Below are 55,856 nucleotides of genomic sequence, written 5' to 3'. Positions count from 1 at the left end.
GATGCGCGCCGCCGTGGATGCGAGCCCGGCCCTGAAACACGATACCCAGAACATGTCCGACGCCGAACTGATGAAGGCGATCGGCGCGGCGGAGACGTCGCCGGAAGGGTTGTTCTTCCCCGATACCTATCTGTTCGCGCGCGGTAGCAGCGACATCGAACTCTACAAACATGCCTACCGCGCCATGCAGAAGCGGCTGAACGACGCATGGACGGCGCGCGCGCCCGACCTGCCGTACAAGACCCCGTACGAGGCATTGGTCATGGCATCGATCGTCGAAAAGGAAACGGGCCAGGCGGCGGAGCGGCCGATGATTGCCGCGGTGTTCGTCAACCGCCTGCGCAAGAACATGATGCTGCAGACCGACCCGACGGTGATCTACGGCGTTGGCCCGGCGTTTGACGGCAACCTGCGCAAGAAGGATTTGCTGACCGACACCCCGTACAATACGTACACCCGTACGGGCCTGCCGCCGACGCCCATCGCCTTGCCGGGCCTGGCCTCGCTGGCCGCGGCCACCACGCCGGCGCCTACCGATGCGCTGTATTTCGTGGCCCGTGGCGACGGCAGCAGCCATTTTTCCAGCTCACTCCCTGAACACAATCGCGCGGTCGACAAGTACCAGCGCGGAAAGCCCTGATTTCATGCGCGGCAGATTCATTACCTTCGAAGGCATCGACGGCGCCGGCAAGAGCACCCATATCGAATGGGTCGCCGGCCGCCTGCGCGAACGCGCAACCGTGGTCACTACCCGCGAGCCGGGCGGCACGCCACTGGGTGAAGACCTGCGCAGCCTGCTGCTGCACCGCAAGATGGACCTCGAAACCGAGGCGCTGCTGATGTTCGCGGCGCGCCGGGAACACATCGCGGAAGTCATCGAGCCAGCGCTGGCGCGTGGCGACTGGGTGATCTCCGATCGTTTCACCGACGCGACGTTTGCCTATCAGGGCGGCGGCCGAGGCCTGCCGCGCGAGCGGCTTGAAGCGCTGGAGCAGTGGGTGCAGGGCGGCCTGCAGCCGGACCTGACGCTGCTGTTCGATGTGCCACTTGAAACGGCCGCCCAGCGCCTGGCCAATGCACGCGAGCCGGACAAGTTCGAAGCCGAATCGCGCGCGTTCTTCGAGCGCACCCGTGCCGAATACCTGCGCCGGGCTGCCGAAGCCCCCCGGCGCTTTCGCGTGATCGACGCCACGCGATCGATCGATGAGATTCGTGTGGAACTTGCGAAAATCATCTCAAGTCTTTGATTTTTTGAATATATATGCGCGCAATGATATGTCCGGGCGATGCTTGGACAATACATGAGAGCGGCGCGCTAACTGACTGATTTGCATGCTTTATCCCTGGCAACGAGAAGACTGGCAACGGCTGGCCGCGCTGCGCGACAGGCTGCCGCATGCGATGCTGCTGCACGGCCAGCAAGGCATTGGCAAACGCGACCTGGCGCTGCATTTCGCCCAGGGGTTGCTATGCGAGACGCCGCTGGCTGACGGCCAGCCGTGCAATACCTGCAGTGCCTGCCACTGGTTCAGCCAGGGCAACCACCCGGACTTCACCGTGGTGCGGCCCGAGGCGCTAGAAGCCGGCGCGGGCGGCGATGCCGAGGGGGATGGCGAATCCGGCGGCAGTAGCAAGAAGAAGGCGCCGAGCAAGATCATCCGCATGGAGCAGGTGCGCGCGCTGATCGAAGCGGTCGGCGTTGGCACCCATCGCGCCGGCCTGCGCGTGGTGGTGGTCTATCCGCTCGATGCGCTGCAAACCGAGGGCGCCAATGCGCTGCTCAAGACGCTGGAGGAGCCGCCGCCATCGACGGTGTTCCTGCTGGTGACGGACCGACTCGACCGCGTGTTGCCGACGATCCTGTCGCGCTGTCGCCAGTTCTCGGTGACGCGCCCAACCGAGGCCGCTGCGCTGGAATGGTTGCGCAGCCAGGGTGTGGCGGACGTGGAGGCGCAACTGGCGCTGTCGGGCGGCGCGCCGCTGACCGCGCTGCACGCCGCCGAGGCCGAAGAACAACCGTTGCAGCGCTGGCTGGTGGGCCAGTTGGGCGCCGGCGCCGCATTCGATGCGCTGGCCGCGGCCGAGCAGTTGCAGAAGCTGCCGGTACCGGCAGTGCTTGGCGTGCTGCAGCGATGGGTCTATGACCTGCTGGCGCTGCGCCTGGGCACGGGCGCTGTTCGCTACTTTCCGAAGGAGCAGGTTGCGCTGGGCCGTTGCGCCGGCGCCACCGATGCTCACCGTCTGCAGGGGTTTGCCGCGCGGCTGCTCAACCACCGCCGCAGCGAGAACCATCCGTTGGCGGCGCGCCTCGTCATGGAGTCGGTTTTTCTCGATTACCGGCAATTGTTCCGCCAATAGTTCCAAAACCATAGGCATCGACGGGCACACGTGGTAAAAGTCGAGCCAAGCAGTTCAATATCCAATAGCCCGCAAAAAGTGGGCAAAAAGTCAGGGGTCAAACATGAATGCACCAGTCACGATGCCACCGCGTCCAGCGGCGGCTGTACCTGGCAACCCGGCCGCGCCCGCGACGGGCGGGGCACCGCAGCGGCCGAACGTGTTGTCGCTGTCGATCAAGGATCAGGCCGGCCTCTACGGCGCCTATATGCCGTTCCTGGCGCGCGGCGGGATCTTTGTGCCGTCGAACCGGCCGTTCCGGCTGGGCGAACAGGTCTTCCTGGTGCTTTCATTGCTGGACCGGCCACAGAAGTACCAGGTGCAAGGCACCGTGGCATGGATTACCCCGGCCGGCACGCCGATGAAAACGCCCGGCGTGGGCGTGCATCTGCCGGACGACGATAATGGCCGTACGCTCAAGCGTGCGGTGGAGGAACTGCTGGGCAAGGCCATCGAATCGGGGCGGCCCACGCAGACCCTGTAACTTGATGTGAGATGCGAAGTCTGCTTCGCAAGTGTCTGTATTTATGAGTGAATCTGGTTTTACTGTTCGTCTTGCGACGCAAGATGACCTACCCGGCATCGTCGAGATCTACAACAGCACGGTGGCGTCGCGCATGGTGACGGCCGATACGGAGCCGGTGTCCGTGGCCTCGCGCCAGGCATGGTTCGCGGCGCACCAGCCCGAACGGCGCCCCCTCTGGGTATGCGAATCCGCCGATGGCCGCATGGCGGGCTGGGTCAGCTTTTCGGACTTCTATGGCCGGCCGGCCTACGGCGCCACGGCGGAAGTCTCGATCTACCTGCATGAGGGTTTCCGTGGCCAGGGTCTGGGCCGCTTCCTGCTTGACTCGGCCATCGCGCATGCGCCCAAGGTGGGCGTGAATACGCTGCTGGGCTTTATCTTTGGCCACAACGCGCCGAGCCTGGCCCTGTTCGAGCGTCATGGCTTCTCGCGCTGGGGCGACCTGCCGCGCGTAGCCGTGCTGGATGGTGTCGAGCGCGACCTGGTAATCCTGGGCCGCCGCCTCGATTGAACGCGGGGCACGCACCATGTTTGTCGATTCCCATTGCCACATCGATTTTCCGGAGCTGGCGCAGCGCCTGCCCCAGTTGCTGGAAAACATGAAGACCAACCAGGTCACGCATGCCCTGTGCATTTCCGTGACGCTGGAAGACTTTCCGCGCGTGCTGGCGCTGGCGGAACAGCATCCGAACCTCTACGCGTCGGTAGGCGTGCATCCCGATTACGAGGAGGATGCCGAGGAGCCGACGCTGGAACGCCTGGTCACGCTGTCTGCCCATCCTCGCGTGGTGGGCACCGGTGAAACCGGCCTGGACTACTACCGTCTCAATGGCCGTAGCGTCGACGACATGGAGTGGCAGCGCGAGCGGTTCCGCACCCATATCCGGGCTGCGCGACAGACCGGCAAGCCGCTGATCATCCATACGCGATCGTCAGCCGACGATACGATCCGCCTGATGCGCGAGGAAAACGCGCGGGAGGCCGGTGGCGTGATGCATTGCTTCACCGAGACCTGGGACATCGCCAAGAAGGCGCTCGACGAAGGCTTCTACATTTCGTTTTCAGGCATCGTCACGTTCAAGAGCGCGGCCGATCTGCAGGAAACCGCGAAGAAGGTGCCGCTGGATCGCATGCTGATCGAGACCGACTCGCCATACCTGGCGCCGGTGCCGTATCGCGGCAAGACCAACGAACCGGCCTGGGTGCGTCATGTGGGTGAGTTCATCGCCAAGCTGCGAGACTTGCCAGTGGAACAGGTGGCGGAACAGACGACGGATAATTTCTTCCGCCTTTTCAAGCACATAGACAGGAATTCTCATGCTTGATATGAAGATTCGACGCCTGGCTGCGGTGATGGCCCTGGTGGGCATGACGGCCATGACGGGCTGCGCGCTGGTACAGGCCGCGCCGGCCGACGATATGCGCAAGGCCGTCGAATTCGACGATGGCAACACCGTGCAGAAGCTGCTTGCCAAGGGGGTGGACCCGAATATCGTCGACCTCCGCGGCAATCCGATGCTGGTGGTGGCGCTGCGCGAGAAATCGAAAAAGGCGGCGACCGCGCTGATCAAGGCCAAGAACATCGACTTCGACAAGACCAATCCGGCTGGCGAGAACGCGCTGATGATGGCGGCGCTCAACGGCGAGCTGGACATGATCAAGCTGATGGTCGACGGCGAGGAAGCCGAGGTCAACAAGAAGGGCTGGGCACCGCTGCACTACGCGGCGACCAACGGCCACAACGACGTGGTCAAGTACCTTGTCGACCATGCGGCCTATATCGACGCGGAAAGCCCGAATGGCACCACGCCGCTGATGATGGCGGCGCGCGGCGGCCATATCGAGACAGTCAAGCTGTTGCTGGACGAGGGCGCGGACCTGCGCCTGAAAAACCAGCAGGGCATGACGGTGATCGACTTCGCGGAACAGTACAACCAGAAGGAGATCGCCGACGGGCTGAAATCCCGCTGGCAGAAACTCTACGGGACCGTGCCCGCGCCGGCCGCAAAGCCCAAGCCTTACGTTCCGCCCAACGGCCAGCCGCAACCCAAGCCCTACTGACCGCTAGGTCGGGTGACCAGGGTGTGCCGACGGGTTTGCCCGCCGGCTCGCCTGTCAGGGAAATTCGCGCTCGGAGATCGTTACCGAGCGCGACGTGCCGCCCGGTACCGCATACAGCTTGAACACATTGCGGTTGGCACTGGTGCCGGCAGCTTCACGAAATTCGGTCAGATCAAAGCGCTCGGACCGGAAGATCTCGCCCGAGTCGAGGCTCTGGTAGCGCAGGTCGTAGGCGCCGGGCGAAATATTCTCCATCGTGAACGACGATCCCCCGCGCACGAAACTCGTGCGCACGGGCAGTGGCGCATTGCCATTCACGGCAACGAGCTTCAGCAGCACATCTGACGCGCTGCCTGAATTGTCGACCGTCAGCGTCGACAACCCATTCCCATTGAGTATCGGATAGCCAGGCAGGTAGCCCGAATGGTCTGGCCAGGGCATGCCGCGCGGCGTGAGCGACGGCCGCGCGTATTTGTGCTCGGGCATGGCCGATGTCGCGCCCGGCGTCAGCGATCTCGCCAATGCCTGCGCCGTGCTTGCCTGCGCGGACTTGGCATTGCCGTCGCTGGCGGATGCCTCGCCGGTGCCTGACCAGTCTCCCAGCATGATGACGATGATGGCGCCGATGGCCGCGTACAGCGCGATCGATCCGTACCTGGGGAGCGGTGTGGCGGGGCCGCCGTTGGCGCGGGCGGTTTTCTCGGGGCGTTCGCGGCGTGGCTTGCGCGGACGGAACGGCGGCGGCTCCTGCGCCGGTTCGCTCTGGTTCGGCCGCGCATTGCCCGATGCAGCCTGTTGCGTCGGGCGCGCGCCCGGACGCGCCGCCTGCTGACGCTGGGCGGCCTGGCGCTGGGCAGCGGCCGCGCGCTGGGCCTGGGCCCGGCGCTGGCCTTGCTCGGCTTCGCGTCTTTCCTCCGCGACAATCCACTGATCGTGCTCGGCGCGCCGTTCCGGGTCACGCAGCACGTCATAGGCGGCGTTGAGCAGCCGCATGATGCGATTGGCTTCCTCGCTGTCAGCGTGCCTGTCGGGGTGGTATTTCTGGCTCAAGGACTTGTACGCGGCCCGGATTACTTCCAGAGGCGCGTCGCGGGATACCTTGAGGTTGTCGTAATGGGTGTGCATCAAAAGGAAAAGACGCAATGGCAGTGGTCGACAACAGATAACGGCAAGCCGCCGCCATTTTCAAGCGTGAACACCCACGCAAGGGGGCGGAGCACCCAAGTTTTACGTAATTTCGGGAGGTCAGTCTGCGGGGTGCCGAACAAAGCGCCGGTTGTGCGCCTGATCGCACCCGGTCTTACCGGCTTGGCGCCACGGCGGCGCGAAGGAGGGCCGTCAGAGCGCGGCGGCCAGGCGGGCGATGCCCGCGCGGATACCGTCGGCGTCAATGCCGCCGTAGCCAAGCAGGATACCCTGCTGGGTCGGGTGTTCGCCATACATGCCCGAAATGCCCGTCACGCCTACACCGGCCTGCGCCGCGAGGGCGATGAAGCGGCCTTCGTCCACGCCATTGGCCAGCAGGGCCACCACGTGCAGCCCTGCCGCGGAGGGCAGGGGTGCCAGCCAGGCTGGCAAGTGGCGTGCCACGGCATCGAGCAGCGCCGTGCGCCGCAGGCCGTATTCCTTGTGCATGCGGCGCAGGTGCTTGCCGAAGTAGCCGTCGAGCATGAACTTGGCCAGCGCGGTCTGCGTCATCGTGCAACTGTGCCAGTCCACCACCTGTTTGGCCTTGCACACCGCGCCCGCCAGCGGCCGGGGTGGAATCACGTAGCCGACGCGCAGTTCCGGGAAGATGGTCGTGGAGAACGTGCCCACATAGGCCACCACGTCCGCGTTGTCCAACCCCTTGAGCGATTCCATCGGGCGGCCTTCGAAGCGGAATTCACCGTCGTAGTCGTCCTCGATGATCAACGCGCCATTGCGTTGCGCCCAGTCCAGCAGCGCCAGGCGGCGCTCGAGCGCCATCGGCATGCCCAACGGAAACTGGTGCGATGGCGTGACATAGACCAGCCGCGTCTCGGCGGGCAGCGCATCGACGACCAGTCCGTCGGCATCGACCGGCACCGGCACCACCTTGGCGCCCAGCGCCGTGAAGATCGCGCGGGCGCGCGGATAGCCAGGGTCCTCCATCGCCACCACGTCGCCGGGGCGCAGCGCGGCGCGTGCCAGCAGATGGATAGCCTGTTGCGCGCCCTGGGTCATGATCACTTCCTGCCAGGTGCTCAGCACGGCCCGGCTGACTGCCAGGTAGCGCGATACGGCCAAGCGCAGCTCCTGCTCGCCGGCGGGGTCGTGATAGGCGCCGCGGCCGCGGGCCTGTACGCGCAGCGCGTGGTTGACGCAGCGGCGCCACTGGTCGAACGGAAATAGCTGCTTGTCGGTAGCGCCGCTGGCGAAGTCGAATTCGGCCGGTGGCGCGATGCTGGAAGGGGCGGCGGCGGGGATGGTGTCCCAGACCGGATCGGCGGCCTGTAACGCAGGCGCGTGGGCCGGGGGGCTGCTCAGGCGCGTCATCTCCTCGGCCACGAACGTGCCATCTCCCGTGCGGGTGCGCAGGTAGCCCTCGGCGATCAAGCGCTCGAACACGTCGAGCGTGGTCTTGCGCGAGACACCCAACTGGCTGGCCAGTTCGCGCGTGGAGGGCAGTCGCTCGCCCGGCACCAGCCGGCCTTCGACGACACCGGCGCGCAGTTGGCGGTAAATCTGGCCGGCCAGTCCGTGGCGGCCTTCAAGGGTCAAATGCACGTTCATGGGATCGGGGCGTCGTGCTCGGGCAGGTAGCGAACGGTGCCGGGATAAGTGGTATCGGAAATCGCTCGTGATGCGCTGAATTCTAGTGACCGGCCTGACGGCTGACAGTAGGACCTAAGGATGATTGTTGCGATTCTATTTAAGTTGTATTTGAAATGCAATTTTTAAGGTGGTTACCAGAAATTCCGGAAAACTGGCTATGTGCCGCGTGCGGGCTTCGGTCGTACTCTCCGCTCAAAACGTGCGTTGGATCGCATTTTCTCCAGCGTTTTTGGCTGTTCCGCCCCCGATGTCTGTCTCGCTTGCGAGCCTGTCATGAACACCGTTGCCATCCTGTTGTCAGCGTTTCTGCTCTCCGTTTTTGCCCTTGGGGCATTCATCTGGAGCATGCAGAAAGGCTTTTTCGATACCTCCCCGGCCGCCGCGCGGGTGATCTTCGGCGATGCCGAAACCGGGCACCCCGAGGACCCGGCCTCCGCCAAGGCGGGGCTGGCCGATCCGTCGCGCGAAGCGGCAGACCGGTCATCGGCGCCCGTCGTCTTCCTGTTCCTGTGCTGTTCGATGGTCTGGCTCGTGGTGGCGTCCGCCGCGGGGCTGACGGCGTCGATCAAGCTCCATGAGCCGGACCTGTGGGCGTCCGTGCCGTGGCTGACCTTCGGCCGTATCCGCACGATCCACCTCAATGCCGTGGCCTATGGCTGGGCGCCGATGGCGGGGCTGGGCATCGCCATGTTCCTGCTGCCGCGCCTGCTCAAGACCGAGCTGGTCGGGGCGCGCTGGGCGGTGCTGGGTGCCGCGCTGTGGAATGCCGGGCTGATCGCGGGTATCGGCAGCATCGGCGCCGGTATTTCCGACGGGCTGGAGTGGCTGGAGATTCCGTGGCAGGTGGACATCCTGTTCGTGATCGGCGGCGCGTTCGTGGGATTTCCGCTGGTGCTGACGCTGCTGAACCGCAAGGTCGACCACCTTTACGTGTCGGTCTGGTACATGGGCTGCGCGTTGTTCTGGTTCCCCGTGCTGTTCCTGGTGGCGAATTTTCCGGGTCTCCACTTTGGCGTGGAGCAGGCGACGATGAACTGGTGGTTTGGCCACAACGTGCTGGGCCTGTTCTACACGCCACTGGCGCTGGCGTCGATCTACTACTTCCTGCCCAAGGTCATCGGCCAGCCGGTGAAGTCGTATGGCCTGTCGTTGCTTGGTTTCTGGGCGCTGGCGTTTTTCTATGGGCAGGTGGGCGGCCACCATCTGGTGGGCGGGCCGGTGCCGGGCTGGCTGATCACGCTGTCGGTGGTGCAGAGCATGATGATGCTGATTCCGGTCATTGCGTTTTCGATCAACCAGCACCAGACGCTGCGCGGCAACTTCCGCCGGCTGATCGATTCGCCGACGCTGCGCTTTGTCACCTTCGGCGGCATGATGTACACGCTCAGTTCGATCCAGGGTTCGTTCGAGGCGCTGCGCGCGGTCAATCGCGTGGCCCACTTCACGCACTACACGGTGGCGCATGCCCACCTGGGTCTCTATGCGTTCGTCAGCTTTGCGTTCTTTGGCGCCATTTATTTCATCGTGCCGCGTATCACGGGCCGGGAATGGCCGTACCGCTGGCTGATCTACTTGCACTTCTGGCTGGCGGCGGGCGGCATTGGCGTGTACTTCGTCAGCCTGACCATCGGTGGATGGCTGCAGGGCCTGGCCATGCTCGACGCCGCGCGGCCGTTCATGGATTCGGTGCTGCTGACCGTGCCATACCTGAAGGCGCGTTCGCTGGGCGGGGCGATGATGCTGACCGCTCATCTGTGCTTCGTCGCCAATTTCATCTGCGTGATTCTTGGCCTCGGGCCCAACCGCGATCGTCCGGCGTTGTTTCATCAAGGCCGCAAGCCTGCCCAGGGAGTCTGAACCGTGAACAACGAAAGTGTCCTGTTGGCGGGCGGCATGACGATGCTGGCGCTGGCGACCAGTGCCCTGGTGGTGGTGCCGTATCTGCAGCTGCACGACGTCAAGCCGACCGAAGGCGTGAAGCCCTACACCGCATCGCAGCTGCGTGGCCGCGAAGTCTACATCGCCAATGGCTGCATCTACTGCCATTCCCAGCAGCCGCGAGACAGTAGCTTTGCCCCGGATGCCAAGCGTGGCTGGGGCCGGGCTGCCGTTGCCGGTGACTACTATTACGACAAGCCGCACTTGCTGGGCACCATGCGAACCGGCCCGGACCTGATGAACATCGGTGTGCGCCAGCCGAGCGCGGACTGGCATCTGGGCCACCTCTACCAGCCGCGCGCGTACGTCAGCGGCAGCATCATGCCGAGCTACCCCTTCCTGTTCGATGTCAAGGATGCGCCGGAAGCTGGCGAGAAGGCCGTGCCATTGCCGCCGGGCTACGCGCCGATCGGCAAGGTCGTGGTGCCAACCGCAGCCGCGCTGGACCTGGTGGCTTACCTGCAATCGCTGAACCGTACCGGTGCGGTGCTGCCGGCGCCCGATGGCGCGGCCAAGCCTTAGGGGAACCCGGAGACCGATGACATGACCGATTCCCAGGAAGACAAGGCGCGTGAAGACCGGCAGGCCACTGCGGCGCGCGCCCGCGAGTACGAAGACCCGCACGAGAACCGCATGCCGATCCCGCGCTATATGCTGGCGATGGTGGCGGTGCTGGTGGCTTGGGGCGCGTGGTATATCGCCACGGCACCGATCGACCAGCCGTCGGCGCTTGGCGACCGCCGCACCGTGGCGGACCTTCAAGGCAAGCCGAAATCCGCCGGCAGCGCGGTGGATGGCGCCGCGGTGTACCAAAGCCGCTGCGTAGCCTGCCACCAGGCCACCGGGCAGGGTTTGCCAGGCGTGTTTCCGCCGCTGGGTGGTTCCGAATGGGTGGCCGGCAAGGACGCCAAGGTTGCGCAGATCGTGCTGCGCGGCGTGACCGGCAAGCTCACGGTCAAAGGCACGGCCTACAACGGCGCCATGCCGGCGTTTGCAGACCAGCTCAACGATGCGGAGATCGCCGCCGTGCTGACCCACGTGCGCAGCCAGTGGGGCAACACCGCGCCGCCGGTCACGGCGGAAACCGTGGCGGCCGCCCGCGCCGACACCGCAGCCATGAAGGCGCCATTCGATGGCGACGCCGCACTCGGCACGCCGGGCGGCTAGCCGCGGGCCGTGGGTGGCGTTGTGCGCCGCGCTGGTGCTGGGCGCGGCGGCCATCCATAACCTCACCTACGGGTTGTCCGCCTGGACGCTCGACCAGCGGCGCGACGTCCGCATCGCGCAGGGGGCGCTGCGCCTGCCCGCCATCGATGTGCACGGCCAGAACGGGCAGCACGTGCGGCTGTTCGCCTGGCGGGGTGCCGATGCCGGGGCGGCGCCCGGTGTCTATATCGTCGATTTCATCTACACCCGCTGTGCCACGGTCTGCCGCGCCCTGGGCGCGGAGTTCGACCAGCTTTCGCGCCAGCGGGACGACGACGGCATGGCGGGCCGTATCGGACTGGTCTCCCTGTCATTCGATCCGCGCGATACCGTGGCGGACCTGCTCGGCTATGCCACCACCTACCGCGCCCGCGCTCCGGGCTGGCTGGTGGCGGCAGCCGATTCCCCGGCGGACATGCGCCGGTTGCTCGGCGACGCCGATGTGGTTGCCGTGCCCGACGGGCTGGGTGGTTTCGAGCATAACGGCGGGCTTCACGTCGTGGACGCCAGCGGCCATGTGCTGGCCGTCTACGCGCTCGACGACTTCCGCGACGCCTATGCATTCGCGCTGGCCTTCGCACGCGGGAGCCGCTCATGACGCGCGCGTGCTATCGCCTGCCGTGGCTGCTATGCGCGCTGCCGGCGCTGCCGCCGCTGCGTGCGTGGTTCGAGTCGTCGATGGCAATGCTGATGCTGGGCCTGATGCCATGCCTGTTCGCGGCAGGCTGCCTGCTGCCGCGGCTGCTCTCCACGCCACGCCGGGCGCGCGCGTGCGTCATGCTCCGGCCCTATGCGCTGGCGCTGCTGGTGGCGGCATCGATTGCGTACGGCGTCTGGATGCTGCCGATCGCCGTCGATCTGTCGCGTATGTCCTGGCAGCTTGGCGTGGCGCGCGACATGTCGGTGTGCATGGCGGGGCTGGCCAGCGTGATTGCCGTGCGCGTGGCACCGTGGCCATTGGTGTTGTTTTTTGGCGGCAACATGGTCTGGATGGGGCTGACTTTTGGCATGCTGTTCGTTGATGCGCAAACGCGGCTCTGCGCCAACTACCTGCTGGGCGACCAGCGCGTGGCCGGCGCGGGTCTGATCGTGTATGCCATCGGGCTGGGCACGTGGTTGCTGGTATGGGCAGTGCGGCGCGCGGAAGCCGTGCCGCCGGCATCCGGCAAGAAAATGCTAAAGAAATCCGGCAGCCTGCCGATAATGGCGGCCAACGATAAGAATCAAAGTAGCGACCATAACAAGGGGCCTGACCAGAGCCCCGCTTGAACGGGAACGCGCGGCCACAGGCTTCGCGCGCCATTTATAGGGGCGAGTGCATGCTGAGAAGAATCAAGGCGGAACAGCTGCAGATTGGCATGTTCGTGGCAAGGCTGGGTGGGCCGTGGATGAACCACCCGTTCTGGCGTTCGCGCTTCCTGGTGACCAGCGACGAGCAGGTCGAGCAGATCCAGGCAGCCAATGTGCAGGACGTTTGGATCGATATCCTCAAGGGCCGCAACCTGCCGACACCGGCCGCGCCGGAGGCGATGGAAGCCGATGTCGGCGATGACGCGCCCGAAACCAGTTTCGAGGACGAACTGGAACGCGCGCGCGAGCTGATCAAGACCGGTCGCGTGCTGATCGGCAACCTGTTCAACGATGTGCGCATGGGGCGCGCGCTGGAGACCCACGGCGCGCTGCTGCTGGTGGATTCCGCGTCGACGTCGCTGTCGCGTCATTCGCAGGCGCTGCTGGCGATGGCCCGGCTCAAGGCCAAGGACGACTACACGTATCTGCACTCGTTCTCGGTCTGCGCGCTGATGATCGCGGTGGGCCGCAACCTGAAGCTGCCCGATGGCGAAGTGCGCGAACTGGGCCTGGCGGGGCTGGTGCACGATATCGGCAAGCTGACGCTGCCGGAATCTCTGCTGCTGAAGAGTGGAGATCTGTCGCCGGCGGAAGAGGAGCAGATGCGCCGCCATCCGTCGGCCGGCTACCGGATACTGAACGAGGCGCGGCTCTATACCAATATCCCGCTGGACGTCTGCGTGCACCACCATGAGCGGGTGGACGGGCGCGGTTATCCGTTCGGCCTGCTCGAACACGAAATCAGCATCCACGCCAAGATCGCGGCGATCTGCGATACGTACGATTCGTTGACGTCGCCGCGTCCGAATCATCTGGCCTGGTCGCCCGCGCGCGCAATGGAGTACATCGCCGTGCGCGTCGATACGCTGTTCGACCGCCGCGTATTCAAGGCGTTTACGCGCACGATCGGCATCTATCCGCTGGGCACCGTGCTGCGGCTGCGCTCAGGACGGCTGGCGGTGGTCTGCGGCCAGAACGAGGGCGAGCCACTGCGGCCGCGCGTGATGGTCTTCTACTCGGTGGCCGATTCGAAGCCGCTGGCGCCCGAGGTGCTGGACCTTTCGCAGAGCGAAGACACCGTGATCGCGTTCGAAGACGCCAAGCAGTGGGGTTTCAGTGACGACCAGTTGATGGCGATGTACGCCCCGCACGCCCGCTAGAGCGGCGTGCGGCACGAGGGTGCGGGCAGGGCGTGGTCAGTCCTGCAGCACCCACGGCGACTGGCGCAGCGCGCCGGTCACGAAATCGTTGAAGGCGCGCACCCGCGCGCTGTGGCGCAGGTCGGGGTGGGTCAGCAGCCAGAGCGGGGTGTCCAGCGCAGGGTCTGGCTCGGCCAGGCGCACCAGCGATTCATCGGCGTCACCGAGCATGCACAGCAGCATGCCCGCGCCCATCCCGAACCGCACTGCCTGGGCCATTGCGACAAGGCTGTCCGCGCGAACCGCGCAACGGTCGGCGGGCACGTTCGCCAGTGCCCAGCGCGCCTGTGCCAGGTGCGCGAGGCTGTCATCGGGAACGACCCACCAGTGCCCGGGCCAGTGCGCCTCGGCGGGAGCACCCATCCGTTCCAGGTACCCGCGCGCCGCGTAGGGTGCCGTCTGCAACCGGCCCGCCTGCCGGCCCAGCAGGTGCTCGGGCGGTGCCGAAGCCGGGCGGATCGCAACGTCGGCCTCGCGCCGGGTGAGATTCAGGAACGTGTTGTGGATGACCACCTGTAGTTCGATCCGCGGATGCCGCGCACGAAAATCCGCCAGGATCGGCATCAGCAGCCCATAGGCCAGCGTGTCGGTGGTTGTCACGCGCAGCGGCCCGCTCAGTTCGGTGTCCCGGCCAGCCAACTGGCGCTGCACCGCGTCGATCTGCTCGCCCACGCCATCGAGCCGCTCGGCCAGCAGTTCGCCTGCCGGCGTCATCACGTAGCCGCCGAGGTCGCGCGAGAACAGCCGCGTGCCCAGATCTTCCTCAAGCTTGTTCAGCCGCCGCAACACCGTGGAATGGTTGACGTGCAGCGCCCGCGCGGCGCCAGCCAGCGAACCGTGCCGGCTTACCGCCAGAAAGACGCGCAGGTCGTCCCAGTCTGCCTCCTGCATTTTTGCATTGCCTTTCCGCAATATTTGCGAATGGTTATGCCGATCTGCACAGCCTACAGTCTGGCATCGGAATCCGCAAACGCAACCTGAACCGACAGATATTGAGGGAGCCAACATGGCATGGACGCTGCTGGTAATCGCCGGACTGATCGAAATCGTCATGGCACTCGCACTGAAACACACCGACGGCTGGACGCGCCCCGGCCCGACCATCATCGGCATTGGCGCGGCCCTGGCCAGCATCTTCCTGCTCAGCGCGGCGCTGCGGCAGCTCCCCGTGGGCACCGCCTACGCCGTGTGGACCGGCATCGGGGCGATTGGCGTGACGCTGATCGGTATCGTGTTCCTGGGCGAAAGCGCGGCGCCAGCCAGGCTGGTGCTGATCGCACTGATCTTTGTCGGCATCGGCGGACTCAAGATGCTGCCGGCGTGAGAAACCTCTGATTTTCTCTGTCGATGCAAAGGAAACATGGCAGTTGGGCGCATGGCTAGTAGACTTGTGGCCTGTCTGGACGCCTCCATTGCATTCTTCTGATGACATTTGACGCCCTGCTGGACCTGTTCCAGCAACGTATTCCCGCCCATCCGTGGGCACAGATCTCGCTGTACGTGCTTGCGCTGGTGCTGATTGCCGCGCTGGCGCAGTGGCTCATTGCGCGCGTGGTGGGCCGTTTGGTCTACCGTGTGCTGAGCCTGTCCAATAACCGCGAATGGGCCGCCGCGCTGATGCGCCACCGCACCTATCGCCGGCTTGGCTATGCCGTGTTCCTGGCCGTGATTACGGTGGGCATCAGCCAGGTACCCGACCTGGGCAAGTTCTCGACCCTGATCGAACGGCTGGCGCATGCCGGTACGTGGGTCAGTGTGTTCCTGATGCTGTCCGGCGTGCTCGGCGCCTGGCAAACCGTGTTCGCCAACAGCCGGCGGGCGCAAACGCGCTCGATCAAGGGGTACGTGCAGATTGCCCAGCTGGCGCTGTGGCTGGTGTGCGGCGTGCTGGTGCTGTCGATCCTGATCGACCGGTCGCCGCTCTGGATGCTGTCCGGTATCGGCGCGCTCTCGGCCGTGCTGCTGCTGGTGTTCAAGGACACGCTGCTGTCGCTGGTAGCCAGCACACAGCTCACCTCGAACGACATGCTGCGCATCGGGGACTGGATCGAGATGCCTCAGTCAAATGCCGATGGCTTTGTGATGGACATCGCGCTGCATACGGTGAAGGTCAAGAACTGGGACAACACCGTGACCACGGTGCCGACCTACAAGCTGTTCTCGGAGAGCTACCGCAACTACCGGCACATGTTCGAATCGGGGGCGCGCCGCATCAAGCGCACGTTGCGCATCGATGCATCGACCGTGCGCTTCCTCGATGACGAGGAGGTGAGGGCGCTCATGCGCTTCAAGTTGCTGCACGACTATCTGGAGGTCAAGCAGCAGGAGGTGGAGCAGACCAACCGTGCGTTGCTGGGCGAAAACACCGATCCCGTCAATCGCCGCCGGCTGACCAACCTGGGCACGTTTCGCGCCTACGGCATCGCCTTCCTGCGCGCCCATCCCGATATCCACCACGACTTGCTGCTGAACCTGCGCATGATGGAACCCGACTCGCAGGGTATCCCGATCGAGGTCTACTGCTTCAGCACGCGCACGGGATGGATGGATTACGAGCGCATCCAGGGCGACATCTTCGATCACCTGCTGTCGATCCTGCCGGAACTTGGGCTGCGCTTGTACCAGGCACCATCGGGTGCGGACCTGGCGGGGGTACGGGAGTATTCGCCGCACGGCGCTCATGCGGCGCTGGCTGCCGCGGCGATCGACCAGGGCGCGCGCGAACCGATGGCGGAGCAGACCGACCGGGCGGATCGGGTGGCTTGAAGCGACTCAACTTCCGCTTCAGCAGCTCTCCCTCAGAAACAGCGTCAATCTGAACAGTGCTGCCCTCTCCCGGAGTACGGGGAGGGCAGCAAGACATCAGGCCTTGCGGGGCTTGACCTTGCTGGCGGCTTGCTTGGCGCGATCTCGCGCGGTGTCGACGTCGCTGGCATAGGCCAGCGCCACGCCCATGCGGCGCTTGGTGAACGACTCGGGCTTGCCGAACAGGCGCAGCTCGGTTTGCGGCACTTGCAGGGCTTCGTCCACACCGTCGAACACGATGCCTTCGGCATCGACGCCGCCGTAGATCACGGCGCTGGCGCCCGGTGCGCGCAGGGTGGTATCGACCGGCAGGCCCAGGATGGCGCGTGCGTGCAGTTCGAACTCGTTCTGCCACTGCGAGATCATCGTCACCATGCCGGTGTCGTGCGGACGCGGGCTGACCTCGCTGAACCAGACCTGATCGCCCTTGACGAACAGCTCCACGCCGAACAGACCTTGGCCACCCAGGTCGGCCGTTACGGCACGGGCGATATGCTGGGCGGTTTCCAGCGCCTTCGGGTGCATCGGGTGCGGTTGCCAGCTTTCCACATAGTCGCCGGCAACCTGCACGTGGCCGATCGGCTCGCAGAATTGCGTTTCCACTTCGCCATTGGCACCGCGTGCACGCACGGTCAGCAGCGTGATCTCGTAGTCGAAATCGATAAAGCCTTCCACGATCACGCGGCCGTGGCTGACGCGGCCGCCGGCCATCGCATAGTCCCACGCCGCCTTGACGCCTTCCGGGCCGTCGATCTTGCTCTGGCCCTTGCCGGAGCTGCTCATGACCGGCTTCACCACGCACGGATAGCCAATGCCGCCATCGATGGCGGCCTGCAGCTCTTCCAGCGAGTCACAGAACTTGTAGGGGCTGGTCGGCAGGCCCAGCGTTTCGGCGGCCAGGCGACGGATACCCTCGCGGTCCATCGTCAGGCGGGCGGCACGCGCGGTGGGGATGACGCGCACCACACCGGCGGCTTCCAGCGCTTCGAGCATCGGCGTGGCGATGGCTTCGATTTCGGGCACCACCAGGTCGGGACGTTCCGCCTCGATCAGGGCCTTGAGCTGCTCGCCATCGCTCATCGTAATCGTGCGCGCGTGATGGGCCACCTGCTGACCGGGCGCGTTCTCGTAACGATCCACGGCGATGGTTTCCACGCCCAGGCGCTGCAACGCGATCAGCACTTCCTTGCCAAGCTCGCCGGAGCCCAGCAGCATGACTTTGGTGGCGGATGGGGAGAGAGGCGTTCCAAGGGTGGTCATGGCGGGGGCTCGGGTCGGGAAGGAAAAACCGGGATTGTAGCAAGCACCCGCGGGGAGAAAAACTGAGAAAGCTGAAGCCCCTACGGTTTTCGCCCCTCTCCCGCAAGCGGGAGAGGGGCGGGGGAGAGGGCAAGCCGTTCCATCAACGACACGCCGTGATTCGTGCCGCCAGGTCGACCCGTCTCCCACAGGTGGAGGAAGGGCACCTTCCCGCCATCAATACGAAATCTTCGCGCTCAGGCTGATCGCGCGCGGATCGGCCGGCTGAATGTAGTTTTCGTACTGGAAGCCCCAGTAGCGCTTGTTCGTCAGGTTGGTCAGCGCCGCACGCAGCGTCAGTTCCTTGCCAGCCACGCGCGTGTTGTATGTGGCGCCAACGTTGAACACCGTGTATCCGCCCAGCGTCAGGTCGCCCGCGGCACGTGCCTTGGTGGTGCCGGTGTACTTGCCGTCGACGCCGACCTTCAGGCCCGGCACGAATGGCACGCGGTAGGCCAGGCGGCCCGTCATGATGAAGTTCGGCGCGCCAGCCACGCGGTTGCCGATATAGTCCTGGCCCTCGCTGTAGTAGCTGTCCAGATACATCGCGCTGCCGCCGACTTCCCATTGCGAGCCGATGCGTGTCGAGCCGGCCAGTTCCAGGCCCTGGTAGATCGACTGGCCGTTCTGCACGAACGTGGGCAGTACGCCCGTGCCGTTGAACTGGCTGTATTCGCTGCGGCGCTCGATGCGGAACAGGGCGGCCGTGGCATTCCAGATGCCCTGGTCGGTCTTGACGCCCACCTCGTACTGGCGGCTCTTGGCCGGGGTCAGCCCCTGGCCGGCGTTCAGGTACGAGGTACTGACCACGCCGCCGCCATCGAACGACTCGACGTAGCTCGCGTAGAACGTCGTGGTCGCCCACGGCTTGTACATGATGGCGGCGGTCGGCGAAATCAGGCCGTTCTTGGTGAAGCTGCTGTTGCCGGTGCCCGTTGCCGTATAGCTGTTCTGCTCGAAGTTCGTGACGCGCAGGCCAGCCAGCACCGACCATTGGTCGGTCAGGTACATCGTGTCGCTGACGAAGGCGGCCTTCTGGGTGGTGTCACCGGCCCGGTATTTCTCGAAGCCGGTCTGGCTCCAATAGACGCTGGTGTATGGCGAATAGATGTTGCCGTTGGCCAGTGCCGTGTAGACGAGGTTGCTGCTGTAGCGATCGATCTGCTTCTGCCAGCTCAGACCGGCCACCAGTTCGTGCCGGAACGGGCCGGTGCGGAACTTGCCCTCGACCATCGTCGTCCAGTTGCTGAACTGCTGGCTTTCCGCGCCATCGTAGCGGAAGTCACTGTAGTCCCCGGCCGCATTCGACAGGTTCAGCGTCGTCTCATTGCGGCTGCGCGATTGCTTGCTGAAGCTGTAGATCGTGCTGACCGTCCAGTCCTGGTTCAGGTTGTAGCGCAGGCCGGTCTGGTAGACCTGAAGGTTGGAATAGAAGTGCGTGTCGTTGTTGGCCAGCAGGCCGCCGCGGCCACTGATCACGCCCGGCAACTGGCCATTGGTGGGAATGCCGCCGACGTAGAACGACGGGGTGGCGCCCCAGGTGTTGCGATCCTGGTAGATGCCGTCGAACGTCCAGGTCAGGTCGCGCGTGATGCGCGCATCCAGGCCCAGCGATACCGAATTGCGATTCAGGCCCACGGCGTTGGCGGGCTTGCCTTCCTCGTGCGTCACGTTCAGGCGATAGCCGAACATGTTGTCGGGGCCGGCGCGGCCGCCCACATCGACGTGCTCGGTCCATACGTGCGACGAGCGGTAGCCCAGCTCCACGCTGGCCGTGAACTGGTCGGTGGGCCGCTTGGTGACGTAGTTGATCGTGCCGCCGGGGTTGCCGAAGCCGTACATGAAGCCGTTCGGCCCCTTGAGCAATTCCACCTGCTCGAGCTGCTCGTACGGCAGCGTCAGGCCGTAGCTGATGAACGGCATGCCGTTGATCTTGTACGCGTTGCGCCAGTCCAGTTGCAGGCCCCGCACGGTGGTGTACGCCGCCCACGCATTGTTGCTGTTGCTGTTGTCCGAGACCGAGGCATCCGTAAAGAACACGTCGCCGATCTTGGTCACCTGGCGGTCGGCCAGGTCTTCAGCGGTTACCACGGTCGTCGAGAACGGCGTGTCGAGCTGCGAGCGGCTGCCAAGTGCGCCACCCGATGCTTTTTTCTGAAGCTGCGGGCCGACATCGACGTCCTGTTTCGCGCTCACGGTCACCGAGGGCAGCGCCTGGTCCGCGGGCGCTGTCTGGGCCATGACAGTTCCGCAAAGCGGAAATCCGGCCAGTACGGCCACACGGGCAAAAGCGGCGATGGGAAGGATGCGCGAAGGCGCGTGTTGCCGGCGGCGGGCCGACGACGGGCAGGACGTCATGACAGATTGGCTCTTTTTGGAAATGTAAACAGTAATACGAATGACTCGTATTACGAATTTAGGGCGGAATAATGCGGCCGGGTGCTTGAGGAGTCAAGCGTGGCTTGTGCCGCGTGTGGATTTCGTTGACGTATTTCCAACAGGAAACGGGGCTGATACCCACGAGACATAACGCATCGGCGCATCGGCGCATCGTGGGCGTGAGCCGCGCGGTCGTCCCGGGCCTGTGCCGGTTCGCCGCTTTCAGCGGAGGGGCGCGCCTACGACGTCGGCGCCAGCGCCGTGTCGATGGCGTCCATCAGCTCCTGCAAGCGCAGCGGCTTGCCGCAGACGGCGTCGAAGCCCGACTCCAGGGCCGCGCGGCGGTCCTGCTGGCGGGTGAAGGCGGTCAGGGCGACCGCTGGCACATGCGGCAGCCCGTCCACGGCTTCGCGCACGCGAATTTCCCGGATCAGGTCGTTCCCGTCGCGGCCGGGCAGGCCGATGTCGCTGATGACCAGGTCCGGCACCGCTTGTGCCACCTCGTCCAGGGCTTCCTCACAGTCGCGCGCGGTGCGTACGCGCGCGCCGTAGTCCGCCAGGATCGCGGACAGCGCGGCCGATGCATCGGCGTCGTCTTCCACCACAAGGATATCGAGCGCGGCCAGCGTCACCGACTGCGGCACCGCCGCCGTGTCGTCGCCGGCCACGCTGGACTCGATCTCGCCGGCATCCATCAGTGGCAGCACAAGCTCGAACGTCGCACCGTGGCCCACACCGGCGCTGAATGCCTGCACCGTGCCGCCGTGCATCTCCGCCAGATGCTTGACGATGGCCAGCCCGAGCCCGAGGCCGCCGTGCTTGCGGCGGTTGGTGTCTTCGCTCTGCGTGAAGCGGTCGAACAGCAGGGGCAGGAACTCGGCGGCAATGCCGCAGCCGTTGTCGATCACCCGCACGCGCAGGTGATCGGTATCGGAAGACACCTCGATCTGCACGGTGCCGTCCTCGGGCGAGAACTTGATCGCGTTGGACACCAGGTTCCACAGGATCTGCTGGAAGCGTGCCGCATCGAGCCAGGCCGACAACGCCGTCGTGGGCGCCAGATGCAGCGCCAGTGTCACGTGGCGCTCGGCGGCCTGCGACTGCATGGTGTCGAGCGCGCCCCGCACCACGTCGGCCACGATCACTCGTTCGCGCTCCAGCTTCATCTTGCCGACGTTGAGCATCGACACATCGACCAGGTCCGCCACCAGCCGGCGCTGGATGGCGACATTGCGCTCCACGGCAGCCAGGCCGCGGCGGCCTTCCTCCGAATCGATATGGCGCGCCAGCACATGCGTCCACACCGAAATCACGTTGAGTGGATTGCGCAGTTCGTGCGACAGGATCGCGATGAAATCGTCCTTCGTGCGATTGAGCCGCTCCACGGCGGCGCGCGCCGCCTGTTCGCGCTCGATCAGCTGCTCGCGCTGCCGTTCCAGGTTGATGTGATCGGTGATGTTCGATACCACGGCCACCTTCACGCCGGTTTCCAGCACCGTCGAAATGCTCCACTCCAGATGCATGGTGTCGCCATGCGCGTCGAGTAATGGAAACGTGCCTTGCCAGCCGTCCTGGCCCGAGTGGCCGGTGGCTTCGGCGACCTTGTCGTGGAACTCGGGCGGGGCAAACGCCGCCACTGGCTGGCCGATCAGGTCGGACGCGGGGCGCTGCAACATCGTCAGCATGGCTGGATTCACATCGACGAAGCGCCCGGCCAGGTCCAGCGTGCAGATGCCGCCGATGGCCTGGTAATAGATCGCCCGATAACGGGCCTCGTTTTCGCGCATCGAGCGCTCGGCCGCGCTGGCGCGCAGCAGCGAGGCAATCGTGGCCACCAGCACGCTCGGTTCGGCTGGGTGAATCAGGTAGGCGCTGGCGCCGGCATCGAGTCCGCGTACCTTGTCGTAGTCCGCCACGTAGGTTGCGGACAGATGCACCACGGGCACGGTGGCCGTTTCCGGCCGGCCACGCAGCGCGCGGCAGACCTGGAACCCGTCGATGTCGGGCAGGTTGACGTCGAGCACCACGGCGGACACGCTGGTGTCTGCCCGCTGTAGCGCCTCCTGACCGCTCTCGGCCTCGATAGTGCGATAGCCCGCCGCGTTGAGCACGCGCACCGTGGCGTAGCGAGTGACGGGGTTATCGTCCACCACGAGCACCAGGGGCGTGGCAGGGTTGGCCGGGCGGACGTGAAGGTTGTCATCCGGCATGGCCGTCTCCGGAAGGGGTGGGCGCCGAGGGCGTGTTCGGCGTGTGGGGCGAAGCGGGCGCGATGCTGGGGTAGGTAGTGGGCAGCGTCACGTAGAAGCGCGAACCCACGCCGACTTCGCTCTCGAATCCGACGTGCCCGCCCAGCAGTTCGGCCAGCCGCTTGGACAGGGCCAGTCCCAGGCCGGAACCTCGATAGCGGCGCTGCAACGGCGAGTCGATCTGCACGAAGTCCTGGAACACCTCGCGATGAGAATCGGGCGGGATGCCGATGCCGGTATCGCGCACCGAGAACGTGATCGTGTCCTCGGCATCGCACGTGGCCGAGACGCGCACCTCGCCACTGGGTGTGAATTTCAGCGCGTTCGAGATGTAGTTGCGCAGGATCTGCGACACCTTGCGATCGTCGCTGAACAGCTTTGGCACACCGTGCGGCTCCTCGAAGATCAGCGAGACTTCCGGATTGGTCAGCACGGGCTTGAACATGCCCCGCAGGGCGTCGAACAGGGCGACCATGTCGAACCAGGCTGGCGACACGTCGACACGGCCCGCTTCCAGACGCGCGAGGTCCAGCAGGTCGTTGACCATCTCCGCAAACTCGGCGGCCGTGTCGCGGATAAAGCCGACCTGTTTTTCCTGCTCGGGCGTCAGCGGGCCGTCCACCCGGTCCATCAGCAGCCGTGTGATGCTCTGGATCGACACGATGGGCGTTCGGAATTCGTGGCTCATATAGGCCAGAAAGCGGCTTTTCAGCTCGGTGGCCTGGCGCAGTTGCTCGGCCTGGATATCCAGTTCGGAATAGAGCGCCACCACGCCGCGATTGGTTTCCTCGATTTCCGCGCGCAGCGCTTCCACTTCCTGGGTGCGTGCGTCCAGCGCGGCGCGCAGCGTCGCGGGGTCGTCGGGCATGGCGTCGGGGAGCTTGTCCGGAACCGTCATCTCAGATCTCCGTGCGGCGCACCACCACCACGGTGGCGTCGTCGCGTCCGCGGCTGAATTTCCACAGGACGAACGCGGCCACGATGCCTGGGTCGCGCTGCAGCACCGTGGCGTCGTCGAACTGCCAGCGCGACTGGATGCCATCCGAATGCAGGATCACCAGCGCGTGTGCGGGCCATTCCAGCTCCTGTTCCTGTACCGAACGCATTTGAATGCCGGCCGTGCCGCTCTGGCTGGCCAGCGTGCGATCCTCAATGCCCGAGATCACGCGGCCCAGGATGTTGCCCGCGCCCGCAAAGCGGATGCGATGGCTGCCACGGTCAATTCGGTAGGCGCCCACGGCGGCGCCGCGCGTGCCGCGCAGTGCGGCGTGGGCAAGTTCGACGTAGTGGCGCGGCGTGCCGCCTTGCTTGAGGTCGAAGACCGCGAGCGCGGCCGTGGCGGCTATTGCGGCGTCCGGGCCGTGGCCCAGGCCGTCCACCACCACCACGTCGGCGCGGTGATCGTGCACGGCCACGCCCCAGCCATCGCCGCTGACCAGTTCTCCCGGCGCGGCCAGGCAGATGGCGCCCACCGTGAACCCGCCAGCGGGGCGCCGCGGCTGGTCGCCCGCCTCCCGATCGCGGTAGAAGCGTGCAAGGATCAGGCTGCCGTCGCCGGCGCGGGTGTGAACGTCGAAATCGTCGGCCATGCGGCGCACCGCGCCCAGGCCCTGGCCGGCACTGCCGGCGGTGGAGTATCCATCCTGCATGCAGGCCTGGAGGTCCGCCATGCCGGGGCCGTCGTCGATCGACAGCAGCTCGATGGCGACGGTGCCGGCCAACTCGCGCGCGGCCAGCAGCAGGCGGCCGCCGCTGGCATGGCGCAGCAGGTTGTTGCCCAGTTCGTTGACGGCCACCGCGAGCTTGCCTGCCTGCGTGGCATCGAAACCCAGGCGCGCCGACAGTTCGGCGGCATGGCGCCGCGCTTCGCCTACGCGGCTGGGGTCGCCCATCGGCACGGCGTGGTGCGGTCCGTGGTTTCTACTTCCACCGAGTGATGCTGACACAGGTTCCCTCGCCAACTTGAGTGCGGATATGGAACTCATTTACCAGCCGGCGGGCGCCAGACAGGCCCATGCCCAGCCCGCTGCCGGTGGTCCAGCCATCGGTCAGTGCCTGGTCGACATTGGGAATGCCCGGGCCCTGGTCCTCGAAATGCAGGCGCAATCCGCTCCGGATGCCTTCGGCGACGATCTCCCAGCGCATCTCGCCGCCGCCGCCGTACACCATTGTGTTGCGCGCCAGCTCGCTGGCCGCCGTAATCATCTTAGTCTGCTCCACCAGCGAGAACTTCAGCTGGGCCGTCAGTGTGCGTACCACGGCTCGCGCCTGGACGATGTCGCGTTCGTCGCGGATTTGTGCGCTGCCGGTCGGGGCCAGTTCGGTTGTCACGTCAGCCCACCCGCGCGGCATCGAGCATCGCCATGCCGCGCTCCACGTTGAGCGCGGTCTTCACGCCGGTAAGCGACAGGCCAAGCTCCACCAGCGTAATGGCCACGGCGGGGCGGATGCCCACCACCACCGTGGTGGCACCCAGCAGGCGGCTGATATCGGAAATGCTGACCAGCATGCGGCCGATGAAGGAATCCACCATTTCCAGCGCCGATACGTCGATCAGCACACCGTGCGCGCCGGTCTTCTCCACCATCCCGGCCAGGTCTTCCTGCAACTGCAGCGCGGTCTGGTCCTGCATGTCGATCTGGATCGTCACCAGCAGGTGCTTGCCCATCCGCAGAATTGGAATCCGTTCCATGACTGGGGCGAGGTCCGGTTCAGTTGGCGTTGCGGGTCACGATGTGTCCCGTCATGCGCATGGCGGTGGCCAGGGCATCGGCCAGCGACGCCTTGGTGACGATGCCCTGGAGGTCGATGCCCAGATGCACGATGGTCTGCGCGATCTGCGGGCGGATACCGCTGATGATGCATTCCGCACCCATCAGGCGGATGGCGGTCACGGTCTTCATCAGGTGCTGGGCAACCAGCGTGTCCACCGTGGGCACGCCGGTGATGTCGATGATGGCCAGCTCGGAACCGGTTTCCACCAGCCGTGACAGCAGGGTTTCCATGACCATCTGCGCGCGGCTGCTGTCCAGCGTGCCGATCACGGGCACGGCCAGCACGCCTTCCCAAAGCTTGATGACCGGCGTGGACAGCTCCATCAGCTCGTGTTGCTGGCGCACGATGATTTCCTCGCGCGTCTTCTGGTAGGTGGAGAGCGTCCACTGCGCCATGCGGTCGACGATGGCCGACGTGGTCCAGATCACGTCGATCTGGCCCTCCAGGCCGCTGGTCTGGCGCTGCAAGGCGTCGAAAATGGGCCGTTTCAGGGCCAGCACGAAGCCGCTCGTCACGTCGGCCGTTTCCCCCTGGGCGGCGCGGCTGCGTGACAGCTTTGCCAGCGTGTCGCGCACGCCGTTCCACGGACTGGCGCTGAAATTGCCCGCGTCGCCATCGGCCCGCAGCCCGGCTTCCAGGCCGTGCAGGATGGACTGCTGGTCCGCCGCCACGTTATCGATCAGGCCACGGCCCTCCGCATAGTTGTGGTATTCGGCGGCCCAGCCGCGCAGGATGGCCTCCTGTTCGTCGCGCAGGAGGTTGGCAAGTCGCTGGTTTTCTGTGCGCATGGGCGTCGCTCGGATAGGTTGGGTTTGCCAGCCGCGGGACTCGTATCGGCACGGGGTCAAATCATTCTAGGAGGGATTCATAGCTCACACTATCGGTCTGCGGCTGATTGACGGCGGAGCAAAATTCGGCATCTTCGGGCAAAACGCCTGATAGATAACTCTTTCGTCATACATCTGGCGTCTGGCACGGGGGCTGGCCCCGGCATGCGGCTGCCGTGCTTCGTGGTGGAGGTGCAGGGGAAGATCCGGCCGGCGTTCGGCGCGTTTACCGGGCGCGCGGCGGTGCGGGCCGGGGAGGGGGCGGGCGGGTGTGGATGCGGCCTGGCGCATGACGTCTCACGGCGGATGCGCTGGCGGGCCCGTTATCGCCCTGGCGCCACGAGTCAATCGCCAGCAATCACCTTGAGCAGGGCTTCCAACTCCACGGGCTTGACCAGGTGCGCGTGGAACCCCGCCGCCGCGGTCTGCTCGCGGTCGGATGCCTGGCCGAAACCGGTCAGCGCCACGTAGCGCGTGTCAGCCAGTGCTGGCATGCCGCGCAAGGCGTGGATGACCGCGAAGCCGTCCATGCCGGGCATGGCCAGATCGATCAGGGCCACGTCCGGCCGCAGCCGCGCGGCGGCGTGAATCGCTTCCATGCCGTCATAGGCGATGGTCACCTCGTGGCCCGACAGCTCCAGCAGGATCGACATGCTGTCCGCGGCGTCGCGGTTGTCGTCCACCAGCAGCAAGCGCCGCCGGTGGCCCGACTTGGTGCCGGCGCCACCGCTCGCGCCGGGCGTCTCCGGTGCCGCCGCCATTGGCAGGCGCACCGTGAACGTCGCGCCGAGTCCCGCCCCTTCGCTGGTGGCGGCAATCGATCCGCCATGCATTTCCACTAGTGACCGGCACAGCGACAGCCCGATGCCCAGGCCGCCCTGTGCCGTGCTGCCGGGCCGGTCTTCCTGCACGAACAGGTTGAAGATCGATTCGAGTGCATCGGTAGAAATGCCTCGGCCGTGATCGATGATCTGGATCACCAGGGTCCGGTGCCGGATCGACGCCGACACGGCAATCTGCGCGCCCGGCGAAGAGAATTTCGACGCGTTGAGCAGCAGGTTCTGCATGACTTGGCTCAGCCGTGTGCGATCCACGTTCAGCGGCATTGCTGAGTCGTCAGTCGTGACGGTCACGGTTTGCGCCTTGGCGCTCAGGGCCGGCTCGGAGGCTTCGATGCCCAGTGCGATGATCTCCCTGGCGTCCACGGGCTCCAGCCGCAGGTCGATCTTGCCTGCTGCAATGCGTCCCACGTCGAGCAGGTCGTCGACCAGCCGCGTCAGGTGCGACATCTGGCGTTCCACCAGACCCACGCTCTTCTGCATCGCCAGCGGGTCGTCGGCGCGCATCTGCATCACGGTCAGTGCGTTGCGGATCGGTGCCAGCGGGTTGCGGAGTTCGTGCGAGAGCGTAGCCAGGAATTCATTCATGCGCCGCTCCGATTGCTCCAGTTCTTCAAGCCGCTTGCGCTCGCTCATGTCGCGCGTAACCTTGGCAAAGCCACGCAGCAGCCGTGTTTCGTCGTACACGGCGGTGATCGTCACGTTGGCCCAGAACAGCGAGCCGTCCTTGCGCACGCGCCAGCCTTCGTCTTCCACGCGGCCCTGTTCGCGCGCGATGATCAGCTCGCGCTCGGGCTTGCCGGCCGCGACGTCGTCCGAGGGGTAGAACACCGAGAAATGCTTGCCGAGGATTTCGTCGCGGCGATAGCCCTTGATGTAGGACGCCCCGGCGTTCCAGCTCACGACATGGCCGCCCGGATCGAGCATGAAGATCGCGTAGTCCTTGACGCTATCCACTAGCAGCCGGAAGGTCTCCTCGCTCTGGCGCAGTGCCTCGGCCGCCAGGCGCTGTTCGGTCATGTCCCGCGTGACCTTGCCAAAGCCGATCAGTTTGCCCTGCTCGTCGTGCAGCGCGGTAATCACCACGTTGGCCCAGAATTCGGTGCCATCCTTGCGGACGCGCCATCCTTCGTCCTCGAAACGTCCCAGCCGCGCGGCGGCTTCCAGTTCGATGTCCGGCCAGTTGCGAGCCTTGGCTTCGGCCCTGTAGAAGCGCGAGAAATGCTGGCCGAGGATTTCCTCGCGGCGGTAGCCTTTGATGCGCGCGGCGCCGGCATTCCAGCTCGTGACGTGTCCGGTGGCGTCCAGCGAAAAGATGGCGTAGTCGCTGATCGATTCGACCAGCGTGCGATAGGAGGCGGCATCGTCGCCGGTGTCGCGGCGCGGCACGTCCGGGTGGGCTGAACGGGCTGAACGGGACATGATCGAGGGGGGGCTGGCATGTCTCTTTAAGGGTTGCCGCAAGGATACCCCGATTGGAGGGGGCAGACGCCAGCGGCCGCCATGTGTTGCAAATGAGCCGTCCGGACGGGCCTCGGGATGTGTCATCGCTTGATCGGGAGATGACGGGTGCCGTCCCGCCAGTCGGATAAAAGCTGACAGACCGCGGGCTGCCGTTGAGTTAGACTCAGTCGATTCGGTTCCCCGATGCCCCGGCTCGCCATTTCGGCGCGGGAGGTCGGTACCGGGACCCAAGGAGACGCCCTGCATGTATGCCGAGTCTGCGCTTGACCGCCGTACCCCCGATGTCTCCAGCGACGCCGCAGCCGGCGCCGTGCCGCTCCCCGAAGCGCCGGTGCGCGACCTGCGCCGTGTGCCCATCCATCCCGATCACTGGTACCCGCTTGCCTGGTCCCGCGAGGTAAAGACCGGCCGCGCGCATGGCGTGCGGTTTGCGGGCGACCCCATCGTGCTCGTGCGCACGGCGACGGGCAAGATCTTTGCGCTGGAAGACCGCTGCGCGCACCGCCAGGTGCCGCTGCATGCCGGTGTGGTGGAAGGCGAGTCGATCCGCTGCTGCTACCACGGCTGGACCTACGATTGCACCGGCCGCTGCGTCGACGTGCCGTACCTGGGCAAGGAACGCCTGCCCAACGGCGTGCGCGCGTATCCGTGCCAGGAACGCGCCGGGTTGATCTTCGTGTTTCCCGGCAATCCGGCGCTGGCCGACCAGCAGGCGCTGCCCGATTTCGCTTCCGTGTCGGACAAGCAGTACAAGACGCGCCGCCTGGGCCGTGAGGTCAAGTGCCACTACTCGTTCATGCATGAAAACCTGATGGATATGAACCATCAGTTTCTGCACCGCAAGCAGATGGGAATGATGCGCGCCCGCTCGCTGGGCCGGCGCCGTGGCGAAGGCTTTGTGGAAGTCGACTACGTGTTCGAGCGCGAAGGCGGCAAGCAGCCGGTGGGTGAGGCGCTGGTGTTCGGCAAGGACGGCGGCCAGAACAACAAGGACGTGATGACGGTGCGGACCGGTTATCCATACCAGACGCTGCAGATCCGCTCCGGCTCTGGCACGCTCGTGATGGACCTGTGGATCGCCTACGTGCCGCTGGACGCGGCGCAGCGCACCAACCGCACGTTCGGCCTGCTGTCGATCCGCCGCCCCGGCGTGCCGTTTGCGCTCGATCTGGCCTGGCCATTGCTGGTCTGGTTCACCGAGCGCATCTTCAAGGAAGACCGCGAGATCGTGGAGATGGAGCAGGCCGCCCACGACAGCCAGGGCGAGGACTGGAACCACGAGGTGTTCCCCGTGATCAAGGAGCTGCGCGACCTGCTGCGTGAGTGTGGCGCGCGAACCGTGATTCCGATCCAGCCGATTCCGTCCGGGCAGCCCTGAGCTTCCCGGACGTTCGGCGCGCGTCAGGCCTGCGCGGCCTGCGCCAGCGTCGGATAGTCGGTGTAGCCCTGCGAGGGCTCGCCGGGGCTGCCATACAGCGTGGCGGCGTCCACCGAGTTGAGTGCCGCACGCTGTTGCAGGCGTTCCACGAGGTCAGGGTTGGCGATATAGGCACGGCCAAATGCCACCGCATCGGCGTTGCCGGTCGTCAGCACTGCCTCGGCGGCTTCCTGGTCGAACCCGTCATTGGCGATGATCGCGCCGCCGAACGCCTGTTTGAGCTGCGGCAGCAGCGCGCCTTCGCCCCGCGTTTCACGCACGAACAGAAAGCCCAGGCCGCGTTGTCCCAGGGCCTGCGCCACGTAGCCAAACGTCTGCGCGGGCTGGCTGTCGGCCATCGAATGGCTGGGCGAGCGGGGCGCCAGATGCACGCCAACGCGGTTCGGGCTCCAGACCGCCGTGACGGCGTCCGCCACTTCCAGCAGCAAACGCGCCCGGTTTTCGATCGCACCGCCATAGGCGTCGGTGCGGGAATTGCTGCCGTCCTGCAGGAACTGATCGATCAGATAGCCGTTTGCGGCGTGGATGGTCACGCCGTCGAAGCCGGCCGCCTTGGCGTTGGCCGCGGCATGGCCGAAATCGGCCACGACCTGCCGGATTTCCTCGACGGTCAGCGCACGCGGCACCACGAACGGGCGCTGCGGACGCAGCAGGCTGACATTGCCGCCGGCCGCGATGGCGCTCGGTGCCACGGGCAAGCGGCCATCGAGCAGGCTAGGGTCCGAAATGCGGCCCACGTGCCACAGCTGCGCCACGATGCGGCCGCCGGCGCGGTGCACGGCGTCCGTCACCACCTTCCAGCCAGCCACCTGTTCGTCGGTCCAGAGGCCGGGCACGTTTTCGTAGCCCACGCCATCGGGCGATACGGGCACGCCTTCGGAAATCAGCAGGCCGGCGCTGGCACGCTGCGCGTAGTACTCGGCCATCAGCGCGTTGGGCACATGCACGGGGTCGGCGGCGCGCAGGCGCGTCAGCGGCGCCATCACGATACGGTTGGGCAGGTGCAGGTCACCAATCTGGAGAGGATCGAACAGGGTCGTCATATGCTTATTTGTGTGGGCTATATAGCTATCAAAATGCAAGTATCGAAAGGATAGCAGCGCGGGGTACTATCGCAATCGTGGTTTTGGAACATGTCCGTTGTTCGGGCTGGAATAATCACGGGAGGACGCATGACGTATGTCACGCAAGCGGCGCATGGCTGGCTGGGCCGTCCGCTGATGATGTTGTTCGCGTTGCTGATGACGGCATGCGCCGGGCTGCCGTCGCGGCCCCAACTGGCGCCGGAAATGGCGCTGCGGGACACCGGCGACACCATGCTGGCGAGCGGCCTGGCACCGAAGCTGGCCGCGCATCCGGGCCAGTCGGTCTTCTATCCGCTGCTGTCGGGCACGGACGCCCTGGCGATGCGCATCGCACTGGCGCGCGCCGCGCAACGCAGCCTCGATGTCCAGTACTACATCTTCGACGCCGACAACACCGGCCTGACGCTGCTGGCGGAGATCATGGCCGCCGCGGACCGCGGCGTGCGCGTGCGGCTGCTGCTCGACGACATCCACCTGGCGGGCCAGGACCAGGCGCTTTCCACCGTGGACGCCCATCCGAACGTGGAGGTCAGGCTGTTCAACCCGTTCGCCAGCCGCAATATGCGGCTGTTCGAGTACGCGACCGACTTCCGGCGCATCAACCGGCGCATGCACAACAAGTCGATGACCGCCGACAACCAGCTCACCATCGTCGGCGGCCGCAATATCGGCGATCAGTACTACGGCGCGGCCGATACCGATTTCACCGATCTCGACCTGCTGGCCGCCGGGCCCGTCGTGCCGCAGGTGTCCAGCGTGTTCGATGATTTCTGGAACGGCGAGGCGGCGTATCCGCTATCGGCGCTGGCCAAACCGCTGAGCGGCGACGAGGCGGCTACCCATCAGCAGAAGCTACGCACGTACCTGGACGAACACGCCGTGAGCATGCGCGCCACGCCGTACGGCAAGTCGCTGCTGGAAACCGGCATCGTGCAGCTGATGCGCGATAACAAGTTGCCCGAGTACTGGGGCAACGCGGCCGTGATTGCCGATCGCGCCGCCAAGGTGCTGTTGCCGCCAGAGGACGACTCGACCCATGCGGTTCCCAAGCTGGTGAAGTTCCTGGAGGGCGCGCAGCACGACCTGACGCTGATCTCGCCTTACTTCGTCCCGCCCGATTCCGCCATGAAGTGGCTGACCGACATGCAGAAGCGCGGGGTGCAGGTGCGTATCCTGACCAACTCCTACGGCGCCACCGATGTCTCGGCGGTCCACGCCGGCTATGCGCCAAAACGCAAGGCGCTGCTCAAGGCAGGCGTGATCCTCTATGAATTGAAGCCGTCGGCGTACGCCGAGCTGGCCAGGGAGAAGAAGCGCCACGGCCCGGGCGGCAGCAGCCGGGCGAGCCTGCACGCCAAGACCTACATGGTCGACCGCCACGAGCTGTTCATCGGCTCGCTGAATCTGGACCCGCGATCGGCACGGCTCAACACGGAAATGGGTATCGTCGTCGACAGCAAGGAACTGTGCGACATGCTCGCGCGGGGCGTGGACGATGCACTGCTGGACGCGGCCTACCAGGTGGTGCTGGCCGACGACGGCGAATCGCTGCAGTGGGTGACGCGCGAAGACGGGGTGCTGCGGACTTACACCAGCGAGCCCGATATGAATGCGTGGGACAAGTTCAAGCAGGGGGTGCTGCGGATACTGCCGGTGGAGGAGCAGCTTTGAAGCGCTGATCTCTCCGGAGGTATTTCCTCTCTCCCGGACTGCGGGAGAGAGGCGTTTAACCGTAGTCGCCGATCAGTAGTCGACGATCAACGGTGCAGCAGTTCGCGGAAGCCCGCGATCAGCCGATGCATGTCGGCCGCCGTTAGCGCACCCATCGTCGAAATGCGGAACAACTGCGACGACAGGCCGCCCTGGCCGGCATAGATCACGAAGCCACGCGCCTTGAGTCCGTCGTGCAGCTGCTCGTACGTGATGCCTTGCGGCAGCTTGTATGCGCGCAGCACCACGGACGACTGGGTCGCCGGCCACAGCGCGTCGATGCCCAGGGCCGCCAGGCCGCCGCGCACTTCCTCGGCCAGCGCGGCGTAGCGCTGGTGCCGTGCCTGCCAGCCGCCTTCATCGGCGTGTTCGCGCAGCGCTTCCACGAGCGCATAGAGCGCGTGGACGGACGGCGTGAACGGCGTGTTGCGCTGATCCTGCTGCTTTGCGTACCGGGCGATGTCGAGGTAGTAGGTGCGGCTGACCGCGTTGGCCAGCGCCGCGCGGCGCACGATCACGAAGGCCGCGCCGGGCACGCCGTGCAGGCACTTGTTGGCCGTGGCCGCCACGGCGTCGATGTTGCCGCCGAAGTCGATTGCCTCGGCGCCGAAGCTGCTCACCGTATCGGCCAGCAGGCGCACACCGCGCGCCTGGCACAGCGCGTCGATGGCGGGCAGGTCGTTCAGGCGGCCCGTCGTGGTTTCGTGATGGATCACGGCCAGGTGGGTGATGGCCTTGTCGGCCGCCAGCGCCGCGTCGATGCGGGCCAGGTCCGGGGCTTCCATCCACTCGTGCTTTACCACCGTGTGCGGAATCTGGTACTGCGTGGCGATCTGCGCGACGCGCTCGCCATACACGCCGTTCTGCACGATCAGCAGCTTGCCTTGTGCCGGCACCAGGCCGGCGATCATGCTTTCCAGCGCGGCCGTGCCGGAGCCGGTCATCAGCACCGCCGTCCACACCGCCGGGTCAAGCCCGTAGATGTCGATCAACCGGGCGCGCGCTTCGTCCTGCAGGTCGAAGAACTCGCCTTCGCGGTGGCACAGGTCGGTTTGCAGCAGGCTCTGGCGGACGCGCTCGGACAGCGTCACCGGGCCGGGATTCAGAAGCAGCATGCTTTTCTTCTCAGGCGTGTTGGATCAGGCGTGATTGGCATTGCCCTGGTCGGCGCCGATCTGGCGGCCCAGGCGCGTCTTGACCTGCACCGGCGTCACGGACGGGCGCGGCAGGTTGTCCGGCGAACCGGGGCGCGTGCGCAGGCACACGAAATTCGGGCCTGTCGTGGCCGTTGCCGCGTTGGCCAGCACCTCGTCGAGCATGGCGAGGCTATCGCCCTCGATGGCCGACGCATAGCCGCAAGCCGCGGCCACGCCAGCAAACGAGACGTTATGCGACACCGTGGCCTGGCCGCCGGTGGAATCGTGCGCGTTGTTGTCCAGCAGCACATGCGTCAGGTTGGCCGGACCATAGGCCCCCAGCGTGGCAAACACGCCCATGCGCATCAGCGCGGCACCGTCGCCGTCCACCGCCACCACCTTCAGGTCCGGGCGCGCCAGCGCCAGGCCCAGCGCGAACGGGGTCAGGCAGCCCATCGAGCCGACCATGTAAAGCTGGTTCGCGCGGTCGTCGAGCGCATACAGCTCGCGGCCGCAGAAACCGGTCGATGCCAGCACCACAGTCGAATCGACCGGCGTGTGCGCGATCACCCGTTGCAGCGCTTCCTGCCGGCTGGCGAGGGTCGCGGCGCCGGTATCCACCACGCGCGGCACTGCCTTGGCGCGCGCCACCGGTGGCGTCTGCGACTTCAGCGGGTAGGGCGCCACGCTGCCTTTCTGCATGATCAGCGCGTACGGACGGCCCGTGGCATCCATATGGGCGATGGCACGATCGAGCGCCGGGCCCACGGCCTCGGGTTCGGTCGGGAACAACTCCCAGGGGATATCCATCGTGTCCAGCATCTGCGGCGTGACCGGACCCATCAGTGCGTGCTGCGGCTCGTCGGAGGCGCCGCCAGGCTGGCCGCGCCATGTGACGATCAGCAACTGCGGCAGCCGGAACGTCCAGGTCAGCGACGTCAGCGGGCTTACCGCGTTGCCCAGGCCCGAGTTCTGCATCATCGTGATGCCGCGCACGCCGTTGCGCGCACCCTGCGTCACGCCGGCGACAAATGCCACGGCATCGCCTTCGTTGGCTGCCGACACGTAGTGCAGGGAAGGGTCCTGCACCACGTAGTTGATGAACGGCGTCAGGTACGAGCAGGGCACGCCCGCGTACCATTCGAAACCGCGCTCGCGCGCGGCTTCCACGAACTGGACCGCCTCGATCATTGGGCGGCCTCGCCGTTGCCCACCGCGAACGGCGTCTGGCCGTGCGCGAAATCGCCGGCACGGCGGAAGTCGTCCAGGTCGTTCACGCCACGCCAGTGGCCATGCACGTACTTGACCTCGACCTGTTCGCCGGCGGCAACCAGCGCGTTGAGCAGGTCGGGCAGGTCGAGCTTGTCGAAGTCCGGACGCTGGCGCAGTTCGCCCAGCAGCTTCTGCAGGCGCGCGCGGCCTTCGCCACGGACGTTCATCAGGCCGATCCATCGGCCGTGCGGGGCGTCGCCGGCCGGCACGTCGTCCGAGATCTTCTTCAGCAGGACCTTCTGGCCGAACAGGTCGCGGTCGTCGGACGCCGAGCACCAGGCAAAGTCACGCACGCTCTGGTTCGACGGTGCCGACTCCGACGAATCGATCACCACGCTGAACGGCGCATCGGTATCCACCAGGTCGCGCAGGATGTAGCTGCGGAACAGCAGATCACCGTAAGCGATGACGGTGTCGTTCTGCAGCGCGTCGGCGGCAGCCGCCAGCGACGCCAGTTCGCCCGTTTCGGCGTAACGGTCGTTGCGCACCAGGTTGATGCCGGCTGCGTCGATGGCTTCGGCCTTGTAGCCGCCCACCACCGTGATGTCGTTGATACCCTGATTCTTGAAGCCGTCCACCAGCCAGCGCAGCAGCGGCTTGCCGGCCACCGGCAGCATGACCTTGGGCTTGTCCTCGGTCAGCGCCTCCAGGCCCTTGCCACGGCCCGCGGCCAGCACCACGGCCGAGCCGGGCGCCTGGCCGCCGGTCAGGTAGATCTTCTCGGCAGCCGAGTATTCGTCCGCATCCTGCAGGCGGAAAATCTCGTTGACGGTGGCGATGCGGTCTTCCACGTTGACCAGCGTCTGGTTCTCGTAGATGTCCTTCGCCACGGCCTGCATGCCGGAGGCGGCCACGCGGATCAGGTGGTTCGCCCAGATGATCAGGCTGATGCCAGCCTTGCGGAACACGTCGGTCGGCGTGCTGTAGTACTTGGTCGGCACGATCACGAGCGGGCAGCGGTTGCCCCATTCGCGCGCGAACGTCACGATCTCGTCGGCCTTCGACAGCTTGCTATGGATCAGGATCGCGTCGGCGCCAGCCTGGTGATAGGCCTCGGCGCGGCGCAGCGCTTCTTCCATGCCCCAGCCCGCGATCAGGGCTTCCACGCGGGCCACGATCGAGAAATTGTCGTCGGCCTGCGAATCCTTGCCGGCCTTGATCTTGCCGCAGAACTCGTCGATATCGGCCAGCGGCTGCTGCTCGCCACCGATAAAGCTGTTGGTCTTCGGGAAAATCTTGTCCTCGATGCAGACGCCGGCGATGCCGCGTTGTTCGAGCTTGCGCACCAGGCGGCGCACGTTGTTGAAGTTGCCGTAACCGGTGTCGCCGTCCAGCAGGATCGGCAGGTCGCTGGCGTCCGCCATGAATTCGAGGTTGTCGACAACCTGGGTCCAGCTGGCCTCGTTGTTGTCGCGCACGCCGAACTGCGCGGAAATGGCCAGGCCCGAGGCCCAGATGCCCTTGAAGCCGGCCTCGCGCACGATGCGCGCGGACAGCCCGTTGTGGGCTTCCATAATGAATTCGAGCTCGTTGGACAGCAGCATCTGGCGCAGTCGTGCAGCGCGAGAGAGCGGAACAGTGGTACCGAGCAGGTTCGGGTCGATGGCGTTCATTGTGCGATTCCTACAGGCAGAAGTTGGGGCAGGACTTCTTCGGCGGCGCGTGCGACGTCGCCGGGGAAATCGATTTCGATCCAGGGGGCGCCGGTTACATCGGCGGTGTCGAATACATGGGAGCGTTCCAGCAACAGGTCACGCACCGCTTCTTCGTGCGGCATGTTGGCGCGGCCGGAGTCGACGTAACCCTTGACGATTTCGGCCAGGCGGCGGGCGCAGTCTTCCTTGAAGCGGAAGAAGCCCACCGATTCGCCGATGGTGTCGTATTGCAGGTCGGCCATGAGCTGCTTGCGCAGTTCCACGGGCACGCCGTCCTTCACGCACAGCTTGACGGGTTCGTCGCCGGCTTCGAAGTCGCGGTCGATCAGCAGGCGGTTGACGGTATCGCCAGCCACCAGCTTGCTCATGATGCGCTCGTCGTAGAGCACATCGGCGTCCATCAGCAGCACATCGCCGCCGCGCGACATGGCGTCGGCCACGGTGTGGACGGTCAGCACGCTGCCAAGGTCGTAGCGCGGGTTGATCACGATTTCCAGGTCGCGGCCGAGTCGGGCCAGTTCTTCCTTGACCTGGTCCGGCTCGAAGCCGAGCGCCAGCACCACTTCGGTCACGCCGGCGGCATCGAGCAGGCGCAGGTGACGCTCCAGCAGCGTCAGGCCGTCAAAGCGCAACAGGCATTTCGGGAACTGCTTGCCCGGCTGTTGCTGAAGTCGCAGGCCAAGGCCCGCGGCAAGAATGATTGCTCGCATCACGTTGTTCTCATGAATTGTGGGAGGGCCGCATCAGCCCCTGTCGGCCGACAGGGCCGTTGCGGCGCGACGGCGCTGGAACTTCCGTTCGCTGAAATGCAGGTAAACCAGTCCGGGGATGCCGAGCACCAGCTCGCGCACGCGCTTGGCCAGCGACAGCGCCAGCGCGGCGTCGGGTGGCAGGCCCACGAGCGGCGCCAACAGCAGGTAGCCGCCTTCCTGGGCGCCGAGCGAGCCGGGAATCGCAAACGCGGCGCCCCGGATCGCCTGGCCCACGCTTTCGAGCAGCAGCGCTTCGTGCCAGTTCACCGGATGCCCCAGGAAATGCAAAATCAGCCAGACCTCGCCGGTGCCGGCAATCCAGCCCAGCAGGTTAAGGCCAAAGCTCGCCGCGACCTTCTTGCGGTCGCGATAGAGTTCCCGAATCGCACTGTCGACGGCGTCGGCGCGCAGCGCCAGCCCGGCCCAGCGTCCGGTTTTTGCCTCGTCGGCTTCGCTGCCGTCTGCCGGGGGACGCTTGCCGAACAGTTTCTGGCCGATGCGCATCACCCGGCCGAACATGCCGCGCCGCTGCAGCACGCAGAAGGCCAGCACGCAGGCACCGAGCACCACGGTGATCGCAATGACCGGGGTGCGATATTCGGAAAGGTCGCCGTTGGCGCCGAACACCATAATGCCCAGCAGCGCGAACAGCATCTGCGACAACGCCTGGGTGGTGGTGCTGACGGTGATGGCGGCGGCGGCATCGCGCATGCGCGCACCGCGATGGGACAGGTAACGCACCATCAGCACCGGGCCGCCAATCTGGCCCGCCGGCAGCAGGCTGTTGACTGCCTCGCCCGTCCAGCGTGCCTTGAGCGCGCTGCAGAACGACCCGTGGCGGGTCTTGCGGTCCAGCAACACGGCGATGGCACCGGCATCGAGTGCCAGCGGCAACAGGTGGAAGGCGGCGACGACGGCCAGGCCCCAGCCAGCGGACATCAGCGTGGTGGTCACCGCGCCAAAGCCCTGCCAGGCCAGCAGGCCGACGAACAGCGCCGCGCCTACCGACAGAAGAATGAAAGCTGCACGATTCACGCGGACCTGCTTCCTTACTTGCCGCCCAGCATGCGCCGGAACACCTGGCGGAACCCGAAGTACGCCACGGCATCCTTCATGTTCGAGATGAAGCGCAGCCACGGCCGCATGCCAGGATCGGTCACGTATTCAAAGGTCAGCGACACGCGGATCTCGTTCGGGCCGGCTGGCGTGATGCGGTGGCGCAGCTTGTCGCCATCGAACAGCACGATGCCGCCCGGTGCAATCTGCACCGAACCCGGTTCATCGGGAATGTCGGGGTTGCGCGTATGCAGTTCGTAATCGAGCCGGCACGAAGATTCGTCCAGCACGCCGATCAGCAGCGTGTAGCGGCGGCCATCGTAGTAGGACGTGTCGTAGTGCCAGCCGATGTGGTCGCCCTGGCGCGTGTAGTAATAGAGCGCGTAGGCGTGCGGATCGGTATCGGGGCAGACCTGTAGCTTGTCGCCGGTGACCTGTTCCAGCCAGCCGATCAGCGCCTTCGAGCGATACAGCTCGGCGATGAACGGGGCTTTCTCGTCGATCGTATGGCGGCTGACGCTGCCTCCCTGCTTGTGGCCGGGCAGGTAGTTGCGATTGAGGCCCGCCTGCAGCCCGCGGGCGAGCGCGACGAGCTGCGCGGTTTCATCGGTCCCGAGAAACTTGTCCAGGTACAGGAACGCACCCTGGCGGTCGAAGTCCTGCCGCAGGGCGGCGGTGTCGAGCTGCGCCACGACACCGGCCACCGCCGCGTCCGGGCGACGGGCGGCCGGACGGGTGGCTACGGATTCGGCTTCGCGCGCGGCGTGCGGCGCGATGGCGATGTCGCCGGTAACTTGCTCTGGCATTGGGCTGACTCAGTGATCGTTGGTGGTTGCGACTGGCTGGGGGCGCCGCATGACTCGCCAGTAATCGATGATGACCAGGGCGGCAAACAGCGGGGCGCCGATCGAGGCGGCGGTCAGGAAGGGACCGATGCCATTCGTCAGCGTCACCAGCGGCAGCAGATACAGCACGTCTTCCGTTTCGAAGCCGCCCGCCGAAGCCTGCTTGGTGCCACTTTTGCCAACACGCGATTCTATACGCATGCGCAGGAAGAAGATCAGCGCAACGGCCAGGCCGGCAATCGTGCCACGCAGCACCGGGCCGAATGCGTCGGTCACCACGGTCGTATTGGCGACGGCCATGCCGAAGCTGACGAACAGCAGCACCGTGATCAGTGCATCGCTCGCCAGATCGTAAAAATGGCCAATCTTGCTCGATTTGCCGCTAATTCGCGCCAACTCGCCGTCGGTGTGATCCACGAAATTGGACAGCACGACCAGCAGGGCACCCCAGTTGGACCATGCGTAGCCGCCTTGCGCAATGCAGGCGATACCGGCGACGCCAATCAGCAGCCGCAGCGTGGTCAGGTGGTTCGGGGTGACACGGGTGTTCTTGAGGGGCCGTACGAGATGTCGGGCAAGGCGGGCATCCCAGGTGGACGGCAAAGGCGGTTCATCTGGGTATTTATGGGATTTCTGGTTCATCCGTCAAACAATCAGGAAGGGCGGCTCCGGCACATTCTCAGGTCGAGGCGATGCGCCTGAGCCTCAGGCGATGCCGAACACTACGCCTACGACGCGCGAATGACAAGTTCGCCAGAATACGCCCTTTCCCGGCCCATTGCAGCAGCGCGGGCTTATCCGACGCCCAGGAGCGCACCCGCCTGTATGTATACGGTGGTCCTGGCGGTGTCTTCTTCGCCAAGTGACGACGGCGGCTCGGTTGATCGGTCAAACCACATTAATGACGTTGTCGTTACAATCCGTGCCATGCCCACCCAAGCTGAACGCAGCGCATCCACAAGACAGGCGCTGATCGATGCCGCCACCACATTGCTGATCGAGCAAGGCTATGCCGCCTTCGGCGAAGCCCGCGTCTGCGAGATGGCCGGTATCAGCCGCGGATCGCTGCGGCACCAGTTTCCGGAAGGTCGCTACGACCTGCTGCCAGCGATGGTGGCAAGCCTGCTCGATACCGAAGCCAGGAAGCTGGCGATGCTGGGTGTGATGTCGCCCCGCGTGCGGCTGCATCTGATGCTCCATACGCTGGTGCATCGGCGCCAGCGGCATACGTCGCTGGCTATTCTCGAAGTCTGGATGGCTTCCCGTGGGGACCGGCGGCTGGCCGACGCGGTAGGGCCGCTGCTTGCCCAGGTGCCTATCCAGTTGTTCGGTTACGACCCCGACGCCTCGCCCGATCCCGAGCTGCTTGCGCTCAGGCTCTTTCTGCACGGCGCCACGCTGCACAGCTTTGCCGCCGACTACGACCCCGACGGCTTGGCGGCATCGGTGCAATGGCTGATCGACCAGCTCAAGCCTTGCCCGGAACTGGCTGAGGTCATGGCCCGGATCGCCGGATTGCAGCGGTAGCTGCCCGTCCCGCACCCGTTCCCGAAGTTTCCCGAAAACCCTCACTAAAGTCCTTGCTTAACTATCGCGCGTCTCTATACTAAAGGAGATGCTTAACTATTCAGACCCTCTCGACGCCACGTTTCAGGCGCTGGCCGATACCACGCGGCGCACGATGCTGGCGCAACTGGCGCGCGGGCCGTTGTCCGTCTCCGATCTTGCACGGCCGCTGGCGATGTCGCTGCCAGCGGTGATGCAGCATCTGTCGGTGCTGGAGCATGCCGGGTTGGTGCATACCGAGAAGGTCGGACGGGTTCGCACCTGCCGCATGGCGCCCAATGCGCTCAGTGAGGCAGAGCAATGGATCAGTGCCCGCCGTGCCGAATGGGAAGGCCATTTCGACCGCCTGGGCGCGTATCTGGAAACCATGAAAAAGGAGGCAGCATCCGATGGCAACAGCAACTGAGACCCCCGTGACGCAGCGCACGCTGACCGTATCGCGCGCGTTCAATGCCCCGCGCGATCTGGTTTTCAAAGCCTGGTGCGCGGCGGACCACTTGAAGCATTGGTTCTGTCCGCAGGGCTTTACGGTCCCGGAGTGCGAAGTGGAGTTTCGGCCTGGCGGCAAGTTCGACCTGCGCATGCGCGCGGAGAACGGCGAATTCGATCACTGGATTCGCGGCCACTATGTCGAAATCACCCCGCATTCGCGGCTCGTGGTCGATATGACCGTGGAAACCACCGAAGGCAGGCATCTGTTCAACGCCCTGACGACGGTTGGCTTCGAGACGGTGTGTGGCGGCACCGAGATGACGGTGACGCAGGCGTACACGATGCTCGACCCTTCGGCCGGCGACTTCACGCGCGGCGCCGAGGCGGGCTGGAAGCAGACGCTGGATCGGCTCGAAAAGGAAGTGGCACGTATTGCCGCCGAAGCGCCGCCGCGTTCGGTCGCTCACGGCACGTTCTCGATCTCCCGGACCTACGACGCGCCGCCTTCGCTGGTATTCCGCGCGCTCAGCGACCCAGCCGCCAAGGCTCAGTGGTTCCACGGCGGCAAGGGCTACGAGACCGTGTCACGTTCGATGGATGTGCGCCCCGGCGGCCGCGAGCATCTGCAGGGCAAGTGGGACAACGGGCTGGTGTCGACGTTCGACGCGGTCTATTTCGACGTCATCCCCGAGCAGCGCCTGGTCTATAGCTACGAAATGCATATGGGCGAGCGCAAGATCTCCGTGTCGCTGGCGATCTTCGAGCTGAAATCGGTCGGGCAGGGCACGCAGCTGACGCTCACCGAGCACGGGGCGTTCCTGGACGGATACGACGATGCCGGGTCGCGCGAACACGGCTCGGGTTTGCTGCTCGATGCAATCGGGGGGTGGGCAGAACAGGCCGCACAGGACGCGCGCCGGTAAGAAAAACGTCCCGGCAGGCCGCCCCCATTTTGGATACGCTTATCCGCGTCACTGTGCCTGCGCTGGAGGGGACCGATGCGCCTTATTGCCTGGCGGACGCGCGGCGAAGCGGCTGTGCGAACGGCTGCGGCACTGCTGTCCTGGCTCTGTCTCCATGCGCTGGTGTTTCCGGTCGACGCCCTGGGCATGGAGTTTCGCTTCTATCACCAGCCTCAGCTCGACCAACGGATGATTATCGCGGAGGGCCGGGTCGAGGACGGCGATGCCGATAGATTCCGTGCCGTCGCGCGGCTTGCGGACCGGGACGACGAAGGGCTGGTCACGCTGATCCTGAACAGTCCCGGCGGCAACGTTGAGGCCGCCTTTCGGCTCGTCGATGTCATGGACAAGATTCGTGTCTATGCGGTCGTTCCGGATAACGCCCGGTGTGCCTCCGCATGCGCCTCGATCGTGTTTGCGTCGGGAGAGCGCCGCAGCATCCTCGGGTCCGGTCAACTGGGCTTTCATAGCTGCTACAAGCGGGTTGGACAGTCCTACGTCGGCGATTCACTCTGCAACGAGATCGTCGCGGCCAACGCGATGCAAAGGGGCGTCAGTCATGCCGCCATCAACCGCTTTGTTGCCGATCATGGCGCGCGGGACATGGCTTGGGTCGGGCGCAACGTCGTGTGCAGATCGTTGCAGGGCCTTTGCAAGCCGGGCAGCTTGGAGAATCGTCCCGAATCCAGGGCGGCCTTGATGCGGAGTCTCGACTGCAGCAAGCTGACCACGACGCCATCGAAGCTGGTTTGCGGAGATTCGGAACTGACGCGAGTCGATCAGGAACTCGCCGGTCTGTACGCGAAAAGGCTTGGCAGTGCCACCAACAAGGCCGCGCTCCGGGACGGGCAACGCGACTGGCTCAGACATTCCCGCAACACATGCAGCGACAAGGCGTGCCTGATGCGCGCCTATCGCCTGCGCATGGACGAGTTGCAACGGATGCGGTTCTGATGCGCCGCGCGGCGGCGTAGCCGGATCAGGGCGTCCCGCGATCCAAAAAAAACCGCGTCCGAAACCGGACGCGGCAAGTTCATCTCACGAGAACAAAGCAGAAAAGAAGCAGGAGGCAGGTCAATCAGGCGCTGTGAGCCGGCGGCGCCGAAACGCCCGTGCGGTCGAGGCCAGCCGTCTTGCGGGCGCCGTCGGTGTACGGATCGGGCTTGCGCGTGCCGTAGGCGCCGTCGGTATAGACATCGCGCTTTTCCAGGACATTCGCGCCTTCGGTGAATACGTCGCGGGGGCCGTTGTGCATCGTGTAGCCGTAGCGGTCACCGTCGACGCCACGGTCCTGCAGGCCGTGGCCGGATTGCGCGGCAGCCAGGGTGCAGGCGCAGAGCATCGTGGTGGCAAGCAGGGATTTGATGGTGTAGTTGTGCATGGAATTCTTCAACAGATTGGGTGGGCGGCGCACCGGCAGGGATGGGGGGGGGGGGCGCGCCGCCCGAAACGCCTTGTGGGCGATGTCGCATCGGAGTGGTGCGGCACGGGACGAAGTGTAGGCGTCCGGCTCTATTCTTGTGATGATTTAACAAATATCAAATCATTCGTTTTTTTCATGTGTATGCAACGTGATGCCAAGCACCACGAGCGCGCACTGAACGTCGGCGGCCAGGGTGCGATCCTGCACCATCGGAATTTGCGCGAGTGACGTCTCGATCCATTGATGCAGGGCGGCTGGCGCGGCCACCGCATGGCCGGACTTGATGCGCGCCCGGAAATGCCGGGCCACGATGCCGAGCACACGGCGCACGGGTTTGCGCACCGGCAGCGGCAAAGCGGGCAGGGCGCGCTGCAAGGCCAGCGTGCAATAGCCGATCTGCAACTCGGTGAAACCGTCTGACGCCAGCCGCCCGCCGCTCGCGCCCAGGCGCGGCATCAATTGTCCGAGACGGTCGAACATGCGCGCGCCGACGTAGGTATGGGTATCGGTGGCGCGCCATGTCGCGGCACGCGCCAGGTCCTGCCAGCTCGCGCGGATCAGTCGCTGCGCCGCCACGTGGGCGCCAAACGGGCGCGCCAGCATCGCCCATAGCGGTGCGAACAGCATGGCAGCCGCATTTGCCAGGCTGGTATTGAACAGGCCGATAAAGTTGGCGTCGTAGACGGACTGCACGTTGGCAAACGAGGCCGTGTTCACCGACAGCAGCATGGCGATGAGGTTGAAGCCGGGTCGCGTGATCAGCATGCCGATGCCCAGATAGGGCACGGCCAGCATGCCCGTCAGTGTCTCGAACGTCTGCGCGTGGGGCACGACCATGAACAGGTAGAACGATGAGATCAGCAGGCAGATCGTCGCCCAGCGGAAGAACGATCGTGCCACCGGGCGCGGCTCGTCGATCGTCGCAAAGAAACAGCAGGCGATAGCCGAGACCGCCACCGGACCGCCACCATCCTCCCAGCCCGAGAAGATCCACAGCAGTCCGGCGCAGAACACGGCCAGTCCGGCCGATACCGCGCCGAATACCAGCATGGCGTGGTCGTGATAGGGCGCCTCGGTGTCGGTGCGCTCGTCTGGCAGTGTGATGGCGGCGCGCGGGTGGGGCCGGTCGCCAATGCCTTGCTGCAGGTCCGCGCACGCGCGCATCAGCGCGTCGCGCCGGGTGCCCAGATAGGCGGCCGCCTGCTCCAGCGCGGGGCGGGGCAGCGTGCACGATTTGGTATCGCGCTGCGCGTGAAGCACGCTTTCCAGCCCGGAAAGTACCGGCATCAGCCGCGACATGCGGGCGCGCAGCGCGCGCGCATGCTCCACAGCCTGTCCGCTTTCGACGTCGAACGACAGGTGCACGATCAGTTGGTCCAGCGCCAGCATGTCCGCCGCCAGCCGGTGGCGGCTGGCGCTGGCGCGTGGATTGGCGGCGACGATGTCGCTGGCCCAGGCGGCGGCGTCATCCAGCCAGATGCGCGCGCGCTCGCGCAGTGCCGGCGCCACTTTGGCCGGGAACACGATGGCCCCGACCAGGCTCGCGCACACGATGCCGATCACGATTTCCTCGATGCGCGCCACGGCGATGTCGAAGATGTCGGCCGGCTGCATCACCGCGGGCAGCGCGACGATCGGCAGCGTGTACGCGGCCAGCAGAAAGACGTAGCTGCGGGGCGAACGCTGCAGCAGCGACAGGTAGACCAGCACCATGATCCAGAGCGCCACGGCGCCGGTCAGCACGATCGGCATGTTCACCAGTTGCGGCACCGTGATGACCGCGGCCGTGGCCCCCAGTATCGTCCCGGCCACGCGATAGGCGGCCTTGGAGCGCGTGGCGCCCGTCAGCGGATTCGATACGAAATAGACCGTGGCCATTGCCCAGTAAGGGCGCGGCAGGCCAAAGGACAGAGCGATATAGAGCGCCAGCATCGCGGCCGCGAATGCCTTCAGCGAGAACAGCCACTGCCGGGCATGTGGCCAGCTAGCCATGATTGTGATGCGCCGGTGGTCCGGCAATTGGGGGCGTTGGACCGCAGTGTAGTCGCGCTGCAAAAATTCCAGTCATGATTTAAAATTCGCGGCTTCAGTCGAAATATTCATGAAAAACTTCCATGCCGATCGACATCCGCGCCTTGCGCTACTTCGTCGAGACCGCGCGCCTGAAGAGTTTCACGCAGGCGGCGGCATCGCTATACGTCACGCAATCGACCATCAGCAAGATGGTCAAGCAGTTGGAGGACGAAGTGGGCCAGCCGCTGCTGATCCGCGAAGGCAAGTCGGTGCGGCTGACCGATGTCGGCAGGGTGGTCTACGACCGGGGGCAGGAAGCGCTGGGCGTGGTGCACCGGCTGACGCTGGAGGTGGCGGACCTGTCATCGCTTGGGCGGGGCCAGCTGACGGTGGGCATACCGCCGATGGTGAACCTGTTCTTCTCACCCGCCGTGAGCGCGTTCCGCAAGCGTTATCCCAATCTGCAGCTCACTTTGTCCGAGCATGGCGGGCAGGTGGTGGAGCAGCAGGTGGCCAATGGCGAACTTGAAGTTGGCGCCACCGTCTTGCCGGGCGACAGCGGATTGGCGCTGGAGACGCGTCAATTCGCCAAGTATCCGATCTGGGCCGTCGGCCCGCACCGCGCGGCATGGGCCAGTGGCCGCACGGTCACGCTTGAAGCATTGCGCGACGAGCCGCTGGTGATGTTGACCGACGAGTTCTCGCTGACGCGCAAGCTGCGTCAGGCCTTTCTGGACGCACGCATCGAACCCCATGTGGTGGCGCAGAGTGGCCACTGGGACTTCCTGGCGTCGATGGCCGCGGCGGGGCTAGGCACCACGTTCCTTCCGGAGCCGTTGCTGGCCAGGCTGGAAACCCGCGACAAGCTGGCCGTGGCCCGCCTGACGGAGCCGACGATGGACTGGGCGCTGGCCCATATCTGGTCACCGGGGCGGTATCTGTCGCACGCGGCGCGCGCGTGGCTGGAGGTTTGCGAAGAAGTGATGGGGTAGGCGGCAGGGGGTATCGCTCACCGCGCCCGCAATGCATCCACGATCTTGAGCCGCGACGCGCGCAGCGCCGGCAGGAATCCGCCGATCAATCCCATCGCCATCGAGAACAGCAAGGTCTTGACGATGATGGCCGGTGTCAGCACGAAGCGGAACGACAGGTCGGCGAATGTCTGGAAGTTGGTCGTCGAGAATGACGCGAACTGCATCAGCGACGCGCAGAGCAGACCGGCGATGCCCCCCACCAATCCCAGCAGCACCGCCTCGACCAGGAACGCCATCAGCACATTGGTCCGTTGAAAGCCCAGCGCGCGCAGCGTGCCGATCTCGCCGACGCGGTTGGCCACCGAAGCGTACATCGTGATCATGGCGCCGATCATCGCGGCCACCGAGAAAATGGTCGTCAGCGTTAGCCCCAGGATATTGATGAACGCCGACAGCGCCTTGGACTGGTCGCTATAAAACTGTTGCTCGCGCTTGGCCTCGTTGGCCAGGCGCGGGTCCACGTCGATATCGGCGCGGAACTTGTCGAAGGCGTCGGTATTGGCCAGCCGCAGCACCATCGACGAATAGCTGATACGGCGGAACGACTGCATGAGCTGGTCCACGTCGCCCCATATTTCGGAATCGAAGCCGCTGCCGCCTGCGTCGAAATGGCCCACCACGGTCCAGTCGCGCTGCGCAAAGCGCAGATGGTCGCCGATGCGAACGTTGCCATACCCCTTGGCGATGCCGCTGCCGACGATGATTTCGGCCGAGCCCGGCTTGAACATGCGTCCTTCGGTCAGGTGAACCTGCGGCCGCAGTGACGCACCAAGCGGCGACACGCCACGGATCACCACGTTCGACGGCGTCGTATATCCAGTCTTGGTCAGCGAGATCAGCACCACGGCCTCGCGCGACGCCATCGGCCGGCCTTCGGGCGTCATGGCGATGGAAGGGTACATTTCCAGCGCGGCGGCCTGGTCGCGCGAGATGGCGCTCTGGATCTCGGTTTCGGCGCCCTTGCGGATCACCACGACGTTGTCGCGCTCGCCCGTGGTCACCAGCGTCTGCTTCAGGCCGGCGTCGAGCATGAGCATGGTTGCAAAGACAAACACGACGAGCGCCAGGCCGCCGGCGGTCAGCGTCGTGGTCAGGCGTCTGGCCCAGACGTTGCGTGCGATGTAGTGAAGCGGGATGACCATCTGCGTTCGATCCCGGTTAGCCAATGGCCCGCAGGCCCTCGACGATCCGCACGCGCGCGGCTTGCACGGCCGGCACGATGGCGGCCGCCAGCCCCACCACCAGCGCGCAGGCGGCCTGCATCATCATGGTCTCGTGGGACACCGTAAAGACCGGGAACACACCACCCACCGCCTGCTTGAAAAAGCGGGCGGCCGGTGGTGTCAGTAACATGCCCAGCGCGCCGCCGAACGCGCTGATGATCATCGATTCCCCGAACACCAGTATCGACAGGAAGCCGGGGCCGAAGCCCAGCGCCTTGAGCGTGGCGTACTCGGTGATGCGCTCCCGCGCGCTCATCGCCATTGCGTTGGCCATCACGGCCATCACGATCACGATCACCACGTAGGACACCACGCGAATGGCCGCGATGATCTGGTTGGACATCGCCACAAAGCCGAGCTGGAACGCCTGCTCGGTCTCGGTCAGCGTTTCGGCCAGGGAATTCTTGAAGACGTTATCGACGGCCCGCGAGATCGCGGCGGCATTGTCCGGATTGTCGACGCCCAGGATGAAGACGCCCACCTGGTCGGCCTGTTTCGAGGTTTTCTTGCGCACCGTCTCGTTCAGGTAGTCCCAGTGGAACACCATCTGGCGAGTGATCGTGCTTTCGTCGCGGCCTTCCATGATGCCGCGCACCACAAAGTCCCATGTGCCCGCGTAGATCGTGCCCTTGATCGGGATGACGTCGCCGATCTTGAAGCCATACAGATCCGCCAGTTGCCGACCCACGAGCGCGCCCCGGCGGTCGCGCTGGTAGTCGGCGCGCTGTTCGGGCGGGACGATGAATTCGGGATACAGGTCGAGGTAGTTGTCCGATACGGCGAACTGGGCGAAGAAATTCTTCGGGTCGCGGTAGACGCCACCGAACCAGTTCGAGCGCGCTACCTGGGTGACGCCGTCGACGCCCTTGATCCGGTACTCGTAGTTGAGTGGCAGCGCAAATGTCAGCGAGATCGCGTTGCGGGTCACCAGCCGCGCATTCGACGCCGCCGACGCGCCCGCATACCAGGCGTCGACCACGGTCTGCAGCAATCCATAGGCCAGCACCGCAATCACCAGCCCAAGCACGGTCAGCGCGGTGCGCAGCTTGTGGCGCATCGCGTTGCGGGCGATCAGCTTGGGCAGGTACATGCGAAGAATCCTCGATGCTTCAACCGCGCGGCTCGGTCTGGATCAGTTCACCTTTTTCCAGGTGGACCAGCGATTTGGCGGCCTCGGCGGCATGCGCGTCGTGCGTGACCATGATGATGGTCTTGCCGACGTCCGCGTTGAGCCGTTGCAGCATCGCCAGGATTTCCGTGGCGGAGTTGCGGTCCAGGTCGCCCGTCGGCTCGTCGGCCACGATCAGCGTCGGGTCGGTGATCAGCGCCCGGGCAATCGCCACACGCTGCTGCTGCCCGCCTGAAAGCTCGCTCGGATAATGATCCATACGGTCGGCCAGTCCCACCATGCCCAGCACCATCTCCACGCGCTCACGCCGCTCCGCGCGGCTCAAGCGGGTCAGCATCAGCGGTAATTCCACGTTCTCATACGCGGTCAGCACCGGCATCAGATTGTAGAACTGGAAGATGAAGCCGACGTGCGCGGCGCGCCAGTCCGCCAGCGACGCCTCGGGCAAGGTCGAAATGTCGACGCCGCCCACCAGAAGCTCGCCGCTGTCGGGCCGGTCGATGCCGGCGATCAGGTTCAGCAGCGTGCTCTTGCCAGAACCGGACGGCCCCATCAGCGCGATGAAATCGCCGGCGGCGATATCGAGCGAAATGTCGGAAAGCACGGGCACTGTCTGCGCGCCGCGCTGGTACGACTTCGCCAGATGGCGGATCGAGACGAGGGGAGCAGGCGCTGCGTTGGCTTCGGCCATAGCTTATTTCTTTGTCACGGTGACCTTGGCGCCATCCGCCAGCTTGTCCGCTGGGGCCAGCACCACGGTGTCGCCGGGCTTCACGCCTTGCACGGCCACCAGTTCGCCAACCTTGGCGCCGCGCGTGACGGCCACCTGCCGGACCTTGCCATCGGCCAGCAGGAAGACCACGGGCTTGCCGTCGCGCTCCACTACGGCGGACGGCTGCACGGCGGTCAGCGGCTTGCTGTCCTCGGGCGGCACGGGCTTGGACAGGAAAGCGATCTTGGCACTCATATCGGGCAGCACGCGCTGATCGCGGTCGACAAAGCGGATCTTGACCAGCACCGTGGCCTTGGACCTGTCGACCGTCGGCACGATGCGCGAGACACGGCCGGCCATGCGCAGGTTGGGCAGGGCATCGAGCAGGATTTCGCAGGGTTGCTCCACCGTGATCCTGGCGATGTTCGATTCGGCGACGTCGGCTTCCACTTCGAGCGTGTCCATGTCGGCGATCGTGACGATCGCGCCCTTGGTATCGGCGGCGGCAGAGAACGGCGTGATGTTGTCCCCGACGTTGGCATGCTTGATCAGCACCACACCGTCGAACGGCGCGCGGATCACGGTCTGCTCAACCGCCACTTCCGCCGCGCGCGCATTGGCCTTGGCCGAGGTGATCGACGCCTGCGAATTGCTGATGGATGCACGCGCCTTGTTGTAGCGGGCCACGTCGGCGTCGTACTGCTGCTTCGAAATCGCCTTCGGCTCCAGCAGCATTTCCGAGCGTTTCAGGTTGACCTCGGCATCGCGCAGTTCCGCCTGCTGCAACTGGAGGTTGGCTTCTGCCACCTGCACCTGCGCGCGCGCCTGGGCTGCCGACGCCTCGACATCGCGGCTTTCGACGCGGGCGATGATTTCGTCCTTCTTCACGCGCGAGCCTTCCAGCACGCCCAGCCATTCCAGGCGGCCCTGCGCCTTCGATGCCACGGCGGCTTTGCGCTGGGGTACCACATAACCCGTGGCGTTCAGCAGCGTGTAGTTCTGTGAGGGGTAGGCGGCCGTGATCGTGGTGGTTTCCACGGGCTGCGGACCCGCCAGCCGCGCGCCCACTCCGATGACCACCAGCAGGATCACTGCGATGATCGCGTAGCGCACCCAGCGACGGCGCCGGCGCGGAGCCGGCGTCATGGCGCTGCGGTCGATTTTCAGCTTGCTCAGGTCTTGATCAGCCAATTTGGGAACCGTTCTGTGGCGGTATGCAGGAAAAGGCTCCCAGTATAGCGATTGGACCGGGCGGTGAACGCTGTCAGAGCAGCTTGCCCGGATTCATGATGCCGCTGGGGTCAAACACCTGCTTGATGGCACGCATCAGCCGCAGTTCGAGCGGGTCTTTCAACGCCAGGAAGGCGTCGCGCTTGAGCTGGCCGATGCCGTGTTCCGCGCTGATGCTGCCGTTGTAGCGGGCCACTTCCTCCATCACTTCGTCGCTGACGGGCTTGCCTTCGCCGAGTGCCCACTTGGGGTCGGCGCCCAGCGGGCGCGACAGGTTGTAGTGCAGGTTGCCGTCGCCAAAATGGCCGAAGATGAACGGGCGGATGCCAGGGTGCCGCGCGTGCAGCCGCGCTTCCATCGACGCCATGAATTCCGGGATGATCTCGATCGGCAGCGATACATCGTGCTTCAGGTGCAGGCCGTCGGCGCGCTGCGCCTCGGAGATTTCCTCGCGCAGGCGCCACAGGCCCTGCAACTGGGCCAGCGATGCGGAAACGGCCGCGTCCAGGCACAGGCCCTGTTCCAGGGCCTCGCCGATGACCGATTCCAGCAGCGCGTTGAGCACGTCCTCCGATGCCGTATCGGCGATTTCCAGCAGCACATAGGCCGGATACCGTTCGGAAAAGGGCGCCTGGACGTTTTCCGCGTGGGTCAGCACCAGGTCAAGGCACGCCCCGGTGAAGAATTCATAGGCTTGCAGCCGGGCGCCGCAGCGTGCGAAGAGCAGCGAATACAGTTCCAGCGCCTGCCGTGACGATTCCACCGCGGCCAGCACCACGGCGCGCGAATCGGCGCGGGGCGACAGGCGCAACGCGGCGGCCGTGATGATGCCGAGTGTGCCTTCCGAACCGATCAGCAACTGCTTGAGGTCGTAGCCGGTATTGTCCTTGCGCAGCGTGCGCAGGCCATGAAAGATCTCGCCGTTCGGCAGCACCGCTTCCACGCCGAGTACCAGCTCGCGCGTCATGCCGTAGCGCACGACATTGACGCCGCCGGCATTGGTGGCCAGGTTGCCGCCGATCTGGCATGAATCCTCCGCGGCCAGCGACAGAGGGAACAGCCGGTCGTTTTCCTCGGCGGCGCGGCGCAGATTGCCGAGGATGCAGCCCGCTTCGGCCACCATCGTATTGGCGATGGTGTCGATCGAGCGGATCTTGTCCATGCGGTCGAGGCTGATCACGACGTTGGCGTCGTTGACGTCCGGCGCCGCGCCGCCGCACAGCCCGGTATTGCCGCCGCGCGGCACCACGGGCACGCCGGCCTGCTGGCACAGGGCCAGCGCCTGCGCTACCTGTTCGGTGGTGCGCGGGCGGATCACGGCCTGGGCATGGCCCTTGTACAGGCCGCGCCAGTCCGACAGCCACGGCGCGACATCGTCTGGCGCGGTGGCAACGACTTCGGGGCCGAGGGCTTCGGTCAGGCGTTGGGCGAATGGCATGTTGGACATGATGTGACTCGGTCGCTCGATTGGAGATTCAGGGCTGACGCAGTGGCAGGCCCAGGCGGCCCGCGGCATTGCGAAGATGTTCCGTGGCGCGCTGGCGGGCCAGATCGGCATCGCGGGCGCGAATGGCATCGAAGATCGCCACGTGCTCGGCATGCACCTGCGCGGGCAGGCCGGGCTGGCGGCTGGAATTGACGCGCGCCGTGCGCACGGCGTGATGCAACTGCAGGTTCATGTACTGCAGCAACTGCAGGTAATACGGGTTATGCGTGGCCGTGGCGATGGCGATATGAAACTGGATATCCGGCTCCACGCCGTGTTCGGCATCGTCGATGCGCGCGGCGATGGCATCGAGCAGGGCGGCCATGCGGCTGACGTCCTCGCTAGTGCGATGCCGCGCCGCCATTGCGGCGGCCGCGCTTTCCAGGTCGATCCGCAATTCGAAGATGGCCGCCAGGTCCGTGACATCGGCATTACCGGCCAGGCGGAAACCGCTGTCGCTGACGCGCGAACGCACGGTGCTGCCCAGCCCCTGCCGGCTTTCGATCATGCCTTGCGAGCGCAGGTGCTCCGTCACTTCCCGGATGACCGCGGCACTGACGCCATAACGCTCAGCCAGTTGCTTGCCCGTGGGCAGCCGCGCGCCAACGGGAAATACTCCGTCGGCGATCTCGCCGCGCAATTGCTGGATCACGCGCTCGGTCAGGGTGAAGGGCCTAGTCTGCATAGGCCGCTACCTTACGCTTTTCTGGTTATATGAAAACTAGGGGTAAATACTTATTCGGCGAGGCCGCGCGCGCCGGCTCGGGAAGCCTGCCTACTTCTTCAGCCGATACGCCAGTTGCGGGCGCGTAATCCCGAGCATCCGTGCCGCCGACGACAGGTTTCCCCGCGTCGTCGTGATCGCCAGCTGCATCAGCCTTGCCTCGATCTGCGGCAATGACACCTGGTGGTTCAGCAGTTTTTCGATCAGCGCGTCGGCATCCTCGCCGGCGTCCTGGCTTGCCGCGCCGGCCTGTTGGCTGGCAAACAGATGCGGTACATCGATCATTCCCGTGGCCGGGGCCAGCAGCACGCCGCGTTCGATCATGTTTTCGAGTTCGCGGATATTGCCGGGCCAGGGGTACTGCACCAGCGCGTCGCGCGCCCGGCCGGTCAGGCCGCGCACCTGTTTCTGGTACAGCGCGTTGAAGCGCGTGATAAATGACTGCGCCAGTTCGGGGATGTCTTCCTTGCGGTCGCGCAGGGCGGGAATCGAAATCGGGTAGGTGCTGATCCGGTAGAACAGGTCGGCGCGGAACTGACCTTGCTTGATCGCCTGGGCAAGGTTGACGTTGGTGGCGGCAATCAGCCGCACGTTGACCTTGCGGGCTTCCACACCTCCGAGCCGTTCCACCTCGTTGTTCTGCAACACGCGCAGCAGCTTGACCTGCGCGGCGGGCGGCAGGTCGCCGATTTCATCGAGGAACAGCGTGCCGCCGTGAGCGCGCTCGAAGCGGCCCGGGCGCGATTGCTGGGCGCCGGTGTACGCGCCTTTTTCCACGCCAAACAGCTCCGATTCGATCAGTTCATGCGGAATTGCCGCGCAGTTGACCGCGATGAACGGCTGCTCGCTGCGCGGGCCGTTGTCATGCAGCCAGCGCGCGAACATCTCCTTGCCCGCGCCGGTCTCGCCGGTCAGCAGCACGGTGATATGGCTGTCCGCCGCGGCCGACAGCAGCGTGAATGCCTCGCGGAACGCGGGCGACTGGCCGATCAGGTTGCCCTGGTTGGCGCCGCACAGCGTTTCACGCAGCGTGCTCACTTCCTGCTGTAGCGAGAGCAGGTCGCTGATCACGGAATCGGGCTCGAAGTACTTCAGGTATTCGGCATCGTCCCATTCCTCGGCGGGCTTGCCGACGATGCGGCACTGGTCGTCGCCACGGCGCGCGCATTCGGTTTCCTTGTAGATGACCAGCCGATCCATGAAGGTGCTGCTGTAGCCCGATGCGTAGCCAAGCTGCACCCAGCAGCCGGCTTCTTCGCGGCTCAGCTCCTCGTTGAATGGGGCTTCGCCCTCCCACGAATCCTTCCAGAGAAATTCGCCGTAGAAGTGCCCGGTGTTGCGGTCCACCTCCAGGCGCACCGGCTCGACGCGCGTCACGCCTTCGAGCATGTGCAACTGCGGCCCCCACAGGAACGCTTCGTGCGGTGAGCTGGCCAGTTCCTCCTTGCGCTCGCGCTTGACCATCTCGGCGTCGCGCATGCCTTGCGCGTAGCCCATGCGGATCAGCAGACCCTTGCCGCGCTCCAGCCCGAGGGTGTCCAGGATCTCGCGGCGCAGATAGCTCAGCGCCTCGGTGTGCATCAGGACCATGCGCGATTCGCCCAGGCGAATCTGCGCCGCCTTGGCATCGATGGTCAGCAGCGACGCCAGGTCGAACGGCGGCGGTTTGGGGGGCGTTGTCATCCTCTCACTCCAGAATCCTTGCGGGCGTTTTCTGCCGAAACACCTCGGTCTTGCCGCAAGCCTAGCACGGGCTTTCGCATCGTCGGATAGGGGCAAATGCGGCCTGTCGAACCAATGCTGCAACGCAGCGCGGGGCGATTTGATCATTTGATGAAATCGGCCCTGATCACCTCACCAAATGATCAAGCGGCCTGGCCCCGAAAATTCACCCGCATCGCCCGCAAACCCTTGTGCCACAACGATTGACGCCTGCTGGCACGGTGCTCGCTATATGTCTCGCACCAGACTTCGAAAAAAATGCGCCGCGGCCCGGCGCGTGCAAGGCAACAGGAGCGAGACATGCCACTTTCCCCATCCGACCAGCGCTATGTGCGCGTGGTGGAACGCGACGAACGCTGGGTCGAGTTCGAGTTCTCGATCGGCGACCCACAGATCTTCGTGGAGCTGGTGATGCCGCCGGAGCAGTTCCAGTCGTTCTGCCGCGAACAGCGCGCCCAGTTGCTGCAGTAACGCAATCACACCCACAAGGAGACAGCCATGCAAATCGATATCCGGACCGACAGCAGTGTCAGTCCGATCCGGCAGACCTTTGCCCATATCGCCCGGCGGCTCGGCGCGGACAAGCCGGCCACGCGCTACCAGGAAGCGATGTTCGACCTGCAGCCCGTGACGAGCTTTCACTATCGCCCGCTCTGGCAGCCGCAGTACGAGCTTTACGACGTGCGCCGCACCCGCGTGGTGATGCAGGACTGGTATGCGCTCAAGGACCCGCGCCAGTACTTCTACGGCGCGTATGTCAACGCCCGTGCCCGCCAGCAGGACACGATGGAGAAGAACCTCGAATTCGTCGAAAAGCGCGGCCTGCTCGGCACGCTGCCGGCGGAGACGCGGGAGCTGCTGACGACGGCCATCGTCCCGCTGCGCCACCTGGAGTGGGCGGCCAACATGAACAACGCAGCCATCACCGCCTACGGTTTTGGTTCGGCCATCACGCAGGCGGCGATGTTCCACACGATGGACCGCCTGGGCATCGCGCAATACCTGACGCGCATCGGCCTGCTGATCGGCGACAAGGAAGCCGTGGACCAGGCCAAGACCGCATGGATGGAAGACATGGCATGGCAACCGCTGCGCCACGCCACGGAAGACCTGCTGGTGCGCGACGACTGGTTCGAGCTGC

At 65.4% G+C, this 55,856-nt stretch carries 53 protein-coding genes (2 of these 53 only partly in view); 24 read left to right on the top strand and 29 right to left on the bottom strand.

Annotated elements, in window-relative coordinates:
• The 7 genes from mltG to AC3FLX_RS21260 all read left to right on the top strand — a co-directional run.
• Positions 1–640, top strand: the 3' portion of a protein-coding gene (gene mltG, locus AC3FLX_RS21290; protein ID WP_488699302.1) for an endolytic transglycosylase MltG. The gene continues 359 nt to the left of window position 1, outside the view; the window shows 640 of its 999 coding nt (coding positions 360–999); its start codon lies off the left edge, out of view; the stop codon is at positions 638–640.
• A 4-nt stretch (positions 641–644) separates the two neighbouring features.
• On the top strand, positions 645–1,247 hold the full coding sequence (gene tmk / locus AC3FLX_RS21285) for a dTMP kinase (RefSeq protein ID WP_488699301.1): 603 nt from the start codon (positions 645–647) through the stop codon (positions 1,245–1,247).
• Between the two features lie 85 nt (positions 1,248–1,332).
• Positions 1,333–2,358, top strand: coding sequence for a DNA polymerase III subunit delta' (locus AC3FLX_RS21280; protein ID WP_488699300.1), 1,026 nt, complete (start codon positions 1,333–1,335; stop codon positions 2,356–2,358).
• Positions 2,359–2,461: 103 nt separating this feature from the next.
• Positions 2,462–2,881 (top strand): PilZ domain-containing protein, encoded by a 420-nt coding sequence (locus tag AC3FLX_RS21275; RefSeq protein ID WP_488699299.1) that lies wholly within the window; start codon positions 2,462–2,464, stop codon positions 2,879–2,881.
• Between the two features lie 43 nt (positions 2,882–2,924).
• Positions 2,925–3,434: a GNAT family N-acetyltransferase gene (locus AC3FLX_RS21270; protein WP_488699298.1), complete on the top strand. Its 510-nt coding sequence runs from the start codon at positions 2,925–2,927 to the stop codon at positions 3,432–3,434.
• 16 nt (positions 3,435–3,450) lie between these two features.
• A complete protein-coding gene (locus tag AC3FLX_RS21265) occupies positions 3,451–4,248 on the top strand; it encodes a TatD family hydrolase (RefSeq protein WP_488699297.1) in 798 nt (265 codons plus the stop codon).
• A complete protein-coding gene (locus tag AC3FLX_RS21260) occupies positions 4,241–4,984 on the top strand; it encodes an ankyrin repeat domain-containing protein (protein ID WP_488699296.1) in 744 nt (247 codons plus the stop codon). Before AC3FLX_RS21265 ends, AC3FLX_RS21260 begins: the two co-directional genes overlap by 8 nt.
• Before the next feature lie 54 nt (positions 4,985–5,038).
• Here AC3FLX_RS21260 and AC3FLX_RS21255 read toward each other — a convergent pair whose 3' ends face one another.
• Positions 5,039–6,109: a J domain-containing protein gene (locus tag AC3FLX_RS21255; protein ID WP_488699295.1), complete on the bottom strand. Its 1,071-nt coding sequence runs from the start codon at positions 6,107–6,109 to the stop codon at positions 5,039–5,041.
• A 213-nt stretch (positions 6,110–6,322) separates the two neighbouring features.
• The gene (pdxR, locus tag AC3FLX_RS21250) at positions 6,323–7,738 is read right to left on the bottom strand and encodes a MocR-like pyridoxine biosynthesis transcription factor PdxR (RefSeq protein WP_488699294.1); all 1,416 of its coding nucleotides are present in this window, start codon (positions 7,736–7,738) and stop codon (positions 6,323–6,325) included.
• Between the two features lie 315 nt (positions 7,739–8,053).
• Here pdxR and AC3FLX_RS21245 point away from each other — a divergent pair, with 315 nt between their 5' ends.
• Genes AC3FLX_RS21245 through AC3FLX_RS21220 form a run of 6 tightly spaced genes read left to right on the top strand, consistent with a single transcriptional unit; the run spans position 8,054 to position 13,434 of the window.
• Positions 8,054–9,637 carry a cbb3-type cytochrome c oxidase subunit I gene (locus AC3FLX_RS21245; RefSeq protein ID WP_488699293.1) on the top strand — a complete coding sequence of 528 codons (1,584 nt, stop codon included), beginning with the start codon at positions 8,054–8,056 and terminating at the stop codon, positions 9,635–9,637.
• 3 nt (positions 9,638–9,640) lie between these two features.
• A complete protein-coding gene (locus AC3FLX_RS21240) occupies positions 9,641–10,240 on the top strand; it encodes a cbb3-type cytochrome c oxidase subunit II (protein ID WP_488699292.1) in 600 nt (199 codons plus the stop codon).
• 21 nt (positions 10,241–10,261) lie between these two features.
• The gene (locus tag AC3FLX_RS21235) at positions 10,262–10,885 is read left to right on the top strand and encodes a c-type cytochrome (protein ID WP_488699291.1); all 624 of its coding nucleotides are present in this window, start codon (positions 10,262–10,264) and stop codon (positions 10,883–10,885) included.
• Positions 10,851–11,522, top strand: coding sequence for an SCO family protein (locus AC3FLX_RS21230; RefSeq protein ID WP_488699290.1), 672 nt, complete (start codon positions 10,851–10,853; stop codon positions 11,520–11,522). Before AC3FLX_RS21235 ends, AC3FLX_RS21230 begins: the two co-directional genes overlap by 35 nt.
• A complete protein-coding gene (locus tag AC3FLX_RS21225) occupies positions 11,519–12,193 on the top strand; it encodes a hypothetical protein (RefSeq protein ID WP_488699289.1) in 675 nt (224 codons plus the stop codon). Before AC3FLX_RS21230 ends, AC3FLX_RS21225 begins: the two co-directional genes overlap by 4 nt.
• Before the next feature lie 50 nt (positions 12,194–12,243).
• Positions 12,244–13,434, top strand: a complete 1,191-nt coding sequence (locus AC3FLX_RS21220; RefSeq protein WP_488699288.1) for an HD-GYP domain-containing protein — start codon at positions 12,244–12,246, stop codon at positions 13,432–13,434.
• Between the two features lie 36 nt (positions 13,435–13,470).
• Here AC3FLX_RS21220 and AC3FLX_RS21215 read toward each other — a convergent pair whose 3' ends face one another.
• Positions 13,471–14,364 (bottom strand): LysR family transcriptional regulator, encoded by an 894-nt coding sequence (locus AC3FLX_RS21215; protein ID WP_488699287.1) that lies wholly within the window; start codon positions 14,362–14,364, stop codon positions 13,471–13,473.
• A 115-nt stretch (positions 14,365–14,479) separates the two neighbouring features.
• On the opposite strand from AC3FLX_RS21215, the gene AC3FLX_RS21210 reads away from it, so the two are divergent.
• Together AC3FLX_RS21210 and AC3FLX_RS21205 are read left to right on the top strand one after the other, a co-directional pair.
• Positions 14,480–14,797 (top strand): DMT family transporter, encoded by a 318-nt coding sequence (locus AC3FLX_RS21210; protein ID WP_488699286.1) that lies wholly within the window; start codon positions 14,480–14,482, stop codon positions 14,795–14,797.
• Between the two features lie 101 nt (positions 14,798–14,898).
• Positions 14,899–16,239: a mechanosensitive ion channel family protein gene (locus AC3FLX_RS21205; protein WP_488699285.1), complete on the top strand. Its 1,341-nt coding sequence runs from the start codon at positions 14,899–14,901 to the stop codon at positions 16,237–16,239.
• A gap of 96 nt (positions 16,240–16,335) precedes the next feature.
• Here AC3FLX_RS21205 and purT read toward each other — a convergent pair whose 3' ends face one another.
• The 9 genes from purT to AC3FLX_RS21160 all read right to left on the bottom strand — a co-directional run bounded on the left by purT (position 16,336) and on the right by AC3FLX_RS21160 (position 28,068).
• On the bottom strand, positions 16,336–17,538 hold the full coding sequence (gene purT, locus AC3FLX_RS21200; RefSeq protein ID WP_488699284.1) for a formate-dependent phosphoribosylglycinamide formyltransferase: 1,203 nt from the start codon (positions 17,536–17,538) through the stop codon (positions 16,336–16,338).
• Between the two features lie 216 nt (positions 17,539–17,754).
• Positions 17,755–19,935 (bottom strand): TonB-dependent siderophore receptor, encoded by a 2,181-nt coding sequence (locus AC3FLX_RS21195; RefSeq protein ID WP_488699283.1) that lies wholly within the window; start codon positions 19,933–19,935, stop codon positions 17,755–17,757.
• 260 nt (positions 19,936–20,195) lie between these two features.
• The gene (locus tag AC3FLX_RS21190) at positions 20,196–22,166 is read right to left on the bottom strand and encodes a hybrid sensor histidine kinase/response regulator (protein ID WP_488699282.1); all 1,971 of its coding nucleotides are present in this window, start codon (positions 22,164–22,166) and stop codon (positions 20,196–20,198) included.
• Entirely contained in the window at positions 22,156–23,103 is a 948-nt protein-coding gene (locus AC3FLX_RS21185; protein WP_488699281.1) for an ATP-binding protein, read from the bottom strand. The genes AC3FLX_RS21190 and AC3FLX_RS21185 overlap by 11 nt, the downstream gene beginning before the upstream one ends.
• A gap of 1 nt (position 23,104) precedes the next feature.
• Positions 23,105–24,097 (bottom strand): ATP-binding protein, encoded by a 993-nt coding sequence (locus tag AC3FLX_RS21180; RefSeq protein ID WP_488699279.1) that lies wholly within the window; start codon positions 24,095–24,097, stop codon positions 23,105–23,107.
• 28 nt (positions 24,098–24,125) lie between these two features.
• Positions 24,126–24,557, bottom strand: coding sequence for an anti-sigma regulatory factor (locus tag AC3FLX_RS21175; protein ID WP_488699278.1), 432 nt, complete (start codon positions 24,555–24,557; stop codon positions 24,126–24,128).
• On the bottom strand, positions 24,538–24,897 hold the full coding sequence (locus tag AC3FLX_RS21170; protein ID WP_488699277.1) for an STAS domain-containing protein: 360 nt from the start codon (positions 24,895–24,897) through the stop codon (positions 24,538–24,540). Before AC3FLX_RS21170 ends, AC3FLX_RS21175 begins: the two co-directional genes overlap by 20 nt.
• Positions 24,898–24,916: 19 nt before the next feature.
• Positions 24,917–25,768: an STAS domain-containing protein gene (locus tag AC3FLX_RS21165; protein WP_488699275.1), complete on the bottom strand. Its 852-nt coding sequence runs from the start codon at positions 25,766–25,768 to the stop codon at positions 24,917–24,919.
• Positions 25,769–26,151: 383 nt separating this feature from the next.
• On the bottom strand, positions 26,152–28,068 hold the full coding sequence (locus AC3FLX_RS21160; RefSeq protein ID WP_488699274.1) for a PAS domain-containing hybrid sensor histidine kinase/response regulator: 1,917 nt from the start codon (positions 28,066–28,068) through the stop codon (positions 26,152–26,154).
• Between the two features lie 286 nt (positions 28,069–28,354).
• Between AC3FLX_RS21160 and AC3FLX_RS21155 the strand changes: the two genes are divergently transcribed.
• Positions 28,355–29,488 carry a Rieske 2Fe-2S domain-containing protein gene (locus AC3FLX_RS21155; protein WP_488699272.1) on the top strand — a complete coding sequence of 378 codons (1,134 nt, stop codon included), beginning with the start codon at positions 28,355–28,357 and terminating at the stop codon, positions 29,486–29,488.
• A gap of 23 nt (positions 29,489–29,511) precedes the next feature.
• Here the strand turns inward: AC3FLX_RS21155 and AC3FLX_RS21150 are convergent, their stop codons facing one another.
• Entirely contained in the window at positions 29,512–30,591 is a 1,080-nt protein-coding gene (locus AC3FLX_RS21150) for an alkene reductase (RefSeq protein WP_488699271.1), read from the bottom strand.
• Positions 30,592–30,720: 129 nt separating this feature from the next.
• Here AC3FLX_RS21150 and AC3FLX_RS21145 point away from each other — a divergent pair, with 129 nt between their 5' ends.
• Complete coding sequence (locus AC3FLX_RS21145) at positions 30,721–32,304, top strand: phospholipase D family protein (RefSeq protein ID WP_488699270.1); 1,584 nt, start codon at positions 30,721–30,723, stop codon at positions 32,302–32,304.
• Between the two features lie 86 nt (positions 32,305–32,390).
• Here AC3FLX_RS21145 and AC3FLX_RS21140 read toward each other — a convergent pair whose 3' ends face one another.
• From AC3FLX_RS21140 to AC3FLX_RS21110, 7 genes are read right to left on the bottom strand one after another with little or no spacing between them, the layout of a single operon-like run.
• Positions 32,391–33,458: a 2-aminoethylphosphonate aminotransferase gene (locus AC3FLX_RS21140; protein ID WP_488699269.1), complete on the bottom strand. Its 1,068-nt coding sequence runs from the start codon at positions 33,456–33,458 to the stop codon at positions 32,391–32,393.
• A 24-nt stretch (positions 33,459–33,482) separates the two neighbouring features.
• Positions 33,483–34,670, bottom strand: coding sequence for a phosphonopyruvate decarboxylase (gene aepY / locus AC3FLX_RS21135; RefSeq protein WP_488699268.1), 1,188 nt, complete (start codon positions 34,668–34,670; stop codon positions 33,483–33,485).
• A complete protein-coding gene (gene aepX, locus AC3FLX_RS21130) occupies positions 34,667–36,364 on the bottom strand; it encodes a phosphoenolpyruvate mutase (protein ID WP_488699267.1) in 1,698 nt (565 codons plus the stop codon). The genes aepY and aepX overlap by 4 nt, the downstream gene beginning before the upstream one ends.
• Positions 36,361–37,116, bottom strand: a complete 756-nt coding sequence (locus AC3FLX_RS21125) for a phosphocholine cytidylyltransferase family protein (protein ID WP_488699386.1) — start codon at positions 37,114–37,116, stop codon at positions 36,361–36,363. The genes aepX and AC3FLX_RS21125 overlap by 4 nt, the downstream gene beginning before the upstream one ends.
• Positions 37,117–37,149: 33 nt before the next feature.
• Positions 37,150–38,193 carry a lysylphosphatidylglycerol synthase domain-containing protein gene (locus tag AC3FLX_RS21120; RefSeq protein WP_488699266.1) on the bottom strand — a complete coding sequence of 348 codons (1,044 nt, stop codon included), beginning with the start codon at positions 38,191–38,193 and terminating at the stop codon, positions 37,150–37,152.
• Between the two features lie 14 nt (positions 38,194–38,207).
• Positions 38,208–39,020: a HalD/BesD family halogenase gene (locus AC3FLX_RS21115; protein ID WP_488699265.1), complete on the bottom strand. Its 813-nt coding sequence runs from the start codon at positions 39,018–39,020 to the stop codon at positions 38,208–38,210.
• A 9-nt stretch (positions 39,021–39,029) separates the two neighbouring features.
• A complete protein-coding gene (locus AC3FLX_RS21110) occupies positions 39,030–39,701 on the bottom strand; it encodes a CDP-alcohol phosphatidyltransferase family protein (protein ID WP_488699264.1) in 672 nt (223 codons plus the stop codon).
• Between the two features lie 285 nt (positions 39,702–39,986).
• Between AC3FLX_RS21110 and AC3FLX_RS21105 the strand changes: the two genes are divergently transcribed.
• The 4 genes from AC3FLX_RS21105 (at position 39,987) to AC3FLX_RS21090 (ending at position 42,973) form a co-directional block, all read left to right on the top strand.
• Positions 39,987–40,586 carry a TetR/AcrR family transcriptional regulator gene (locus AC3FLX_RS21105; RefSeq protein ID WP_488699263.1) on the top strand — a complete coding sequence of 200 codons (600 nt, stop codon included), beginning with the start codon at positions 39,987–39,989 and terminating at the stop codon, positions 40,584–40,586.
• Positions 40,587–40,674: 88 nt separating this feature from the next.
• The gene (locus AC3FLX_RS21100) at positions 40,675–41,031 is read left to right on the top strand and encodes an ArsR/SmtB family transcription factor (RefSeq protein ID WP_488699262.1); all 357 of its coding nucleotides are present in this window, start codon (positions 40,675–40,677) and stop codon (positions 41,029–41,031) included.
• Positions 41,015–41,980, top strand: a complete 966-nt coding sequence (locus AC3FLX_RS21095) for an SRPBCC family protein (protein ID WP_488699261.1) — start codon at positions 41,015–41,017, stop codon at positions 41,978–41,980. Before AC3FLX_RS21100 ends, AC3FLX_RS21095 begins: the two co-directional genes overlap by 17 nt.
• 75 nt (positions 41,981–42,055) lie before the next feature.
• Positions 42,056–42,973 (top strand): ATP-dependent Clp protease proteolytic subunit, encoded by a 918-nt coding sequence (locus AC3FLX_RS21090; protein WP_488699260.1) that lies wholly within the window; start codon positions 42,056–42,058, stop codon positions 42,971–42,973.
• A 124-nt stretch (positions 42,974–43,097) separates the two neighbouring features.
• Here the strand turns inward: AC3FLX_RS21090 and AC3FLX_RS21085 are convergent, their stop codons facing one another.
• Together AC3FLX_RS21085 and AC3FLX_RS21080 are read right to left on the bottom strand one after the other, a co-directional pair.
• Positions 43,098–43,400, bottom strand: a complete 303-nt coding sequence (locus AC3FLX_RS21085) for a hypothetical protein (protein WP_488699259.1) — start codon at positions 43,398–43,400, stop codon at positions 43,098–43,100.
• A gap of 162 nt (positions 43,401–43,562) precedes the next feature.
• The gene (locus AC3FLX_RS21080) at positions 43,563–45,434 is read right to left on the bottom strand and encodes an FUSC family protein (RefSeq protein WP_488699258.1); all 1,872 of its coding nucleotides are present in this window, start codon (positions 45,432–45,434) and stop codon (positions 43,563–43,565) included.
• A gap of 122 nt (positions 45,435–45,556) precedes the next feature.
• Between AC3FLX_RS21080 and AC3FLX_RS21075 the strand changes: the two genes are divergently transcribed.
• On the top strand, positions 45,557–46,447 hold the full coding sequence (locus AC3FLX_RS21075) for a LysR family transcriptional regulator (RefSeq protein ID WP_488699257.1): 891 nt from the start codon (positions 45,557–45,559) through the stop codon (positions 46,445–46,447).
• Between the two features lie 17 nt (positions 46,448–46,464).
• On the opposite strand, the gene AC3FLX_RS21070 is transcribed toward AC3FLX_RS21075, so the two are convergent.
• The 7 genes from AC3FLX_RS21070 to AC3FLX_RS21040 all read right to left on the bottom strand — a co-directional run bounded on the left by AC3FLX_RS21070 (position 46,465) and on the right by AC3FLX_RS21040 (position 54,676).
• The gene (locus AC3FLX_RS21070) at positions 46,465–47,631 is read right to left on the bottom strand and encodes an ABC transporter permease (protein WP_488699256.1); all 1,167 of its coding nucleotides are present in this window, start codon (positions 47,629–47,631) and stop codon (positions 46,465–46,467) included.
• Positions 47,632–47,647: 16 nt separating this feature from the next.
• Positions 47,648–48,802, bottom strand: a complete 1,155-nt coding sequence (locus tag AC3FLX_RS21065) for an ABC transporter permease (protein ID WP_488699255.1) — start codon at positions 48,800–48,802, stop codon at positions 47,648–47,650.
• A 19-nt stretch (positions 48,803–48,821) separates the two neighbouring features.
• Complete coding sequence (locus AC3FLX_RS21060) at positions 48,822–49,532, bottom strand: ABC transporter ATP-binding protein (protein WP_488699254.1); 711 nt, start codon at positions 49,530–49,532, stop codon at positions 48,822–48,824.
• A 3-nt stretch (positions 49,533–49,535) separates the two neighbouring features.
• Positions 49,536–50,744 carry an efflux RND transporter periplasmic adaptor subunit gene (locus AC3FLX_RS21055; protein WP_488699253.1) on the bottom strand — a complete coding sequence of 403 codons (1,209 nt, stop codon included), beginning with the start codon at positions 50,742–50,744 and terminating at the stop codon, positions 49,536–49,538.
• 73 nt (positions 50,745–50,817) lie between these two features.
• On the bottom strand, positions 50,818–52,230 hold the full coding sequence (locus AC3FLX_RS21050; RefSeq protein ID WP_488699252.1) for an FAD-binding oxidoreductase: 1,413 nt from the start codon (positions 52,228–52,230) through the stop codon (positions 50,818–50,820).
• A gap of 28 nt (positions 52,231–52,258) precedes the next feature.
• Positions 52,259–52,954 (bottom strand): FadR/GntR family transcriptional regulator, encoded by a 696-nt coding sequence (locus tag AC3FLX_RS21045; protein ID WP_488699251.1) that lies wholly within the window; start codon positions 52,952–52,954, stop codon positions 52,259–52,261.
• A 90-nt stretch (positions 52,955–53,044) separates the two neighbouring features.
• Positions 53,045–54,676 (bottom strand): sigma 54-interacting transcriptional regulator, encoded by a 1,632-nt coding sequence (locus AC3FLX_RS21040; protein ID WP_488699250.1) that lies wholly within the window; start codon positions 54,674–54,676, stop codon positions 53,045–53,047.
• Between the two features lie 339 nt (positions 54,677–55,015).
• Here AC3FLX_RS21040 and AC3FLX_RS21035 point away from each other — a divergent pair, with 339 nt between their 5' ends.
• Both AC3FLX_RS21035 and AC3FLX_RS21030 read left to right on the top strand, forming a co-directional pair.
• A complete protein-coding gene (locus tag AC3FLX_RS21035; RefSeq protein ID WP_488699249.1) occupies positions 55,016–55,186 on the top strand; it encodes a phenol hydroxylase subunit in 171 nt (56 codons plus the stop codon).
• 27 nt (positions 55,187–55,213) lie between these two features.
• A protein-coding gene (locus tag AC3FLX_RS21030; protein ID WP_488699247.1) for an aromatic/alkene monooxygenase hydroxylase subunit beta crosses the window boundary here: on the top strand, positions 55,214–55,856 show its 5' portion. 371 nt of this gene lie beyond the right edge of the window; only the first 643 of its 1,014 coding nucleotides appear in the window; it begins with the start codon at positions 55,214–55,216; the stop codon falls past the right edge of the window.

The sequence above is a fragment of the Cupriavidus sp. 291-E7 genome (assembly GCF_057798835.1).
Note: the sequence above shows the minus strand (reverse complement) of the source record. Positions and strands in the feature narration are given on the sequence as shown.

Excerpts from the sequence above, each read along its gene's own strand:
- AC3FLX_RS21215 (WP_488699287.1), bottom strand. The coding sequence starts at position 14,364 with ATGCAGGAGGCAGACTGGGACGACCTGCGCGTCTTTCTGGCGGTAAGC.
- AC3FLX_RS21100 (WP_488699262.1), top strand. The coding sequence starts at position 40,675 with ATGCTTAACTATTCAGACCCTCTCGACGCCACGTTTCAGGCGCTGGCC.
- AC3FLX_RS21075 (WP_488699257.1), top strand. The coding sequence starts at position 45,557 with ATGCCGATCGACATCCGCGCCTTGCGCTACTTCGTCGAGACCGCGCGC.
- AC3FLX_RS21160 (WP_488699274.1), bottom strand. The coding sequence starts at position 28,068 with ATGTCCCGTTCAGCCCGTTCAGCCCACCCGGACGTGCCGCGCCGCGAC.
- AC3FLX_RS21145 (WP_488699270.1), top strand. The coding sequence starts at position 30,721 with ATGACGTATGTCACGCAAGCGGCGCATGGCTGGCTGGGCCGTCCGCTG.
- aepX (WP_488699267.1), bottom strand. The coding sequence starts at position 36,364 with ATGAACGCCATCGACCCGAACCTGCTCGGTACCACTGTTCCGCTCTCT.
- AC3FLX_RS21265 (WP_488699297.1), top strand. The coding sequence starts at position 3,451 with ATGTTTGTCGATTCCCATTGCCACATCGATTTTCCGGAGCTGGCGCAG.
- AC3FLX_RS21085 (WP_488699259.1), bottom strand. The coding sequence starts at position 43,400 with ATGCACAACTACACCATCAAATCCCTGCTTGCCACCACGATGCTCTGC.
- AC3FLX_RS21035 (WP_488699249.1), top strand. The coding sequence starts at position 55,016 with ATGCCACTTTCCCCATCCGACCAGCGCTATGTGCGCGTGGTGGAACGC.
- aepY (WP_488699268.1), bottom strand. The coding sequence starts at position 34,670 with ATGATCGAGGCGGTCCAGTTCGTGGAAGCCGCGCGCGAGCGCGGTTTC.
- AC3FLX_RS21245 (WP_488699293.1), top strand. The coding sequence starts at position 8,054 with ATGAACACCGTTGCCATCCTGTTGTCAGCGTTTCTGCTCTCCGTTTTT.
- AC3FLX_RS21050 (WP_488699252.1), bottom strand. The coding sequence starts at position 52,230 with ATGTCCAACATGCCATTCGCCCAACGCCTGACCGAAGCCCTCGGCCCC.
- AC3FLX_RS21205 (WP_488699285.1), top strand. The coding sequence starts at position 14,899 with ATGACATTTGACGCCCTGCTGGACCTGTTCCAGCAACGTATTCCCGCC.
- AC3FLX_RS21125 (WP_488699386.1), bottom strand. The coding sequence starts at position 37,116 with ATGCGAGCAATCATTCTTGCCGCGGGCCTTGGCCTGCGACTTCAGCAA.
- AC3FLX_RS21170 (WP_488699277.1), bottom strand. The coding sequence starts at position 24,897 with ATGGAACGGATTCCAATTCTGCGGATGGGCAAGCACCTGCTGGTGACG.
- AC3FLX_RS21225 (WP_488699289.1), top strand. The coding sequence starts at position 11,519 with ATGACGCGCGCGTGCTATCGCCTGCCGTGGCTGCTATGCGCGCTGCCG.
- AC3FLX_RS21185 (WP_488699281.1), bottom strand. The coding sequence starts at position 23,103 with ATGACGGTTCCGGACAAGCTCCCCGACGCCATGCCCGACGACCCCGCG.
- AC3FLX_RS21255 (WP_488699295.1), bottom strand. The coding sequence starts at position 6,109 with ATGCACACCCATTACGACAACCTCAAGGTATCCCGCGACGCGCCTCTG.
- AC3FLX_RS21070 (WP_488699256.1), bottom strand. The coding sequence starts at position 47,631 with ATGGTCATCCCGCTTCACTACATCGCACGCAACGTCTGGGCCAGACGC.
- AC3FLX_RS21045 (WP_488699251.1), bottom strand. The coding sequence starts at position 52,954 with ATGCAGACTAGGCCCTTCACCCTGACCGAGCGCGTGATCCAGCAATTG.
- AC3FLX_RS21140 (WP_488699269.1), bottom strand. The coding sequence starts at position 33,458 with ATGCTGCTTCTGAATCCCGGCCCGGTGACGCTGTCCGAGCGCGTCCGC.
- AC3FLX_RS21165 (WP_488699275.1), bottom strand. The coding sequence starts at position 25,768 with ATGCGCACAGAAAACCAGCGACTTGCCAACCTCCTGCGCGACGAACAG.
- AC3FLX_RS21275 (WP_488699299.1), top strand. The coding sequence starts at position 2,462 with ATGAATGCACCAGTCACGATGCCACCGCGTCCAGCGGCGGCTGTACCT.
- purT (WP_488699284.1), bottom strand. The coding sequence starts at position 17,538 with ATGACCACCCTTGGAACGCCTCTCTCCCCATCCGCCACCAAAGTCATG.
- AC3FLX_RS21280 (WP_488699300.1), top strand. The coding sequence starts at position 1,333 with ATGCTTTATCCCTGGCAACGAGAAGACTGGCAACGGCTGGCCGCGCTG.
- AC3FLX_RS21090 (WP_488699260.1), top strand. The coding sequence starts at position 42,056 with ATGCGCCTTATTGCCTGGCGGACGCGCGGCGAAGCGGCTGTGCGAACG.
- AC3FLX_RS21110 (WP_488699264.1), bottom strand. The coding sequence starts at position 39,701 with ATGAACCAGAAATCCCATAAATACCCAGATGAACCGCCTTTGCCGTCC.
- AC3FLX_RS21155 (WP_488699272.1), top strand. The coding sequence starts at position 28,355 with ATGTATGCCGAGTCTGCGCTTGACCGCCGTACCCCCGATGTCTCCAGC.
- AC3FLX_RS21230 (WP_488699290.1), top strand. The coding sequence starts at position 10,851 with ATGGCGACGCCGCACTCGGCACGCCGGGCGGCTAGCCGCGGGCCGTGG.
- AC3FLX_RS21260 (WP_488699296.1), top strand. The coding sequence starts at position 4,241 with ATGCTTGATATGAAGATTCGACGCCTGGCTGCGGTGATGGCCCTGGTG.
- AC3FLX_RS21105 (WP_488699263.1), top strand. The coding sequence starts at position 39,987 with ATGCCCACCCAAGCTGAACGCAGCGCATCCACAAGACAGGCGCTGATC.
- tmk (WP_488699301.1), top strand. The coding sequence starts at position 645 with ATGCGCGGCAGATTCATTACCTTCGAAGGCATCGACGGCGCCGGCAAG.
- AC3FLX_RS21180 (WP_488699279.1), bottom strand. The coding sequence starts at position 24,097 with ATGGGCGACCCCAGCCGCGTAGGCGAAGCGCGGCGCCATGCCGCCGAA.
- AC3FLX_RS21235 (WP_488699291.1), top strand. The coding sequence starts at position 10,262 with ATGACCGATTCCCAGGAAGACAAGGCGCGTGAAGACCGGCAGGCCACT.
- AC3FLX_RS21040 (WP_488699250.1), bottom strand. The coding sequence starts at position 54,676 with ATGACAACGCCCCCCAAACCGCCGCCGTTCGACCTGGCGTCGCTGCTG.
- AC3FLX_RS21175 (WP_488699278.1), bottom strand. The coding sequence starts at position 24,557 with ATGCCGCGCGGGTGGGCTGACGTGACAACCGAACTGGCCCCGACCGGC.
- AC3FLX_RS21210 (WP_488699286.1), top strand. The coding sequence starts at position 14,480 with ATGGCATGGACGCTGCTGGTAATCGCCGGACTGATCGAAATCGTCATG.
- AC3FLX_RS21095 (WP_488699261.1), top strand. The coding sequence starts at position 41,015 with ATGGCAACAGCAACTGAGACCCCCGTGACGCAGCGCACGCTGACCGTA.
- pdxR (WP_488699294.1), bottom strand. The coding sequence starts at position 7,738 with ATGAACGTGCATTTGACCCTTGAAGGCCGCCACGGACTGGCCGGCCAG.
- AC3FLX_RS21060 (WP_488699254.1), bottom strand. The coding sequence starts at position 49,532 with ATGGCCGAAGCCAACGCAGCGCCTGCTCCCCTCGTCTCGATCCGCCAT.
- AC3FLX_RS21065 (WP_488699255.1), bottom strand. The coding sequence starts at position 48,802 with ATGTACCTGCCCAAGCTGATCGCCCGCAACGCGATGCGCCACAAGCTG.
- AC3FLX_RS21080 (WP_488699258.1), bottom strand. The coding sequence starts at position 45,434 with ATGGCTAGCTGGCCACATGCCCGGCAGTGGCTGTTCTCGCTGAAGGCA.
- AC3FLX_RS21220 (WP_488699288.1), top strand. The coding sequence starts at position 12,244 with ATGCTGAGAAGAATCAAGGCGGAACAGCTGCAGATTGGCATGTTCGTG.
- AC3FLX_RS21150 (WP_488699271.1), bottom strand. The coding sequence starts at position 30,591 with ATGACGACCCTGTTCGATCCTCTCCAGATTGGTGACCTGCACCTGCCC.
- AC3FLX_RS21195 (WP_488699283.1), bottom strand. The coding sequence starts at position 19,935 with ATGACGTCCTGCCCGTCGTCGGCCCGCCGCCGGCAACACGCGCCTTCG.
- AC3FLX_RS21190 (WP_488699282.1), bottom strand. The coding sequence starts at position 22,166 with ATGCCGGATGACAACCTTCACGTCCGCCCGGCCAACCCTGCCACGCCC.
- AC3FLX_RS21270 (WP_488699298.1), top strand. The coding sequence starts at position 2,925 with ATGAGTGAATCTGGTTTTACTGTTCGTCTTGCGACGCAAGATGACCTA.
- AC3FLX_RS21115 (WP_488699265.1), bottom strand. The coding sequence starts at position 39,020 with ATGCCAGAGCAAGTTACCGGCGACATCGCCATCGCGCCGCACGCCGCG.